The sequence below is a fragment of the Clostridium sp. AM49-4BH genome (genome assembly GCF_003478335.1).
Taxonomy (GTDB): Bacteria; Bacillota; Clostridia; order Lachnospirales; family Lachnospiraceae; genus Butyribacter.
On the sequence record NZ_QUFB01000026.1, the window covers coordinates 1 to 42,871 of the forward strand.

General features: G+C 42.6%; 34 protein-coding genes, 4 tRNA genes, 1 rRNA gene and 1 pseudogene. 4 read left to right on the forward strand and 36 right to left on the reverse strand.

What is annotated here, in order from left to right; translation table 11 throughout:
• Both DW981_RS08595 and DW981_RS08600 read right to left on the reverse strand, forming a co-directional pair.
• On the reverse strand, nucleotides 1-226 hold a 226-nt coding region (locus DW981_RS08595; protein ID WP_207663992.1), incomplete at its 3' end, for a hypothetical protein.
• Between the two features lie 314 nt (nucleotides 227-540).
• A complete protein-coding gene (locus DW981_RS08600) occupies nucleotides 541-1,383 on the reverse strand; it encodes a phosphatidylglycerol lysyltransferase domain-containing protein (RefSeq protein WP_207663993.1) in 843 nt (280 codons plus the stop codon).
• Between the two features lie 301 nt (nucleotides 1,384-1,684).
• On the opposite strand from DW981_RS08600, the gene DW981_RS08605 reads away from it, so the two are divergent.
• Nucleotides 1,685-2,422 carry a hypothetical protein gene (locus tag DW981_RS08605; protein WP_118507426.1) on the forward strand — a complete coding sequence of 246 codons (738 nt, stop codon included), beginning with the start codon at nucleotides 1,685-1,687 and terminating at the stop codon, nucleotides 2,420-2,422.
• A gap of 129 nt (nucleotides 2,423-2,551) precedes the next feature.
• Here the strand turns inward: DW981_RS08605 and rplA are convergent, their stop codons facing one another.
• The 12 genes from rplA to bsh form a co-directional block, all read right to left on the reverse strand.
• Nucleotides 2,552-3,244 carry a 50S ribosomal protein L1 gene (gene rplA, locus DW981_RS08610; RefSeq protein WP_118507427.1) on the reverse strand — a complete coding sequence of 231 codons (693 nt, stop codon included), beginning with the start codon at nucleotides 3,242-3,244 and terminating at the stop codon, nucleotides 2,552-2,554.
• 117 nt (nucleotides 3,245-3,361) lie between these two features.
• Entirely contained in the window at nucleotides 3,362-3,787 is a 426-nt protein-coding gene (gene rplK, locus DW981_RS08615) for a 50S ribosomal protein L11 (protein WP_022025623.1), read from the reverse strand.
• Nucleotides 3,788-3,903: 116 nt separating this feature from the next.
• Nucleotides 3,904-4,425 carry a transcription termination/antitermination protein NusG gene (nusG, locus tag DW981_RS08620; protein ID WP_022025622.1) on the reverse strand — a complete coding sequence of 174 codons (522 nt, stop codon included), beginning with the start codon at nucleotides 4,423-4,425 and terminating at the stop codon, nucleotides 3,904-3,906.
• An 11-nt stretch (nucleotides 4,426-4,436) separates the two neighbouring features.
• Nucleotides 4,437-4,694, reverse strand: coding sequence for a preprotein translocase subunit SecE (gene secE, locus DW981_RS08625; protein WP_022025621.1), 258 nt, complete (start codon nucleotides 4,692-4,694; stop codon nucleotides 4,437-4,439).
• A gap of 38 nt (nucleotides 4,695-4,732) precedes the next feature.
• Nucleotides 4,733-4,897, reverse strand: a complete 165-nt coding sequence (gene rpmG / locus DW981_RS08630; RefSeq protein WP_279220188.1) for a 50S ribosomal protein L33 — start codon at nucleotides 4,895-4,897, stop codon at nucleotides 4,733-4,735.
• A 192-nt stretch (nucleotides 4,898-5,089) separates the two neighbouring features.
• Entirely contained in the window at nucleotides 5,090-6,937 is a 1,848-nt protein-coding gene (locus DW981_RS08635) for an ABC transporter ATP-binding protein (RefSeq protein ID WP_118507429.1), read from the reverse strand.
• A complete protein-coding gene (locus DW981_RS08640) occupies nucleotides 6,930-8,954 on the reverse strand; it encodes an ABC transporter ATP-binding protein (RefSeq protein WP_243034699.1) in 2,025 nt (674 codons plus the stop codon). The genes DW981_RS08635 and DW981_RS08640 overlap by 8 nt, the downstream gene beginning before the upstream one ends.
• Complete coding sequence (locus DW981_RS15675) at nucleotides 8,858-9,343, reverse strand: hypothetical protein (RefSeq protein ID WP_243034700.1); 486 nt, start codon at nucleotides 9,341-9,343, stop codon at nucleotides 8,858-8,860. The genes DW981_RS08640 and DW981_RS15675 overlap by 97 nt, the downstream gene beginning before the upstream one ends.
• Nucleotides 9,336-9,803, reverse strand: coding sequence for a MarR family transcriptional regulator (locus tag DW981_RS08645; protein ID WP_182434199.1), 468 nt, complete (start codon nucleotides 9,801-9,803; stop codon nucleotides 9,336-9,338). Before DW981_RS08645 ends, DW981_RS15675 begins: the two co-directional genes overlap by 8 nt.
• A gap of 439 nt (nucleotides 9,804-10,242) precedes the next feature.
• The gene (locus tag DW981_RS08650) at nucleotides 10,243-10,563 is read right to left on the reverse strand and encodes a NusG domain II-containing protein (RefSeq protein WP_243034701.1); all 321 of its coding nucleotides are present in this window, start codon (nucleotides 10,561-10,563) and stop codon (nucleotides 10,243-10,245) included.
• A gap of 24 nt (nucleotides 10,564-10,587) precedes the next feature.
• Nucleotides 10,588-11,877: a hypothetical protein gene (locus DW981_RS08655; protein WP_118507431.1), complete on the reverse strand. Its 1,290-nt coding sequence runs from the start codon at nucleotides 11,875-11,877 to the stop codon at nucleotides 10,588-10,590.
• Between the two features lie 177 nt (nucleotides 11,878-12,054).
• Nucleotides 12,055-13,026 (reverse strand): choloylglycine hydrolase, encoded by a 972-nt coding sequence (bsh, locus tag DW981_RS08660; RefSeq protein ID WP_118507432.1) that lies wholly within the window; start codon nucleotides 13,024-13,026, stop codon nucleotides 12,055-12,057.
• Nucleotides 13,027-13,353: 327 nt separating this feature from the next.
• On the opposite strand from bsh, the gene DW981_RS08665 reads away from it, so the two are divergent.
• Entirely contained in the window at nucleotides 13,354-14,205 is an 852-nt protein-coding gene (locus DW981_RS08665) for a hypothetical protein (protein WP_118507433.1), read from the forward strand.
• A 301-nt stretch (nucleotides 14,206-14,506) separates the two neighbouring features.
• Here DW981_RS08665 and DW981_RS08670 read toward each other — a convergent pair whose 3' ends face one another.
• From DW981_RS08670 to DW981_RS16170, 11 genes are all read right to left on the reverse strand, one after another.
• On the reverse strand, nucleotides 14,507-15,013 hold the full coding sequence (locus tag DW981_RS08670) for an SEC-C metal-binding domain-containing protein (protein WP_118507434.1): 507 nt from the start codon (nucleotides 15,011-15,013) through the stop codon (nucleotides 14,507-14,509).
• A gap of 229 nt (nucleotides 15,014-15,242) precedes the next feature.
• Nucleotides 15,243-16,157 (reverse strand): chaperonin, encoded by a 915-nt coding sequence (locus DW981_RS08675; RefSeq protein WP_118507435.1) that lies wholly within the window; start codon nucleotides 16,155-16,157, stop codon nucleotides 15,243-15,245.
• Nucleotides 16,158-16,385: 228 nt separating this feature from the next.
• Entirely contained in the window at nucleotides 16,386-17,027 is a 642-nt protein-coding gene (locus DW981_RS08680) for a hypothetical protein (protein WP_118507436.1), read from the reverse strand.
• A 17-nt stretch (nucleotides 17,028-17,044) separates the two neighbouring features.
• On the reverse strand, nucleotides 17,045-18,751 hold the full coding sequence (locus DW981_RS08685; RefSeq protein ID WP_118507437.1) for a hypothetical protein: 1,707 nt from the start codon (nucleotides 18,749-18,751) through the stop codon (nucleotides 17,045-17,047).
• Nucleotides 18,752-18,778: 27 nt separating this feature from the next.
• A complete protein-coding gene (locus DW981_RS08690; protein ID WP_118507438.1) occupies nucleotides 18,779-18,961 on the reverse strand; it encodes a hypothetical protein in 183 nt (60 codons plus the stop codon).
• A 125-nt stretch (nucleotides 18,962-19,086) separates the two neighbouring features.
• Nucleotides 19,087-21,447, reverse strand: coding sequence for an alpha-xylosidase (gene yicI, locus DW981_RS08695; protein WP_118507439.1), 2,361 nt, complete (start codon nucleotides 21,445-21,447; stop codon nucleotides 19,087-19,089).
• A 408-nt stretch (nucleotides 21,448-21,855) separates the two neighbouring features.
• The gene (locus tag DW981_RS08700; protein WP_022025912.1) at nucleotides 21,856-23,673 is read right to left on the reverse strand and encodes a leucine-rich repeat protein; all 1,818 of its coding nucleotides are present in this window, start codon (nucleotides 23,671-23,673) and stop codon (nucleotides 21,856-21,858) included.
• A gap of 522 nt (nucleotides 23,674-24,195) precedes the next feature.
• Entirely contained in the window at nucleotides 24,196-26,955 is a 2,760-nt protein-coding gene (locus DW981_RS08705) for a leucine-rich repeat protein (protein ID WP_182434200.1), read from the reverse strand.
• A gap of 1,591 nt (nucleotides 26,956-28,546) precedes the next feature.
• The gene (locus DW981_RS08715) at nucleotides 28,547-30,907 is read right to left on the reverse strand and encodes a cellulase family glycosylhydrolase (protein ID WP_118507443.1); all 2,361 of its coding nucleotides are present in this window, start codon (nucleotides 30,905-30,907) and stop codon (nucleotides 28,547-28,549) included.
• Between the two features lie 260 nt (nucleotides 30,908-31,167).
• Entirely contained in the window at nucleotides 31,168-32,331 is a 1,164-nt protein-coding gene (locus DW981_RS08720) for a P-loop domain-containing protein (protein WP_347474546.1), read from the reverse strand.
• Entirely contained in the window at nucleotides 32,292-32,936 is a 645-nt protein-coding gene (locus DW981_RS16170; protein ID WP_347474547.1) for an ABC-ATPase domain-containing protein, read from the reverse strand. Before DW981_RS16170 ends, DW981_RS08720 begins: the two co-directional genes overlap by 40 nt.
• A 319-nt stretch (nucleotides 32,937-33,255) precedes the next feature.
• On the opposite strand from DW981_RS16170, the gene DW981_RS08730 reads away from it, so the two are divergent.
• Nucleotides 33,256-33,930 carry a hypothetical protein gene (locus DW981_RS08730; RefSeq protein WP_118507445.1) on the forward strand — a complete coding sequence of 225 codons (675 nt, stop codon included), beginning with the start codon at nucleotides 33,256-33,258 and terminating at the stop codon, nucleotides 33,928-33,930.
• Nucleotides 33,931-34,161: 231 nt separating this feature from the next.
• On the opposite strand, the gene DW981_RS08735 is transcribed toward DW981_RS08730, so the two are convergent.
• Both DW981_RS08735 and glmS read right to left on the reverse strand, forming a co-directional pair.
• Nucleotides 34,162-35,253 (reverse strand): SGNH/GDSL hydrolase family protein, encoded by a 1,092-nt coding sequence (locus DW981_RS08735; protein WP_182434201.1) that lies wholly within the window; start codon nucleotides 35,251-35,253, stop codon nucleotides 34,162-34,164.
• Nucleotides 35,254-35,336: 83 nt separating this feature from the next.
• Entirely contained in the window at nucleotides 35,337-37,157 is a 1,821-nt protein-coding gene (gene glmS / locus DW981_RS08740) for a glutamine--fructose-6-phosphate transaminase (isomerizing) (protein WP_118507449.1), read from the reverse strand.
• A 639-nt stretch (nucleotides 37,158-37,796) separates the two neighbouring features.
• On the opposite strand from glmS, the gene DW981_RS08745 reads away from it, so the two are divergent.
• Complete coding sequence (locus DW981_RS08745) at nucleotides 37,797-38,093, forward strand: DUF1292 domain-containing protein (protein ID WP_022025411.1); 297 nt, start codon at nucleotides 37,797-37,799, stop codon at nucleotides 38,091-38,093.
• A 138-nt stretch (nucleotides 38,094-38,231) separates the two neighbouring features.
• Here DW981_RS08745 and DW981_RS08750 read toward each other — a convergent pair whose 3' ends face one another.
• From DW981_RS08750 to DW981_RS08795, 9 genes and pseudogenes are all read right to left on the reverse strand, one after another.
• The gene (locus tag DW981_RS08750; protein ID WP_022025410.1) at nucleotides 38,232-38,795 is read right to left on the reverse strand and encodes a DJ-1 family glyoxalase III; all 564 of its coding nucleotides are present in this window, start codon (nucleotides 38,793-38,795) and stop codon (nucleotides 38,232-38,234) included.
• A 156-nt stretch (nucleotides 38,796-38,951) separates the two neighbouring features.
• Nucleotides 38,952-39,024 (reverse strand) — tRNA-Thr (locus DW981_RS08755).
• Nucleotides 39,025-39,250: 226 nt separating this feature from the next.
• Entirely contained in the window at nucleotides 39,251-39,868 is a 618-nt protein-coding gene (locus DW981_RS08760) for a sigma-70 family RNA polymerase sigma factor (protein WP_118507447.1), read from the reverse strand.
• 175 nt (nucleotides 39,869-40,043) lie between these two features.
• Nucleotides 40,044-40,795 (reverse strand): annotated as a pseudogene (gene rlmB / locus DW981_RS08765) (23S rRNA (guanosine(2251)-2'-O)-methyltransferase RlmB).
• Between the two features lie 164 nt (nucleotides 40,796-40,959).
• Complete coding sequence (locus tag DW981_RS08770) at nucleotides 40,960-41,409, reverse strand: ribonuclease III domain-containing protein (protein ID WP_022025407.1); 450 nt, start codon at nucleotides 41,407-41,409, stop codon at nucleotides 40,960-40,962.
• A 72-nt stretch (nucleotides 41,410-41,481) separates the two neighbouring features.
• Nucleotides 41,482-41,552, reverse strand: a tRNA-Cys gene (locus DW981_RS08775).
• Nucleotides 41,553-41,557: 5 nt separating this feature from the next.
• Nucleotides 41,558-41,629, reverse strand: a tRNA-Glu gene (locus tag DW981_RS08780).
• A gap of 768 nt (nucleotides 41,630-42,397) precedes the next feature.
• Nucleotides 42,398-42,470, reverse strand: a tRNA-Asn gene (locus DW981_RS08790).
• A gap of 293 nt (nucleotides 42,471-42,763) precedes the next feature.
• Nucleotides 42,764-42,871 (reverse strand): 23S ribosomal RNA (locus tag DW981_RS08795); the annotation flags it as partial.

The following is a 42,871-nucleotide window of genomic DNA, read 5'->3' on the forward strand; positions in this document are numbered from 1 at the left end:
CTTCCACCGCATCTGTAGTCTCCACTTCATCTGCCGCCGGTTCTTCCACCGCATCTGTAGTCTCCACTTCATCTGCCGCCGGTTCTTCCACCGCATCTGTAATCTTCTCTTCGTCAACCATTGGTTCTTCCACCTCGTCTGTAGTATTCACTTCGTCTACCATTGGTTTTTCCACCACATCTGTAGTATTCACTTCGTCTACCGTTTTTTTATCTGCACGATCCATACGCTTCCTCCTTATTTCGGAATGTATTTCCCTCTGAAAAAAATTCCTCACCAAAACACATGATATGCTCTGATGAGGAGAGGGGTTTGAGGGGTATATCTAGTCGCTATCTTAACGACTGACTATAGTATATCAGCATTTATTACAAATTGCAACTAAAATTGTAAGAAAATTGTAAAAAATTTCATTCGAACTTCAAGCAACGAAAATTGTCACTTCATCACATATTGCTTATTCTGTCTGCAATAAACAGATATTTTGCAGTTTTAAATAAACGTTCCGTGTTGCAATATCGTCTTATACCAAATATTCCGCTATTTACGCACTACCATATACTTTTCCAATAAAATATCAGGAACATAAGACATTTTTGCTTTGCGCAGCCCTTCTGCTCCGGCATCATCTTCTCGATTAATATAGCGGTACTGCTGGCATTCATGCTTTACAAACTGCTGGTTGATCATCGGATATGCTCCTTGGATCTCTGGAAATGCTTTTTCAAAATGGACAGCCAACGTATCTCCACCAAGCGATTCTCCCATCGTAAAGGCCACAACTTCTCTATCTGCCCAAAGCACACCTCCAACCATTCCCAATTTGTCATAATGCTGCAATGCCTGATTCACAACTTGAAATTCTTCTTCCATATCAGGATCCCATTTATCAGCACGCTTGCGCTTCCAAATTTGATTCATCTGCAGACAAGCCTGCCAATTATCCGGTCCCAACGACTCATATCGCCAGTCATGATTTTCCTCAAAACGGTGAATGTGGCCACGCTTTCCATGCAGTTTTTTACCTGCTAACGTTGTCAAACGTTCTGTCTCATAAATATAATCGTAAATATCCCGTTCCGGCGTAATGATAAATTCCCCCGGATGCCATTTTTCTAACAATTCAACCTCATCCCGCAACAAACCGTAAAACCGCAATGCATCCTGTCTTTTAGTCCATTCCAAAATACGTTCCAAAGCCTGCTGCTTATCTCCCGGTCCGGACGGAAAATCATAATACAGATCGGCGCCATCATAAAACCGCACACTGATGCAGCCATCAAATTCTGCCATTTCTGCCGGATATACACTTTGCCACAAATAATTATTAGCAAAACAATGTTCACAAGTTCTTCGTGGATCCTGTGCATACATGGTCATCATAAGCTCTCTATCTTCCAAATTAATTTTATGATATCGTATTCTTTCCTGCATAACTCATAACGGTTTCCCGTTGTTTCACCTCGTTTTCTACTCTTATCTCACTCTTAATTCTCCTCATGTTACCATGAAAAATTCAAAACTTCAACAATACTTATGTTTTCTGTCTCCCTTGCCGATATAATATACAGAGTCCCAAAGAAAAACAAGCAGCTGCGAAGCAGACATTTGTTTTTCCGGGCTCATTAACGAACACACAGTCTGGCAGCAAAGAGCTGCGGACTCGGAAAGGAATGTGGGTATTATGGTCGCTACAACTTATTCGTATGACTTTTATTTGCGGGGGATATACTCTTCAAACCGTGGTGCACGCAAAGCAGAGCGTCGTTCATCCATGCAGAATAGTGAACTTACCAAGGCGGATTCCTCAGCTATGAAAAAGATCATTGAGCAATTGCGTCAGTTGGAGTGGAGTGAACCAACCGTAATGGAAGATAAAGATTCCAATTCGATGAATACGGTCAGCGATTCCACCAATTATAAATTTACAAAACTATTTGCAGATACTTATAATAATTTACTGGAAAGTGCAGGAAACTCGACTTCCGGCCAGGCAAAACGTCTTATCTCACGGATGAAACACTTGACCAGAGAACAAAAAGACGCTTTAGAAAGCGTTGGTATCTCGATCAGTTCCAACGGCAAACTCAGTGTTAAGAAAGGCACTGTAAATCAGGCCGCAACTTATAAGTTCAAGCAATTATTCGGCAGTGACAGTGATTACCTGACAGAAATGTCTTCCATTGCAAAAAAGATAAAAAGACATGCAAGTCAGATCGTGATCCCGCCTAAAAAAGCCAAAGCGAGCACAAAACAGGATAGTACCAGTAATGCTGCCGATACTTCCTCTGTAGCGGCTATTGCAGAAATCGCGGGCAGTGTTCACACTGCAGATCTCGCCGGCATTACTACAGGTACCGCAAATACTTCCGGCTCTGCATCCAATTCTCTCATTGGCAATACCGTGGATGTGATTCTTTAATCGCTGCATATTGGCATTACCGCGGATGTGATTCTTTCCTTCCATGTGATACCACAAAAGGCACCGCATAAACTTCCGTTTATGCAGTGCCTTTTTATTGGTTAAAACCGTATTACAATCCGTTAAAAATTATACGTATTTAGCAGTGTTAAGCTTTACTCCAGGTCCCATTGTTGCGGACAAGGATACGCTTCTATAATACTGACCCTTAGCTGCTGCCGGTTTAGCCTTTGTGATAGCACCCATCAATGTCTCGACGTTCTCTACCAACTGCTCCTCAGAGAAGGAAACCTTTCCTACCGGTACATGTACGATATTAGCTTTATCCAAACGATACTCAATCTTACCAGCCTTGATATCCTGAACAGCCTTAGTCACGTCCATCGTTACAGTTCCAGCCTTAGGGTTTGGCATCAGACCCTTAGGTCCGAGTACACGACCCAAACGACCAACAACGCCCATCATGTCCGGTGTAGCTACAACTACATCAAACTCGAACCATCCATCGTTCTGGATCTTAGGGATCAACTCCTCGCCACCAGCGTAATCAGCGCCAGCTGCAAGAGCCTCATCTACCTTGTCACCCTTAGCAAATACCAGCACGCGAACAGTCTTACCTGTTCCGTGAGGAAGTACAACAGCACCACGGATCTGCTGATCTGCGTGACGTCCGTCTACACCCAATCTGATATGTGCTTCTACAGTCTCATCAAACTTTGCAACAGCTGTCTCTTTGATCACCTTTACAGCATCAGCAACTTCGTACTGTGCAGCTCTGTCAATCTTCTTAGCAGCCTCAACGTATTTCTTTCCTCTTTTCATATTATATAACCTCCTAGTGGTAGTAACGGCGGGTCCATGACACATCCCTTGTGTCGCCTCCCACATCGTTCAATCAACAACAATCTTTTTTATGCGATAATTCCGGCGTTCACTTAATTATTCCTCTACAGTAACACCCATGCTGCGAGCTGTTCCTGCGATCATGCTCATTGCTGCCTCAAGAGAAGCTGCGTTCAGATCCGGCATCTTTGTCTCGGCAATCTCCTGAATTTTTGCTTTAGAGATTGTAGCAACTTTATTCTTGTTTGGCTCACCTGATGCATGCTCAATACCACATGCCTTCTTGATCAGCACTGCTGCTGGAGGAGTCTTTGTGATAAAGCTGAAGCTCTTATCCTGATATACAGTGATAACTACAGGAATCAACATACCTTCCTGTCCAGCTGTTCTTGCATTAAACTCCTTTGTAAATGCTACAATGTTTACTCCGTGCTGACCAAGTGCAGGACCAACCGGTGGTGCTGGTGTTGCCTTTGCAGCAGGAATCTGTAATTTAATATATCCTTCGACTTTCTTAGCCATTGTCTCTTACCTCCTGTGAAAATACCGCTTACGCGGTTACTATCTAACATTGCGGATGCCACATCTATATGGCGTCCAGCTCGGAATGACTTCTTCATCCCTTCAAAACGAAATCATTATAAAACCTCAACATCGTTAAAGCTGATTTCAACCGGTGTTTCACGTCCGAACATATCGATATTGATCGTAACCATACGGTTCTGATGATCGATCTGACGAACAATTCCGGTGGTGTCTTCCCAGACACCAGACTTAACAATCACAGAATCGCCAATGCTGAATGGTGCATTCGGTGCATCCACCTTCAATCCCATGCTTGCCATCTCTTCATCTGTTAATGGTACCGGCTTGGATCCCGGTCCTACGAACCCTGTCACACCACGTGTATTGCGTACCACGTACCATGTGTCATCGTTCATAATCATCTTGATCAAGACGTATGCAGGGAACATCTTCTGCTGAGTAATCTTCTCTTCGTCATCCTTTTCCTTTACTACATTGAGCATCGGAACGGAAACTTCCAAAATCTGATCCTGCAAACCACGATTTTCAATGGTCTTCTCGATATCCATTTTTACCTTGTTCTCATAGCCTGAATAGGTATGAGCCACATACCAACGCGCTTCTGCATCTGCCATAGTCAATCACCTTATCCTATCTGAAAAACCTTGTCAAGGCCTGTCTTGATCAGCAAATCAAGCAGGGCAATGATAATACCCAAAATAACCGTACTAACTACAACTGCTGTAGTCTCTTTTGTGATCGTTTCCTTATCCGGCCAGATAATTCTGCGAAACTCTGCTTTCAGTCCTTGCAGACGGCTCTTTTTCTTAGAAGCCGTGGCGGTCTTTGCGGTCTTTTTTGGTTCGTCCTGCATTACTTCTTCTTTATTCTCAGAATTTGCCATCGTTCAACCTCATTCCTTTCCATTCACGCGGGAAACGATTATTTCGTCTCTTTGTGTAATGTGTGTCTTCTACAGAATCTGCAATACTTCTTCGTTTCCATACGATCCGGATGATTTCTCTTCTCCTTCGTCGTATCGTAATTACGCTGTTTGCACTCTGTGCATTCCAAAGTAATCTTTACTCTCACGGCTTTCACCTCCATTAAATTATTGGCGCCCGAATTTTGGGCATAAAAAAAAGACTGTTACATCGCCCATCTACTATAGCACAGAACAGGTTGTCCGTCAAGAAAAATTCTACATAAATTCAGAAATTTAGGGAGGATACGGGATTTTTCTTTCTCGTATCCTCCTATTCTGTCTATATACACGCATGCTCCCCGACGCTTGTGCTTTTATACTGCCTCTTCAAACTGTGAGTTATACAGATTTGCATAAAAACCATTCGCCGCCAACAAGGTATCATGGTCACCCTGCTCAATAATATCGCCATCTTTCATCACTAAGATAAGATCTGCATTGCGAATTGTTGATAAACGATGCGCGATCACAAAACTTGTGCGCCCCTTCATCAGATTGTCCATCGCCTTTTGGATCTCGATCTCCGTACGCGTATCAACCGAAGAGGTTGCCTCATCCAAAATAAGGATCTTATTATCCGCCAAGATTGCGCGTGCAATCGTAAGAAGCTGCTTTTGTCCTTGTGACACATTGCTTGCATCTTCGTTGAGCTCCATCTGATATCCGCCCGGCAGTGTCTGAATGAAGTGATGTGCCCGCGCCGCTTTTGCCGCTGCAATGACCTCTTCATCCGTAGCATCCAAACGGCCATAGCGAATATTTTCCATGATCGTACCCTTAAACAGCCATGTATCCTGCAGCACCATTCCGAACGCATCTCGCAGATCACGACGATTGAAATCGCGGATATCTCGGTCATTCAGCCGTATACTTCCCCGATCTACATCATAAAATCGCATTAGTAATTTCACCATCGTCGTCTTACCGGCTCCGGTCGGACCAACGATCGCAATCTTCTGTCCCGGTTCTACATGTGCACTAAAATCATGAATGATCGGCTGCTCCGGCCGATACCCGAATCCTACGTGGTCAAAGATAACCTCACCGGTTACTTTAGAAATATCTGCCGGCTGTTCTGCAAGCTGTATCTCCTCTTCTTCCTCCAAAAATTCAAATACACGTTCCGATGCCGCAGACATCGACTGCACCATATTAATAACCTGTGCAATCTGCTGAATCGGCTGCGTAAAGTTCTTGACATATTGGATAAATGCCTGAATATCACCGATGGTAATCACGTTTTTGATGGCAAGCAGTCCACCGGTCAATGCAACGCACGCATAGCCCAGATTGCCGACAAACATCATGATCGGCTGCATCATACCTGACAAAAACTGTGATTTCCATGCCGAATTATACAAAATACGGTTTGTACGCTCAAATTCATCTATCGTTTCTTTTTCGTGGTTAAATGCTTTGACAACCAAATGCCCACCATATACTTCTTCTACCTGACCATTAATATGTCCCAGATATTCCTGCTGTGCGTGGAAATATTTTTGAGATTTTCTGGTTACCAATGCAATCAATCCCATCGAGATCGGCAGTATGATCAAGGCGATCAATGTCATCAACGGTGAAATGCTCAACATCATGACCAGCACACCTATCAGCGTTGCAACGGACGTAATAATCGTTGTAATACTTTGATTTAATCCCTGTCCAAGTGTATCCACATCATTTGTAATGCGCGACAGCACCTCGCCGTAAGTACGACTCTCAAAATACTTCATTGGCATACGGTTAATCTTTTCGGAAATTTCCCGGCGCAGTCTGTAACAGACTTTCTGGGTGATCCCGGTCATGATCCATCCCTGCACAAAACTAAACAACGCACTTGCCAAATACAGTGCCAGCACGATGAGCAGGATCAATCCGATTTTATGAAAATCTATGCTTCCGGTGCCTTGGATCTTTTTCATCAGCCCTTCCGAAAGTGCTGTCGTTGCTTTACCAAGTATTTTAGGACCTGCCACATTGAATATAGTAGAAAACGCTGCAAAGAGCATCACTACAAAAATACCGATCTTATATTTTGCAATGTACTGCATCAACTTTTTGACGGATTTCTTCAGATCTTTTGGCTTTTCGCCCGGCTGCATACCGCGTCCCATCGGGCCTCTCCGCCGTGGTCTTTGTGTTAATTCTCGATTCTCACTCATGCATTGTCACCTCGCTTTCTTCCATTCCAAGTTCGCTGGCAGACAACTGAGATTCTGCAATCTGTCGATACACCTCACAGTGTTCCAGCAATTCTTCATGTGTTCCCTTCCCTACAATTCGTCCTTCATCCAATACCAAAATCTGCTCTGCGTGCAGAATCGTACTGATTCTCTGTGCTACAATAATTATGGTACTGTCTGTTACATTCTCGCTAAGTGCCCCTCGAAGCGCAGCATCCGTCTTGAGATCCAATGCCGAAAAACTATCATCAAAAATACAGATCTTCGGATTCTTAGCGATTGCTCTTGCAATTGCCAATCTCTGTTTTTGTCCACCGGAAACATTCGAACCGCCCTGTGCGATCGCACTGTCATAGCGATCTTCCTTGACATCAATAAACTCTGTTGCCTGCGCTATATCCGCTGCACGTTCGATTTCTTCCTCGGTGGCATCACCTTTACCAAAGCGCAAATTGGAGGCAATGGTTCCCGAAAATAAAATTCCTTTCTGTGGCACATAACCAATCTCCTCACGCAGATCCGACATCGCGATTCGACGGATATCTTTGCCATCCAACGTGATTTTTCCATCGGTAACGTCATACAAACGTGGGATCAGATTCACTAATGTCGATTTGCCACAACCGGTGCTTCCGATAATTGCGGTTGTTTTGCCCGGTTCTGCGACAAAATCTATGTCATGAAGTACATCCTCTGTTGCGCCCGGATAACGGAAACATACGTGTTCAAAAGCAATGCGTCCGTTATGCGTTGTAAGTGTTTCCGGCTCATCGATATCAACAATTGAAGATTCTGTCTGAATGACCTCATCAATACGCTCTGCTGCAACAGCGGCACGCGGCAGCATGATCGACATCATTGTCAACATCAGGAATGACATCACGATCATCATCGCATACGTGATGAAAGCAGTCATTGCTCCTACCTGCATACTTCCCGCATCAATCTTTTTGGCACCAAACCAAACAATGCCAACCGTCAAAACGTTCATGATCATCATCATACCCGGCATCATAAACGTCATCACACGATTCGTAAACAACGTCGTTTTGGTGAGATCTTTGTTAGCTGCATCGAAACGCTCTTCCTCTGTGTCCTCCCGACCAAATGCGCGAATAACGGAAAGTCCTGTAAGGATCTCTCGAGAGACCAGATTGATTCGATCCACTAATTTTTGCATCAACTTAAATTTTGGCATGGCCGACGACATGAGTAACAGCACATAGCCGATGATAACGATGATCGCAAGAACAATGATCCACCCCATTCCGGCACCTGTCTGTACCACTTTCAGAACACCACCAATGCCTAGTATCGGCGCATACGCAACCATCCTAAGAAGCATTACCGATACCATTTGAATCTGTTGAATATCATTCGTACTTCTCGTAATAAGGGAAGCCGTTGAGAAACGATCCATTTCTGCATTGGAAAATCCAACGACTTTTTTGAACACATTTTCTCGCAGCGTCATACCAATTCCGGCAGCTACTTTGGAGGCAAAGAAACCAACTAGTACGGTAACAACTCCCATCAGCAATGCCATTCCAACCATTTTCAGGCCGGCATATACTAAGTATGTTTTTTGTATTTTATCCACATCGACGCCTGCCGCTTTGTCACAGGCAATCGCATAGGCAATGCCTGTTGTCTTGACCAACGAACTGCCCATTGTGTCGATCGTGTTTTTCATGCTGTCTCTCGTAGAAAACAGCGTCTTTTCGTCGAGCATTCCGTTTTTTTGCATAGCGATAAATACCGGACGCACGTCGACACATTGTACCATTTTGGAATTTCCATCAGAGTCTTCTTTCTTTTGGCGGAAACGATGCAGTTTCACACCCATAAATTTCTCGATCTGATCTACGCTAAGTCCGGACTGGTTCTTTGATGATCGTCCTACTTTTGCGCTATTGCCATTCTGGCTGCCGGCATCTTTGCCGCCTTGACTCGCTGCGTCATTCTGGCTGCCGTTATTTTTGCTTCCGGATGCCATCTGGCTCGCCACCATTTTTTCGAGGTTTTCTCCTCCATGGCGCTCATTTGATAATTCATGATCAGCGGCAGCGCAAGCTGTTCGTCTAACTCCTCTAATCTGTCCTGCGACAAATTTTTCAACACCTTTGTGTCGCCTTTCTTCACATAAATATCATTCCAAATGCGCTTTTCCTGATCCGTCATGATAAACTGCGCAGTTTGAAATTCCTCTTCCTGAATCTTCTCCGGCATCACATGCTCGATGCCATGATTTTGGATTCCCACATCGATAATGTCCGACGTGTACGATGGAAGAGATAGGTCGCACCAAGCCTGCACAACCAACAGACCAATGATTGCGATCACGATCTTCCAATACGGAATCATGTTTTTAAATATTTTACTCATCGTCGTTTTCCTTTCTGTTCTTCCATTTTCTACAGGAAATTTCTTCCTGTGCTGCAATATAAACATCATTCAGATAGCAAAGAAGACGTTCTCCTTCTTCTTGGTCAACCCGTTTGCCAACAGCATCCGAAAAATCCTTCATGATCTTTTCCGCCTGCTGCATTATCGCAATGCCCTCCTCTGTCATGACAACATAGGTATTGCGACGATCCTCCGGATTCACAACACGTTCCACATATCCTTTCTGCTCCAGTCCCCGCAGCGTCCGCGATATCGCCGAGGGCTTCACGCACGCTCTCTTGATCAATTCCGACACGGAAATCCGACGATCATCTTCTGCTTTCATTGCAAGCAGCATCGTAAGATACTCCATTCGGCTGATTCCAGGCAGCATATCGCTAATATTCAGCTTACGAAACTGATTCATAATGCGGAACATTTTCTCATGATACTTTGTCATATGCTCCAGCCTCCTCCAATTTATTAACATCGTTAATTATTATGCGCGTTAAATAATAACACCCCATTCTTTCACTGTCAACCAAATGTTCTTCAACTTTAGAAAGATTTTAGAAACCAAACTTCCCATACCGCCTTATCTCAGACAATCCTCTGGGCATGTATTCATCAGAGACTTAACAAAATAAGAAATCACGCGAAACCTCCGCGCTCTGCAGCAATTGCTATAGTTTTTTTGATGACAGGATAATTTACTTTGTTGGCTGCAAAATAGCTATTAGTTTTGTGACATAATAAGTAATATATGGTTTGACAATAACCTCCGGTATGGGAAGTTGGAGTTAGAAACAAAAAGGACTTCGCAAAATTGCGAAGTCCTTGTAAGTGCTATTGGGCAACACCATCCAGATCTCCTGTTTCGGAAGATTGAATTGTTACTATTACTTTATGCGGCAGACAAATAATCGTTTCTCCATTGCTCCGGATCCCTTTATGATATACACAGATCTTGTCCGGACAATCTGCCTTTTCATGAAAACTTTCCCATCTTTTATCTGCACTGTATTCGTGTGGCCCCCATCCGACGGCACATCCACCGTCGCATCTTCCTTCAACGAAAGCGTCTTATATACATTACCATCAACGGTAATCTCCACAATCGCTGCTCTGCCTGTCGATGCAAAATAGAGCCGATACACGCCAAAACTCACCAACGCAAGCATTAGCGCAATACCTACTATCATATAATCTGCTTTCTTCACACTACTTCTCCATGAGCTCGCATACTAGCAATAATAGTTAAACAGCATACCGCTGTAGAGGGATGTTGTATAGGCATATCCCACTGCCGGCTTGCTCGTATTAGGATAGCTCACTAATGTTTTGTCAACATATTCCATAGGATCCAGCTTAACATAATTCATCTTTGCAAGCATTCTGCTGCTCAATCGGGATCTTGCTCCAAACAATTCTTGAAAGGAACCGTCCATAGCCGACTGTTCTGCCAGATAATCATCCATTTCCAAATATCCCTGATCATTAAAGGTCAGACCACAGGATTCCAAGTCTGACTGGAACGGCATCAACACACTTTGCATTTCACGCACAAGTTTCGGTGTATGTCCGCTCTTCTCTGCATAATTCCAAGAGCTGTCAATCATCTGGTTATAATGATCCAAAACGTTTCTCACACCATTGATAATCTTATCACTATCCGGTGTGTATGTGATCTGTGCCGGTTGTTCCGAAATGCGTTTCATCTGTATCTGTAAACTTCCCGCAAGCTTAAATTGATTAGACATGGAATGTTTCTCCACACCATTGATCTCAAATGATGCATTTTCCGGATTCTGAACAATCCGATTTAACCCATAGTATGAAGTAATTCCCTCGGAATGCTGTCCGTCAGGTCGATCTTCAAACGATAATATCGGCTCCCCATCCGGGCTTCCTGTCATATCCGTTGAAATCCTCATTGCGATCTTACCGGCTTCTCTCGAAACCGGCTGTGCCTGAATGCCTATTCTCGCTTTCGTAATGAAATCCGCCAGTCCACCGATCACCTCTCCGTGTCTGGCATCTTTCTTAATATTATATTGAAAATCATAGGAATCATCATTCACTCGGATCCGAAAACGGTACAATCCCTCTTCCAGGCTCCTGCTGGAATCATAAAACTCTTTGCTCACATTGACCTGCTGCTTCGCTAAACCGTGCACTTCCAGCGAAAACGGTGACGGCAGCTTCTCATAATCTTCCGTATCAATATTCACCGATACATCCCCGGCCTGCGAAGAGACTGCCTTCCGTCCACCAAAGACTGAACTGTCATCTTCTGTCATCAAATCCTCAAATGCATCATGCAAAGCAATGGAGGACTCTTTCACATTCAAGGCATATGCCTGTTTGTCATCAGAAAGTTTTACGAGATAGATTGGTGAGGACTTTGTACGTTTCGCAATGTCGCGCACAATGGAACGAAGTTCTGATGTCTTATGCGCACCATACTTCGAAGCTGCCGGCTTCGTGTTATATCCGGTCATGAGATAATTATATACATTTAAATCCATCGCCATACCGCATCTCTCCTTTCCCTGGAATCTTACAATGAGACATCCTTGCCTCTGCATCGGTCAAACATCTTACTTCGCAGTACTCCTGAGAGTCTGCCACTATTTATTTTATTATACGTAGTAACCTAAAGGACTGTCAATTGGTAAACCTGCACAAATAAATACTACAATTGGATCCGCTTAATTTTCATATGCAATCTTTTCCTGATGCTGCATCGGATAACGAATCAGTTGATCCCGTTCTAACATATCCGGTCTCATACGAACTGCTGTAATCTGACGATTATCGTATGTTGTGTAATAAAAGATTCCCTGAGATGCATTACAGCAGGACGTATAGATGGTATACTCATATTCACCATCCCTCACCTCACAGCATCCTTTTTGCTGCGAAATTGTTTCCATTATGTGAAAATATTGACCCACCTGTGATTCCTCTGTCTCACCACTGATCGCATTTAATTTTGTAAATGCCGCTCTGGCAAAACGGGATGTCGACGATAGATCTCCCGGCAGACCGAGTGCTCCCATTCCTCGGCTGTAGGTGCCAAGAACGCCGGGTGCCAAATGATTTTCAGGCTGTTTTGGTGATAATTGCATATAATTGTTCAGCAAAAACATCTGCTTGTCAAAAGGCGGATTGTTGGTAAGTACCCCAACCGGGTTGTCGTAAATACGCAGGCCTTCTTCCACCATCTCCACGGTGATCGACTGCTTTTCATCCGCAATAAGCCAATGTAGGGAAGATGCTGGATATTTGCCGGCAAATGTCTCCCCGATCAGATTAAGACCGATCAGATAGTCTCTCACCTGTTCCACACTCTCACAAGCCCCCAATACCCACGGAATAAACTCATATGTCGCCACATTTTTGGCATTTTCCTCATATTCTCCATAACAGGCATTCCCAACAAAATTCAATCCTGCCATTCCAAGACCTTTTTCATTTACTGCTTCATAATATAATGGATATTCCTCTGCGACGTGTGCCATTCCTATCATGGCATAATGCGTTGTGCATTCTCCCATATGTGAATACGAAAACTGATAATGCCGCGGCGTGATAACCACTTCTTCACCATATGAACTCTCATAATCTAATGTTCTTCCAAAATAGAAATCCTTTGCTTTATACGATATTGCAGTACACATACAATCACTCCTCTCTATGACATATAATTTACTGAAACTTCCCACACCTCATTATCTCACGCAACCACATATTGCTTATTATGTCAAAGCATGCTAAGTGTTTTGCAGCCACAATATAGCGGTTTCTGCCGACAGAGAACTATAGTAATTGCCTTGCCGCTTTATCGTTGTATAATGATACTTCTTCTGCGCAAAAGTTTTAGTTATATAATACGTGGGATTGGCACATTTTGCAAGATTATTCATACAGTAAGGTAAGACACATGAAACCATCTTTTTACAATTATCGATTATGCCGCTGCAACAAGCGGCAGAACGGAGGTTACTATGGCACGTTTTACAAATCAGGCACAGCTTCGCTACGGTAATGCTGTGACCAATTCCAACGTTGCAGTTGGTGAAATTTTGGAAGTTTTATCTGCTACCAAGACCGCTGTAAAAACCACTTACGGACAAAATGACACTGTCACTTATATTATCAGCATTGTCAATTCCGGTGCAACAGCATTCAACGGACTTACTTTAACGGATGATCTTGGTGCTTACACATTTGGTACCGGTACAGTTACACCTCTTACCTATATTCCGGGAACCATAAATTATTATATCAATGGAACGCTTCAGACTGCTCCTACAGTTGAAGCCGGGCCGCCACTGACCGTATCCGGTATTAGCGTTCCTGCAAACGGCAATGCAACGATTATTTACGAAACAGCCGTAAATGAATTTGCGCCGTTTGCAACCGGTTCTGATGTTGTAAACACCGCAAGAATTACCGGTGGCGGCATTACACCGATCACGATCTCCGAAACGATCGCTGCGGAAAGCACGCCTATCCTTAACATTACCAAATCTGTCAGCCCGGTCCCTGTTACCGAAAACGGCATTTTAACTTACACTTTCCTGATCCAGAATATGGGAAGTGCACCTGCTGCCGTCACAACAGGTGCCACGATCACGGATACGTTCAATCCGATCTTATCCGGTCTGACCGTAACCTTCAACGGAACTGCATGGACTGCGCCGACTAATTACACGTACAACGAAACAACCGGTTTGTTTGCCACTGCCGCTGGTCAGATTACGGTACCTGCTGCCACCTTTACGCAGGATCCGGAAACGGGGGCTTGGGTTACAACACCCGGCGTTAGCACATTAGTTGTCACAGGCACGATCTAGCGATAGCCTTCAAGCTTTTGATGTACTTCCGGCACGATCTAACAATAGCATTCAAACCCTTGATGTGCTTCCGGCACGATCTAACAATAGCATTCAAACTCTTGATGTGCTTCCTTCTTTCGAACACTACTTTCACTAAAAAGAGCAAAACCAGCGTTTTGCTTTTATTACGCTACACAACACCCTAATCCTATCAATTAAAAGGGGGCTGCGCACTAATTGCTTAGTGCGACAGCCCCTTTGTCTTATCCTATATTACCGTTTGCAATACTTACGTATTGCGATCATTGCCGGCAAACTATTATTTTGCACGGCCACAGCAATATTTGTATTTCTTCCCGGATCCGCATGGACATGGCTCATTACGCCCAATCTTGCGCTCCTTAACAATTGTACCGGACTTTTTCTGCTCACGATAAAGCTCCTTGCGTCGCTCCGGTGTCAACAGCTCATCCCACTCCGGCAGTTCATATAACCAATCAGCACCCGCTTCTACCATATGATAATATAAGCTTTCCAAATCAATCGGCAATTTTACAACCGTGTCAGCTTCCATTTCCTCGATTGGGTTCGGTTCTTTCAAGCTTTCATTGATTCCATCTAAGAAACCTACCATATAATTCAATTCCATGCCGTATTTATCTGCTAATTCCTGAACAGTACCGGATACCACTTTCTCCGGAGCCGCAAGTAACTGCTGATAAATGGCTTTTTCCTGCTCGAAATACTTATCCCAAATTGCTTTTCCCTCTTTGGAGTTCAATTCTACGCCATATGCGTACTCTCTCCATTCCTGTAATAATCCCATAATTTCCTCCGATTTCTACTGCTGCCTGCTCTGGTATCCACCGAAAAGACAGCGAATTTTCTTCTTGTGCGATTACTCGTCCACGCAGTCACACGCATGACAACGTTTCATCCCTGTAGCATTATACCTGTTTTCTCGGCAGAAGTCCACACTTTTTGATATTCCACTGCATAGATACTCGCAAACCATGACATCGCGCTCATTGACGGTCAAATCCTAAAACAGCTCTCTACTTCTGTTCCGGCCGTATCCAAGTCCCGCTCGCTTTCTTATGTTTCCACGAGTCTTTGGATGCCTGATATCCTGTCACCGTCATTACCTGATAATCACTCTCCGTCTTCAGCGAGCGATAAATCTTTTTGAGTGCAACCCACCGGCGATTGTGCTTAGGATCACCGGAATCTCCCAAAAATACTGCATCTTTCTGTTTGTCATATAAAAAGATGGTAACATAATGCCCCGGTGTATTTTTCCAATAGCAAGCTGAGTTACTGCTGCTGACAAGTACAATCGCTGAGTCATTGGAAGCGATCATCTTTTGAAATTTGCGATACGATGTCGGTTTGCGCCGTAGGAACACCTCAAAGCCAAGACCCTGCATAGCACTCTCCATATACTCCCAGGCGACTGCACCGCCACCACCGTAAATCGTGTTCCGCTTGGTATACTTATAAATATCTACCGGAGAAGCCTCATAAGTGGTCTGCGACGAATAAATATTGGCCATACAACAAAATCCGCAACCGAATGCACCGAATTTGCCACCGTCATAATACGTCTCTGCCCATTTCCCGGACCAAGTCAAACGTTTACCCCAAGACTTCGGCCCCTGCAAAAACGTATACACTGCATCCTCCGGTTTTACCACGTTGTTCTGTCCTGCTGTTTGGATAGATTTCCCTGCTGTTTGCGGCATATCTCCCGTGCTGTTTTTGTCCCCGACATTTTTAACAGCCCCGGTCTGCTTCCCGCCACTTGCCGTTATTTTCTGTGCGGACTTTCCTTTATCTGTCTGAGAAGCTGTCACACGCAGAGCAAGTCCCACGACCACAACTACCGCCAGCAATGCAACGAAGACACTTTCTTTCCAATAGTTCATACGTCCGCATTTTAGTACATCCCACTTGTTTCTTAATAACCTCATCTTTCACCTTCCTACCGTTATCTGCTTCTGGATTTTTCACTTTCTAACTGTCACTTACCGTGCAAAGCTCCTGCTTTATCACCGTCTACTCGTTACTCGGCTTTTCACTTTCCAACTGTCACTTACTGTGCAAAGCTCCTGCCTTATCACCGTCTACTCGTCACTCGGCTTTTCACTTTCCAACTGTCACTTACCGTGCAAAGCTCCTGCCTTATCACCGTCTACTCGTTACTCAAATATCGCGTCTTTCACTTTCCATACGGATACATCATCTTTTTGCCAGACTACATCTGCCACTTCATACAATCCATTCACGTCAACATTATACGTGCCATACTCTTGATTGCTCAAATAAATATAATTGACATCATACTTCCGGAACAACTCCTTAGCACTCGCCGGACTCGTATACATCGTTTCGACGTCCTGTTCATTTTGCTGATAGTTCAAACCATGATAATACAAAAACGAAGAGGAACCACACACGATACTGCGTCCTGTCAACGCCGGGACCGGACTGTTATGAGCCGTTGATGTCAAGATCACATCCCACGGCGTAGTTTCATCCTCAATATATCGACACGCTTTTACCGCTGACGCGGTATATAATTCATAATCAGATACCCATTCCCGGCCCATCGTCAAAAAGCCGGATATTGCACTAACAAATAACAGGCAGGCACCCAAAAGCACTACACCAGCCTTTCCGATAGCACTGCACCAATACACAGCGCCGTACCGTTCATAAATCTGAACTAACGCATCTGCCGCGATTCCGCACATAAAGACCGCTCCAACAAACAACAATTTATTGTTATCATAGTCATTCGGCTGGAAAGCCGCAAGCTCAGCCACAAACCAAATCAACAAATATGGCGCACCTATCTTTAGGTTTCTCGCACTGACCACAAAGGAGGACAGCAAAAGCAGCACAAATGGCAGTCCCAGGTTTTTAAGATAAAATACGATATACTGATCACCATTATTGGACCAATTGAAATGACTGCGCACAAAATTATCGCCGGAGGCTGTGAAAATGTCCACATAAATAACTGTGGAAGTGCAAATATCAATACTACGATCAAAAAAATGCCCCACGTAAATGCCAAACGTTTCCACGATCTATTTTGCAGATAACGCACCAACTTGTATCCCAAAAACAGGACAAACAGTGCAACCCCAATGATCATTATCGCTAATCCATGTTTGTCTGCAAACTCATTCGAGCGGTTGATCATCTGCATCACGCTAAAGAACGCCAGTCCAATATAAAGAGCATATCGAATCCAGCTGTCTGATACCGTTGCATCAGCACTTGAGCTTCCCCTGCGATTTCCGGTTGACGCAGACACGTTTGCACTTCTTCGACCAGAAGATGTTACTTTGCCATTTCTGCGTCCAGAAGCTGTCGCTATGCCATTTCTTCTACCAGAAGATGTCACTTTGCCATTTCTACGGCTGGATCCCCTGCTCGCTGACGCTGCTTTCCACCCATATGCAGCTTTTCCTGTTACAAAAAGACTATTATCTGTCAGATCCAATAGCAACCATACCGCACAGATCATCCCCAACGCCAAAAACGAATGTGTATGGATCATTGGAAGCGCACCAGCCGCCACGCCCGCCATAACAAACAATTTCTTTTTGCGCTCCGCTATCGCCCGGAACAAAAACGCCAACAGCGGAAACAATATGGCCCAGCCAAATAATGTCGCACGCTGCGGGATCAGCATGTCAACCATAACCTGTACCCAGCGCAGATTTTTATCCAAATAATTCGTTGGTGTCATATAAAATTCCGCAAAGATTTTATGTATCTTTTCTGCATTGTCAAAATACACAAATCCTAGTCCACCATTCCAAAAGAATAGGATCCAAGCGATCAACGCTGTCGCTGATCTGCCAAGCCAATATTTGATCAAGCAGTAAAATCCCATAAACACCTGCAAAATTGCTCCGAGCATCGGCAAAACGTACGCCAGCCGTAGACTTGCGCCCATCAGATACAAACTGGAACTAACACTGTCGCACAGAAACGGATAGGATAATTTATGCCCCGGCAGCAAAGAATACTCCGGCGGGAACGTCTGCTGATTAGCAATACTGGTAATAAAGCTAAAATGCATATTCATATCGCCGTAGGTGGACTGCCCCGTGTGCATACTGCCATCAGCATTTCCTACGATCGTATGTGTATACAGACAATAGCAAAAAAAGGCAAAAGTAACTGCCATCAAGATCCAAACCGGATTTTCCCGGAACAAACGTTTCCATTCGTTCACCTTCCGATATGGATGCTGCTGTAGTGAAGATTCTGAACAATGGCATCTCCAACCAACCAGCACACATAGAACTACCTGTAATAGCAGAGCCAATACATGTGCTGTCATCGAAAAATCAAACGCAAAGGCAAAAAGCAAAGGAAACCATTGTAATGCCAAGACACCGGCGACACTTCCCACCAGATACTGCATCACAATACTATATCGTTCTTTGCACAAAAGTTTTCTGCCAATATACATTCCACTGCCCAGAAACAACGCATAATAACCTACTGCTAAAACTGCCCCTGTCACTCCATTTCCACCAAACATACTTTATACTCATCCTCACTTTAATCACTATTCATCACTCTGCGCCAAGACAGCCAAAAAGCAAGGCAATCCCGTTATCTCCATGCACAGAGAGAAACTCCGTTTCATATAAATATCAGAATACCGTAGTTTCATTTCTTTGTCAAACAGCTTGCCAAACCGGCTCTTTCCATTCTTAGGCACACAACTTGTCAGACCGGCTCTTTCCATTCTTTGGCACACAACCTGCCAGACCGGCTCTTCCCATTCTTTGGCAAAATAAAAACCCCTTAAGCGAGACCGGGATATTTGCCCTGTCCGCTTAAGGGGAAACACTTTAATATGCTCTTTTGTTATTACAGAGTAATGTCAACACTTGTTGTACCTGCTGCTGCCTCAACAGTCTTGCCTGCTACAGTAATCTTAAAGCTCTTGTCTGTTGCAGTGTAAGAAACAGTAACTTTATCACCATATCTTGTTGCTGCGATATCAGTAAGCTTGTTGGATTCCTGATCGTAAATAGTTGCTGTTGCAGTCTTACCATCTTCTAAGCCATATACTACTGCCTCTGCATCCTGCAGATAATCATACAATACATTCATTTTGCCCTCTGCATCGAAATTACCATAAGTAACAATGCTGTTTGGACGAGCAAGGATCGGTGTCTGGAAATAATCACATTTTCTTGTGTAATACTTACCACCTTCGTATGTCTCACCGCTCTGGATATCTGTCCATGTTCCACAATCCGGTACATAGAACTCTGCAATACCTTCTTCATTCATAACCGGAACGATGCACAAGTTGTCGCCGAGCATGTACTGCTGATCCAGATACTTACAAGCAGTATCGTCAGAGAATGCGATGATCATAGAACGCATCATTGGAACACCGACCTGATGAGTCTTGTTAGCCTGTGCCCAAAGATAAGGCATCATCTTACCCTTTAATACAGTGTAGTGACGAAGTACATCACATGCCTCTGTATCGCCATCCTTGTCATAAACCCAAGGCACACGGTAAGAACCAGATCCATGTAGACGGCTGTGTGTAGACAACAGACCAAATGCACACCATCTCTTATATACATCAGCCGGAGCTGTAGCCTCGAATCCACCCATATCATGTGAGAAGAAACCAAAACCTGATGAGCAGAGAGAAAGTCCACCACGAAGTGTCTCTGACATTGCAGAATACTCTGCGTAGCAGTCACCACCCCAGTGTACCGGGAACTTCTGTCCACCAACAGTCGCGCTACGAGCAAAGAGACAAGCCTTATCCTTACCATAATACTCCTCTAATGCTTCAAATACACACTTGTTATAAAGGTATGTGTAGTAGTTGTGCATCTTGATCGGATCAGATCCATCGTAATATTTTACCTTAGTAGGGATTCTCTCACCAAAGTCTGTCTTGATGTTATTAACACCCATGTCAAACAGCTTCTTCAAAAGACCCTTGAACCAAGCACAAGCCTCTGGGTTTGTGAAATCGACAATTGCCATACCAGGCTGCCACATATCACACTGGAATACGCTTCCGTCCAGATTCTTGATGAAATAACCTTTTTCTTTACCAATATCAAACAACTTAGACTGCTGTGCAATGTATGAGTTGATCCATACACAGATCTCTAAGCCCTTGTCGTGTAGTCTCTTTAACATTCCCTCAGGATCCGGGAACATCTCATCATCCCACTCAAAGTTACACCACTCGTAACCCTTCATCCAGAAGCAGTCAAAGTGGAATACCTGCAATGGAATCTTACGCTCTGCCATACCATCGATAAAGCTGGTTACTGTCTCCTCATCATAGCTTGTTGTGAAGGAAGTAGACAACCACAGACCGAATGAATATGCCGGTGGCAATGCAGGCTTACCTGTCAATGTTGTATAGTTCTCTAATACATGCTCTAAGTTCTCACCACCGATGATGAAGTACTCTAATTCCTCACCAGGTACCGTAAATGTTACCTTAGAAACTGTATCGCTCATTACCTCGAAAGATACCTTGTCAGAGCTGTTGACCAATACACCATAGCTCTTAGAAGAGATATAGAACGGTACTGTCTTGTAACTCTGATCAGAACATGTACCACCATCGCAGTTCCATGTCTCTACTGTCTGACCATTCTTTACGAATGGAGTGAATTTCTCACCGAAACCGTAAATACACTCACCGATATCTGTCTTTAACTGCTCACGCAAATATGTTGTGTGAGGATCCTGTGGATAGTTGAAGAACTGATCGTCTTCCTGTGTGTTCATACGAGCGTTTGCTGTGTACTGGCTCTCGTTGATGATGGATGTAGATCTCCATGCACCGCCTGTCAAATGCTTATCTTTGTAGTAATACTGTACTTCCCAGTCATCTGCAATCTTTATCTCTACGCGAGTATCGCCGGACTTCAATGTTACCTTGTCCTCTGTGCGAGTGATCTCAGGAGTATATCCTGTATCCTCGTTCAACTCATAACGAGGAATGTTGTCCAATCCTCCTCTGTAATGATCGATGTGTACCTTGATGATATTCTCTGAAGTAGAAGAATATGTGATCTCAAGGTTTGGTCCAGCCAATGTCATACCACGATTCAAAACCGTATATGGTGTAGCCAATACTTTGATGGAATTCTCTGTTGTCTCCACCTTGTATGCCTGAGAAGCGTAGTTCACATTGTAACCCTGTTTGCTTAACCAAAATCCGTCTGCTACTTTCATGTTTCGTCTCCTTTCAAAATACCTTTTCTCTAATTTTGATGACTTTATCCCCGCTTGTCATATCGGTAAGACAAGATCATCCGATTGCGCATATCTTGCGACTTGATAGTTCTATTATACTTGCATATATTTGTTTCGTCTATAATTATTAGAGCAATTTATAACATTATTTTGATATTTTTGCTAATTTTGGTGAGAAGTTCGCTCATGACATAAAAAAAAGCAAAGCCAGCGCTATGCAAGAATTGCTAAAGCAATTCTTGGTGATGTCACGCTGCATAACAGCATTTTCCAATTCCATAAAAAGACCGTGATCCGATCTGCGATCGAATCACGGTCTCACTTAAAACCAATGTTTTGTGTTCAAGAATTTGTTTGACTCAATTCCTTCTAATTTTCTATCGAAAATTATTTGAATTTCTTGTATCCACTCTTTTTAAGTTTCTTAAGCTGAGCTTTCTTTGCCTTCTTAGATGCAGCAGTAACTTTGATTGTCTTCTTGCAGCCCTTGAATGCGCCCTTCTTTACAGAAACTTTAGCTTTCAATGTAAGTTTAGAAAGCTTCTTGCAGTTCTTGAATGCACCTGCCGGGATAGACTTGATCGTCTTACCAAGAGTAACTTTCTTAGCCTTAGCACCCTTGAATGCATTCTTGCCAAGCTTGTTGATCTTGTAAGTAGCCTTAACCTTGCTTACAGTCTTAGATACACTAGTACCTACGCTAAGCTTAGAAGCTTTCTTACCCTTCTTGGACAAGCCAACTACTGTTACAACACCCTTTGTCTTCTTAGAGCCTGTAGCTGTTGCAACCTTTGTTACCTGATATTTGAAGTTGCCAGACTCGAACTTAGCACCCTTCTTGTAGCCAATTGTCTTAGCTGCTTCGAAGCTAGCACCTTTGAGCTGGAATGTAATCTCCATGCTGCTTGTAGGAAGAGTTGTCAAACTACTCATTGCAGAATTTGCATCTTTTCCCTTAGGATAAGCTACATTCTTGATTCCGTCATCTTCTGAATATCCATCAGCTACCATGAACTGATAATACTCATCAGCATCCGGCTTGTTAGGAAGTGAGAAACCACTCTTAACAACCTTGCCATCAATCTTTAATGTAGCATTAACAGCAGTTACACCCTTCTGTGTCAAAGGAATCTGAGTTGTAACATAGAGCATGTTGAAGCCCTTAGCTGTCTTAGCATCTTTCTCAACACCCTTGATTGTCTTAAGGTTTACACCGGAGATAGATACTGTATAGTTTGTTCCGTTTGCTTTCATTGTAGCATTAGCAATCTTAGCATTGAATCCTTTCATCTTATCACCTGTGCTAAGTGATACCTGAGAATTATACTTAATTTCCTTGCTCTTAAGACCATTGCTGGCGTTCCATGGATCACGGAAGATGTAGTTATCTGTCTGGAATCCAAGGTATGCATCATATGTCTTCAATGCCGGTGCCTTTGTAGGAGCAACAGTTGGCTTTGGAGTAGGTGTTACTACAGGAGCCTCAGCAGATACTTCCAATGTAACTGCGAGTGTATCACCTGCAACAACCTCAACCGGGTCACCTGCGTTTGTCCATGTACCATTAGCATTTGTCATAAATGGGTTTGCTTTCTGGAACTCATCTGCCTTACTTGCGGATGTGCTGCAGTAGTTATTAACAATACCAGCGCGAAGCTTTCCTGTTGCTTTATTACCATCGTTATAAACGCTTGCCTTAGACCAATCAAGCGTCTGCTTTACTTTACCGTCAGCGCCAGTGATTGTGATTGTCTTAGGCTTTATAGAATATGTGCTAGGTACAACATAATTCTTCTTGCCGGATACATCCTTTGCACCTAAAGTACCAAACTCAACTCCAAGATAAGATGCCTCTGTCAAAAGATCATCTACGTCATCCTCTGCTACTGCAGATACTGTATATGTGCCTGTCGTAGAGATGGCTCCTGTAGATGCTACAAATCCACCATTAACCTCTTCTGTCTCGCCTGCTGCAAGTTTGTAAGCAGCATCAACCTGCTTAACAGCACCTGTGCTGTCCTTTACAACTCTGTCTGTTCCATTGAAAATCTTACTGTTATTCTGCACAAGATATGCAGTAAATTCTGGTGCGATCTTAGTTGCATCTGCAGCTTTAGACTTCTCACCAGTCACACCAGCACCTAAAGAAACAACCATAGCTGCTGTGAGAATCATAGAGAGTAAACTCTTTGACTGTTTTCTCATGAATATTTTCCTCCTTTTCATTTTGCAATGTTTTGGTCAAACATTGACATGTTCTTGAACATTCTGGTCAGGATATCATACTTAAATGCTGATGTCCCCCAAATCATGTACTATTATACAAGATTTTCTTTAAAATTTCCAGCCCTTTTTCCTTTGAAAAAAAGGCTTGTTTTACCTACAAAAATAGAGAATCCTCTTGCTGCACAGACTTCTACGAACTAAAACCACTCAACAAAAGCAAAGCCAGCGCTTTGCTTTACAAGAATTGCTAAAGCAATTCTTGATAACATTACTCCACACAACAGCAATCTCCGATAAAGGAACAAAAAGCAAAGCCGGCGCTTTGCTTTGCAAGAATTGCTAAAGCAATTCTTGATTGCATTACTCCACACAACAGCAATTTTCGATAAAGTATTTCCGATAATAAAAAAACAGCCGTGTCTTTCGACACGACTGTTTTCCGGTTTTCACCATATTTTAAATGACTCAATAATTATCAAAATTTAGTGTTAATTTCTTTAATTATTTGAATTTCTTGTAACCGCTCTTCTTTAACTTCTTAACATTAGCCTTAGTTACTTTCTTAGAAGCGCCCTTAACCTTGATTGTCTTCTTGCATCCCTTGAATGCTTTCTTAGCAACCTTTGTTAATTTAGCTTTTACCTTCAAAGTAGATAACTTCTTGCAGTTAGCAAATGCTCCTGCAGGAATGGACTTAATGTTCTTGCCAAGAGTGATTGTCTTAGCATTAGCGCCCTTGAATGCGTTCTTGCCAATACTTGTTACTTTATAGCTGTAGCCATTGATCTTAGCTGTAGCTGGTGCAGAGAGGCTAGATGCCTTCTTGCCTGCCTTAGAAAGACCAACGATTGCTAATGTACCAGCTTTCTTAGCTGTAGCTGCTTTTGTTACCTTGTAAACAACCTTGCCGCTCTCAACCTTATTACCCTTCTTAGGTGCCTTTGGTGCCTTAGTAGGTGCCTTAGTAGGTGCCTTAGTAGGTGCCGGGCTGTTTGTAGGAGCCGGTGTTACGTTTGGCTTCTCACTTGGTTTAACAGTTGGCTGTTCACTCGGTGTAGGAAGAGCACCCTCAGACGCATCAATATCGTCCTTTGTGATAGTATCGTTCTTTACATTCTCACCTGTCTCAGGATCTTTATAAGTACCTTCCTTAAGGTCGTTCAATGCAGCCTTAAGTCCTGTAACCTTAAATGTAATCTCAATGCTGTTCTCTGGAACTGCCAAATCTTCAGCATCTGTCTTTTCAAACAAAGGTCCCTTATCATCAGGATTCCACTTGTTGATCAGTGGATAGTAGTAATACAACTCATCTGCTTTCTGAACAAGGCTCAGATCTTTAGCAACTTCAGCACCATCAACCTTCAGAGATGTAACAGATAACTTAACATCTGCATATGCACCATCTGGGTTTTCTTCTGTCTTAGCAGAAAGGTCTGTTGCGATAGACAACAAGTTGTACTTCGTAGCTGATGACAAATCGATACCGCTAATAGCTACTGTATACTCACCATCTCTTGTAAGTAATACATCAGTAGCCTTGAATTCTGCAGCGTTACCGCTTGCCTTGATGTAATCGTAAGTATCCTGTTTTCCAACAGCATTTGGCTTGTAACCATTACGATAATCCCATGAATCCATCTGATATGCGAGATAAGCATGGATACCCTTTGTAGCCCAAAGAGCCTCATCATAAGCCTTAGGAGCGTCTGTTGGCTCTGGAGTAGGTGTTACTTCTGGTCCTTCTGTATCATCTGCGAATTTCAATTCTGTTGTCTTCATAGTTACATCAGAAATTGTTAAACCAGCTGTTACGTTCTTGTCATCATCTTTCTCTAATGCAGAATCGATGTCAGCGAACATTACACCTAACTGATTTCCAAGAGTAATTTCTCCTGCTGCAGTATAAGATACTGTATATGTTCCGTCTTTTTCGATTTCAACAACACCAGCTGATGGTACTGTGTTACCTAATGTATTTACAGACCAGTCACTTGAGTTTACACCGATGAATGCCTTGATAGACTTAGCGCCTGTCTTTGCTAATACATCTGCAACGCCTGCTGCCTTGAAAGAAATAGAGATGTCTCTAAGTGTCTGACCTTCCATTTTATTTGGATCAAACTTGCCCCAGTTGTTGAACACAAGAAGTCTTGCTTCTCCACTGTCGCCACCTATGAATTTGCTTTCTGTAGCACCATCGAATTTTGCAACGCTCTTAACTTCCTTTGCTACCTCAACTTTGAGGGATGCATCAGATACTGTTAAACCTGCTGTTACATTCTTATCATCGTCTTTCTCTAATGCAGAATTGATGTCAGCAAACATTACACCCATCTGGTTTCCTAACTTAACTGTTGAAGAACCAGTATATGTTACTGTGTATGTTCCATCTTTCTCAATCTCTGTTACTCCGTTTGCAGGAACTGTGTTTCCAAGAGTATTTACAGACCAGTCGCTTGAATTCAATCCAAGGAATGCCTTGATAGACTTAGCGCCTGTCTTTGCCAATACATCTGCAACACCTGCAACCTTGAAAGTAATAGACGCATTCTTTACATCAATACCTTCAAGCTCACTCGGGTCATACTTACCCCAGTTGTTAAACACTAACAAACGAGCTTCTTCGGAATCTCCGCCTATTAACTTAGATTCTACCGCTTTATCGAAAGATGTAACATCTTTCATTAAAGCAGGAGCTTTAATCTGAAGCTTTGTATCAGAAACTTTCAAACCTGCTGTTACATTCTTGTCATCATCTTTCTCTAAAGCAGAGTCGATGTCAGCAAACATTACACCCATCTGGTTTCCAAGTGTAATTGTTGAGGAACCAGTATATGTTACTGTATAGGTTCCATCTTTCTCAATTTCTGTTACTCCATCTGCAGGTGCAGTGTTACCAAGAGTATTCACTGACCAATCACTTGAATTCAATCCAAGGAATGCTTTAATAGACTTAGCTCCTGTCTTCGCCAACACATCAGCCACACCTTCAACATTAAAAGTAATAGATGCATCTTTCATGCTGATTCCTTCAAGTTCACTAGGATCATACTTGTCCCAGTTGTTAAATACTAACAAACGAGCTTCTCCAGAATCTCCGCCTACTAACTTAGATTCAACTGCCTTATCAAATACAACCTTGTCCACAGTAGATACCGCAGCATCTGCTTTTTCAGAAACAAGGCCGACGCTAGGAATAAGACTTAACGCCATTGCACCGGCAAGAACCCATGACAAAACTTTTTTTGTCTGTTTTCTCATTATTTCTCCTCCTCTTTTTATTATTGAGTCATCGTACATAATTGAAATGCTGTACGTAAGTTTTGAACTTAAGAACTACGAAACAAAAACTCATATTTCAATCAAAACGTACCATAGCCTTTCATTTATATACATAAAAATTTACAAAACATATTCTAACACGATACGGTAAAAAAATCAATCATTTTTACCTGTTTTTCAAAAAATCTATTGCCGATTTTGTTAAATATACACAAATTTATTTCTTAATCCTGTCTATGTCGATGATTTTTACCGTAAATATACACAATACGACAGACCTGCCATGCAGGCATTATCCAGAACTTTCCTGCCACAAATACTTGTTTCGTATTTCCATTATGGCAAAAAAGCGGAAAGAATAAATTTATTTATATCTTGTTATAATACCTTTCAAAAACTTGAAAGTGAGGCTTTTTATGACAAAGCAAAAATGTAATTCTAATAACCCAAATAGCAATTTAGACAAAAGAACCCTAACGCTAAACGAATGGTATTCTTTTGGGATACAGAATTATAAAAACGGCGTTGTCAAACCATCGACAATCCAAAATTATTGCTGCATCTACAATAATCATATCAAAAAATTTTTAGGTTATATGCCGCTTTGCGAAATTCGCACAATGCATATTCAACAAATGCTCAATTCACTGGGACTATCATCCAAGTACCAGCATCGCATCCATGCCATACTCTCGAATATGTTTGAAATCGCGGTTCAAGATGATTTGATCGTGAAAAATCCATGTTGCCATACTTATTTTCTTCCCTTTTGTATGACAGCGATGCAATTTATCGAATTTCGATCAGCTTATTTCAACTTCGTCTCCGAATGGTATCATATTGAATACTTGTCAACTCAATCCACCATTATCTATAACTGAGACTACTTTATATTGACTGCTTTAGCGCTTTCGCTGATTTCAGCTTGCTTTTTGCTTCTTTGGTTGACTACTTTGGGGACTTTTTCTATTTCAGCTTGCCTATTGGGCTATTTCGGTTGACTGCTTTAGCGCTTTCGCTGATTTCAGCTTGCCTATTGGGCTATTTCGGTTGACTGCTTTGGCGTTTTCGCTGATTCTAGCTTGCCTATCGTGCTTCTTTGGTTGACTGCTTTGGCGCTTTCGCTGATTTCAGCTTGCTTTTTGCTTCTTTGGTTGACTGCTTTGGGACTTTCGCTGATTCCGGCTTGCTTATTGGCTTCTTTGGTTGACTGCTTTGGCGCTTTCGCTGATTCCAGCTTGTTTCTCCCCCTCTACATTAACTGTTACTAGGGCTTTGCTTTGTAAGAATTGCTAAAGCAGTTCTTGATAACATCACACTGCATAACAGCATTTTCTTATTCCATAGCATAAGCTTTGACACCGCATTTGCAAATACAAATGCACCAATGGTCCTTTTTATTTACGCAGTATAAACATAAAAAGCCTCCCCATAAACATAAAAAACCTCCGCGGAGTATCTATAAGATACCTCGCGGAGGTCGTCCTTGTTCTGATTACTTATCTTAAAACAATTACTGCCAATTACGAATCATTGTTTGTACTACCATCAATCAATAATTAAGCGGTAATTATTCGCCTAACTCGTAGATCTGGATGCCTGTGATCGTTGGACGTCCACTAAATGTCAATGACAGATAATGTCTATCCTTTGTCAAGTTTAATCCTGCTTCATCTAATACGATGAGCTTATCTGCGAAAGCAGCATAGTCAATATCTACATCATCCTTGAACGTCGCTGTGTCAGATACACCCAACTGGATATGTCCAACGTTATCCTCGTCATCTGCTTTCCAGTTTGCCTTGTCCAATGTCTCAGGAGCGAACTGTACTGCGATAGCCGGCTTCTTGTACTTGCTGACATCAATGTTGAGGAATGACTGGAATCCGGCACCATCAAAAGTGATCGTAGTAGTATCGCCCGCAATCGTAGGAGATACTGTGCTAGATGGGATCATCTTCTTAGCTACATCCGGATCTTCTCCGTTAGTCTTATCAGCTTTATCGTTGTAACGGTTCTCACCATATGCATAGTCACCACCGTTCTTGTACCAAACACCGGTCCAGTTCCATACAGACTTCTTATCACCAACTTCCTTAATGAAAGAAAGATCTGTAGATTTACCTGTTGTCTTAGTCATGCTTGTGTCGCCGTTAGCACCATTAATCTCATTAAAGTATACGGCAACATCCTTAAATTTCAAAGTTGCTGCAGCTCTATCAAAATACTGACCAGTCTCCCAAAGCACCGGCACAGCATGATATTTAGCTGCTTCCTTGAACGTATCATTAAACCAAGCAGTTACACTACCTGTGACTGTCTGAGGACTGCAGACACCACACTCACCGATGATAAATGCATATCCTTCATCAGAAAATCTCTTAAGATTCTTAAAAAGCTCTACTGTTTTCTGGCGATCTTCATACGTATATGAACCGGCACCACCATCACCACAAAAATCCCATGGAGTGTAGTAATGTACAGATACGAAAAGCTTTGTCTTACCATTCTCAGCAATATCTGTCGGCATTATATACTTTTCGTCTGCTGTCTTCTCAAAGTCAGTATTGTAACCAGGGATCAACAGATGACGGTTTGCATTGTTACCGCCTGTAGCGCGGATAACGTCAACAAATTTCTGATTGATCTCATGTGCCATCTTATACTTATCAGCTGTCTTTAAGTTGCCGCCAATTGAAACATCTTTCTGATCATCTGTTACAGCATAGCCATTAGAGTAAATGCTGTCGTTCAAGCGATCTCCGATTTCCTCATTAGCTCCCTCAAAGATCAGATGATCGGAATACTTGTTAAAACGCTCTGCGATCTGAGTCCAATATTTCTCATAACGAACCCAAGCCTGTGCACGAACTTCTTCGTTGGCAACTTTCTTATTATTCTCATCACGCTTGCAAGCACCGAACTGGCCCCACCACTGGTTGTCCCAATGATCGTTAATGATAACATACATACCATTATTCAAAGCATAGATCACTGCTTTCTCTACAGCATCTAACATCTTGGCATTGATCGTATATGATCCATCATCTTTATCACCATTCGTCCAAGCTACCGGAATACGTACGGTATTAATACCGTAAGAATGTAATGTATCTAAATACTTCTGCGTGATCTCAACATTGCCCCACGCAGATACAAACCACGATGGATCTGCTGTCGCATAATCAGTAGCAGCCATGCTCTTCTTGGCAGAGATTCCCTGGACTGCTTCCAACGTATTACCGATGTTTACACCCATACCCATCTTAGAGTCTGCCAAATCCTGAGAAGAAAGTTCCTTACGAACCGTTCCATTATCTTTGGATTTTACAGTAGAACCATCTGTAAATGTTACCGTCTTCTCATCACCGATATTGGATTTGTCATCAATCGTATATTTGATAACATCATTACCGGATGGTCTTCCATAGATTACTGCCTCCGGATTCGGAGTTGGAGTAACCTTAGGGGTTGGTGCAGGTGTTGTCGTTGCAGGTGTTGTCGTTGCAGGTTTCTTAGTAGCAACATTTGCAGGCGCAGGTGTTGCTTTCTTCTTAACCGTAACAGTACATTTCAAAGTCTTTTTCTTTACTTTCTTAGATCCCTTTGCAATGTATTTAACCTTTACCTTGATAGTTGCCTTACCAGCCTTCTTAGCGGTAACCTTACCCTTCTTGGATACGGTAGCCACGCTCTTCTTGCTGGTTGTCCACTTCTGGGACTTAATCTTCTTCACATTTTTCTTTGTGATCTTTAATGTGACTTTCTTGCCTGCTGTAATTGAAACTTTTTTCTTCAGTTTCAGGGTTGCTTTCTTAGAAGCTGCGCTCGCGCTGGCGGTATTAAATACAGTAGAAAATGCTCCTCCTGTAAGTACCATCGCAAGTGCAAGTGCAAAAGCAACGATTCTTTTTGTGTAACGTTGTTTCATTGTAATAATTCTCCTCCTTTATGGTTTATTGTAATTTTACGCAAAAACGTATTTTACTCCGCAATTATAACATGAGACATACTTTTTTTCACTAGAATTATTTGCGATGAATCACATGATTTTTTCTATATCGTATTCGAAACTGTCATTTATCTGACATATTATCTTGTTGCATTTCAACGACTTATGCAGGACAATATAGGCTCACTGCACGTCATCGCCTTATATGCATCACATTTTCATCATAACACATATCCTGATCAACGCTTCATAATTCCACGGTATCGATTGAGGCATCCGGCCATCTCTGCTCGTCTTGGCATAGCCAGATCACTGCCATTGCCATTTGATAGCACATTCAATCCATCTCGCTCCAGTGCGTCCACGAGTTCTGACACCGCCTGCGATACCTGAATCTTTTGTCCGGCATACTGCTCCAGGATCACTACCAAAGAACGTGCAATTGCCGTCATCTGCTCACTGTCAATGATCTGCTCAAGATAACGAAGATCTACATTCGTCTTGCTGATCGCAAATCCATCTGTTCCCATCACCTTGATCTTCATACCGCGATCAGATTTCCCGGCACTCTTTGTACTTGCAGCATCCCCGCTATATTTGCCGACCGCTCGTCTATGCTCACGACCGCCAGCTTCAAGCGACTGCTTTGGAATGAAAATTTTCTGCTCTACGCTGTCCGGATATTCAGCTGCCATCGATGTGTCATTCAACGGGTATGCTTTCGCTGTCTCTTTTGCAAATTGTGTGATTTCTTTCGGTCGATAACTTTCCATTTGCAATATTGTATCTGCAATATGAAAAAAAGCACCACAGCTCCCTGCAACTAAAATGGTGGAAACCTGTTTCTGCTCATATAGCCCTTTTACCCGTTTAATAAACGGTATGATCGGCTCTTCTCCTGCTGCCACAACCTTTTCCATTAATTCATCTCGAATCATAAAATTAGTCGCACTGGTGTCTTCATCGATCAACAATACACCTGCTCCATTCTCGACAGCTTCTACAACATTGGCCGCCTGCGATGTGGAACCGCTGGCATCCTCGCTGCTAAAATCCGTCGTATCCCGTCCGGTCGGCAGATTGCGAATAAACGGACTAATATCTTTATGATAAATGCTCCTACCGTCCTCAGAACGGATCTTAACCGCACTCTGTTCCATGGCAACGTACTCTCGACCATCTCCGGCAATATGCGGATATACTGCTCTTTCTAACGTCTGCAAAAGTGTGGATTTGCCATGATAACCGCCTCCAACGATAAGCGTCACACCTTTTTTGATCCCCATACCCTTGATCATGCCTTTATGTGGAAGGTTCCACGTAACCTCCATGGATTCCGGCGAGGCAAATGGCACCGCCTTCTTCATTGGACGTTGGGATACTCCATTCTCGCGCGGCAGCACTGATCCATTAGCAATAAAAGCAATATACCTTCTTCCGCCATCTGCTCTCTGATGTAGCGCTGATCGTCTGCGAGGTCTGCAGCTCTCTGTAGCTTTTGGGCGTCAATATTCGCATAACAGCAGGCGTGATGCACGATCTCCGGTATAAATTGAAAAAATATTTTGCCCAGTTCTCTTGCATTGATACTTCTCCCATTTGCCGGAAAACCAACTGACATACGAACGGTTAGCTCCCCATTTTTCGCATTGATATGACAGGCACTTCGCTCCACGATTTCCTGTCCCGGACGGCTAACTGCAATCAAGCCGCTTTTGCCGGATCCTTTTGCCTTAAAATTAAATGGTTCGCTTTCCCTGCAAACCAGACGGAGTAAGTGATCTTCCACTGCGATCCTGCGATGCTTTTGCTCGTAAAACTCTTTTGGGATCGCATGTGTGCTCTGCGGCACCACCAGAGAAATCCGAGAGGGCGAAGCAAAAGGATCACCCTGCACTTTGTCAATACCAAGCCGATAATCGCCGAAATCATAACTGCCCTTAAGGCCTTTATATGCTGGGTATCCCTTGTGATCTATCGAATTTAACATTGTTTTTAATCTCTGCATGATCATTCTCCTTCATTTACAATCCAAACATATCATGAAAGTTTCCAACTCTGTCAATCACCATAGCATCTTCCAACAATGATGCTGATTTTTGACGCTGGTTCTGTAATATGTTATGATTTTCGTTGGCTGTTCTAATAACCCTATTATAGGATACATGGGACAAAAGGTCTATATTTACCTGCGGGAACGAAAGAAACATTTTGTCTGCGAAAAAGTCAGAAATATTTTTCCGATGAAAACGGCAGAAGCATTTTGCCCATAACATAGTATGAAATACCTCTAAACCCGTGGGCAGAGAAAGGAATGCAAAATTACTATGAATGAAAAAGAGACTATTACCACAACTTTTCAAATGCCGGTGCTAGATAAACATTGGGGGAAAACCTTTGCGCTAATGCTTATTTCTGTGATCATGATGGGACTCGGCGTGTCGCTGCTCGTTCTGACGGAAATGGGGACAGATCCCTGCTCGGCAATGAATTATGGAATAGCCCGGACACTGGGACTTAGTTTTGGTAATTATCAACTATTATTTAATACGGTACTTCTGATCTTGGTCATCTTACTTGATTGGCGGCTGATCGGTACCGGAACGATCGGAAATATGGTTGTGGTGGGCTACTCGGCTGATTTCTTCGGCTGGGTCTGGACAAACGTATGCCATGTGCCTGCACATCTTCCACTTGCAGCCCGCATTGGCATTCTGGTCCCGGCGCTTCTGCTTTTTGTGGTTGCTGCAGCCTGCTATATGCACAGCGGGCACGGCATGGCACCTTATGATGCCGTACCTTTTGCCGTCACCGAAAAAATACGGCAAAAAACCGGCCGAAATTGTTTCAAGCCGGTTCGTCTTTCTATTGATCTGATCGCAACGATACTTGGATTTCTCACGGGTGGTGAAGTTGGTGTTATGACTGTCCTGATGGTGCTTTTACTGGCACCGATCGTTGAATTTGTTGGTAAACTGTTTGAAAAATGGGGTGTCGCATAACGACACCCCATTTAAGCTGTTTCAGTTATTTCTATTACAACATTTTCCTTGGATTCAAGTTTCTCATGTCTCAATTGCAACATTTCCCTTGGATTCAAGTTTCTCATGTCTCTATTACAGCATTTCCCTTGGATTCAAGTTTCTCATGTCTCAATTGCAGCATTTCTCTTGAATTCAAGTTCTTCGTCTCACCACTTCAACATTTCCCTTAGATTCAAGTTCCTCAGATCATCACCATTGCAGCATTTCCTTAGCAGCATCTGCAATTAAACGGGCACACTTACGGTTCGTCTTTTCCGTCGGATGCCAATAAGTTCCCAAGCCATCTACCTCATCCTGCAATGGAAGCTGTACATAACGAATCGTACAATCTGGCGTAACTTTGGCAAAACATGCTGTCGCAGCATCAATCGTCGTATTCAATCTTTGATCCATCGCTCCGATCGTTGTTATAATAGCTGCATTCGGATTATGCTCGTGCACCTGATGCAACAATTTTACATAAGCATCTTCAAACTGTTTCTGTCTGTCTGGAATATCTCTTGTATAGCTCGCATCATTCGTACCTAAATAAATGACAACAAGCTGCGGTTTATATTCCTCAAAATTCCAAGTTTCCCAGTCTGACTTCTCATTGGCAAAATAATCTCGTTCCAGTCCTGCATCCGTGTATTCATATAACATTGGCATCAGCCAGGAATCATCAATCTGTGCATCCTCTTCTTCCCCTATATATGCTGTGATAACACCTTTTCCGTTCCACGATACCAGGTTAGGTTCCGCATCAAGCAATTCTGCGGTAAGTAATGAATACGATTTGGTCGGATTTTCATCTGCGGTGTCAAATATTTCATCACTCACATCACCTTCCACGCCGTAACCGCAAGTGATCGAATCGCCAAAAAACTCGATCTGTCTTTTCTTATGTACCGGCGGCGATAATAGTATTTCTTCCCCCGGGTTTACTTCATCGGTAATTTCTATAGAAACAATACCACACGCTGCATATTCTGCTTCAGAATATTTAACGATAGTAATCTGCTTTTCCGTAGTTTGTTGCGTTTCAAACAGCACGATTGTCTGCCTGTCCTGCTCTAAGCGCAGACGCTTAGCAGGATCTCTATCCTGTCCATAATAAATAGCAATCCAAGCCCTCTCCTTCTCAGTATGCTTTGATGCGTCACTGACAATCTCTGCGGTTGCTTTTGTTCCTACGAATTTGAAAGAAATAGATGTCGCAGAATATCCCAGATAACGAATACCCTCTCGATAAATAGTTCTACCCGTTACACTAACATGCTTCTTATCTGCCTGAAATTTCATTCTTTCGCCTCCATAAATACACATTTTTCTTACTCATGACCGGCAATATACAATATTGCTTTCATAATTTCATTTTTACCGGATCACTCTACGGTAACTACTTTTGCTAAGTTTCTTGGTTTATCAACATCCAATCCACGATCCATCGATACGTAATATGCCAACAACTGCAATGCCGCTGCTGCCGGGAATACCATAAACTCATCCGCCATATCCGGTAATAATAATACATCTGCATATTCTGCATCTGCCATTGAAATACTTTCGCGTACAAACAATACAACACTTGCACCACGAGACTGCACTTCACGAATGTTAGATAATTCTTTATCTTTTAGCTTTTCCTGTGTGACAACAGCAACGACCGGTGTATCTTCTGTGATCAGAGCGATCGTACCATGTTTCAATTCACCAGATGCATATGCCTCTGTATGAATATAGGAAATTTCCTTTAATTTTAAAGCTCCCTCCAGTAAGATAGAATAATCCAATCCACGGCCAAGCATAAATGCATCTTTTGCCTCTAACAGCTTTCTGGCAATTTTATGGATGTCGTGTTTCTTGTTCAATACTTCCTTTAACTTGGCAGGAATCTGAAGCATATTGTCAACATACTCTTTCTCCGCTGCATCATCGAAAATACCTCTTACCTTTGCCATGCGCCCAATTAAGAGCATTAATGTTTCTACCTGTGTCGTATATGCTTTCGTACTTGCAACCGCGATTTCCGGACCGGCTACCGTATACATGACATAATCACTCTCTCTGGCGATAGAGGAACCCTTAACATTAATAACCGCAACACTCTTGGCACCTTTTTTGCGCGCATACTTCAGTGCTTCCAAAGTATCGATCGTCTCACCGGACTGTGAAATTGCTAATACCAGTGTTTTCTCATCAATGACCGGATTGGAGTACATAAACTCAGATGCATACTCTACATCCATCAGCATTTGTAATTTTGACTGAACGATCGCTTTGGCGATCAATCCGGCATGCATAGCTGTGCCACAAGCAACAACACAAATTCGCTCACAATTCTGCAAAACATCATCCGGCACACCATCAAAGGACAAGTCAATATGTCCGTCAACAATACGATGATCTAATGTTGCCTGCAATGCCTCCGGCTGCTCCATAATTTCCTTTTCCATATAAAATGGGTATTTACCTTTACCATCACGGCTGGTATCCCAATCAATCTCCAAAAACTCTGTCTTCTGCTCTTTGCCCTTCAGGTCAAACACTTTAATATCGTCTTTGTGCAGCTCAACGATCTGATACTCCGGCACAACCATATATTCCGTAGCATGAGAGCCAAGTGCTGCAACATCAGATGCTAACATTGTGCCGTCCTCGGTACGTGCAGCCACGATCGGACTGACGTTACGGATTGCATAGATCACATCCGGTATATCATCAAAAATAATAACTAATGCAAATGTTCCCTTTAAATGCTTTACCGTTTGTGCAATTGCTTTATGCGGATCTCCATCGTAGTAACGGTTCAAAACACCGGCAACCACTTCTGTGTCCGTCTCTGACTTCAGATCTTTGCTCAACATAAAATGATCACGAAGCTCTTCGTAATTTTCAACAATTCCATTATGAACTAAAAGCACATTACCCTGACGATGTGGGTGCGCATTCTCGTCACTGACACCACCATGTGTTGCCCAGCGTGTATGACCAATTCCGCAAGTAGCCTGCTTCTTGTCATTCTCACATACTTTGCGCAGATCAGCAACGCGACCAGCACATTTACGCAACTTCGTCCGTCCTGTCTCAGCATTGATCGTTGCAAGACCGGCACTATCGTAACCACGATATTCCAACAATTCGAGAGCATCCAACAAAAAGTCCGTCACCGGACGTGCTCCATTATAACCAACAATTCCGCACATAATTTCCTCCGTTCTACTGCCAAATCGGCAGATTCCACCTGTTACTGCGACGCCTCTCGCACTGCAAACAATATCCTGCAGCATTATCGGTGCATTTCCACACTCTTCACTGTTATCTGCAGCATCACCGGTGCATTTGCAGACTTCATCCTGTGCCCATGCGGTTCTGCGTCGATTGCCTTCTAAGAACAATCATCGCAAACGAAGGATCTGTAATCTCCACTGTATTGAATTTGTTTTGCAGTCACCTGCATATTTGCCAATACATAACGCACTGGAGCGTGCGAAGAGACATCCGCCGAAATTTCGATAATCTCTTTCCTCGTCAGCCTGATTCGTGCAAATTTATACTTTTGTGCACAAAACTAGGCTCTGGCGCTTAAAATTTGTGTATTTTTGTTACAGAACTCTACATTTTACGATTTAGTCTCTTCGTACAATATAAGGTCTAAAAGCCTTTTTGTCAAGGTAAACTTGCATCTGTGGCACTTTCACATTATAATATATGCTATTATTTCGGCAATGACCTGTTCAGAGGGTATTTCAAATGAATACTGAAAATACCTTTGCAAATAACACAGATATATTGTTGCCGTCACTTGAACTAAAACAATATTTTATACAGAAACGGAGATAATTATGGCAAAAAATACAGAATACGAATTTGAAGAAACTATGGTTACGTTAACCGATGAGGATGGGATTGATAAAGACTTTTACGTGGATGAAATCTACGAGGTGGACGGCCGGCTCTATGCTGCTCTGATTCCGGGTTTTGTGGAAAACATTACAGAATATTATGTGTTCCGCATCAAAGATTTAGGAAATGATGATTTTGAATTAGAAGATATTAATGATGAAGAAGAGTACGATGCCGCAGCAGATGCCTACGAGGAACGTCTGGATGCGAGGGCTTGGAGCGAAAGCATGAAATAACATAAAACTGCCTTAGAAATCACAGGATTTTCTGTAATTTCTAAGGCAGTCTTTTTTGTTCTTCTACCGAGACTATCTCTCATTCTTTGTATTGTGTATTACACAATGCAACCTCGGCTTAGTATTCTTTCATAAGGATTAATCCTCATATTGATCGTTGTAGATGATAGCAGTTTTAACATGCTCTGCTGTTTCCGCATCTTTTAACGCCGTAATGATTTCTGCTGCAAACTCAATACACGTTCCCATTCCGCGACTTGTGATAACCTTGCCATCACGAACAACCGGCTTCTTAACATACTGACCGCAGATCAACTGATCTGCAAAACTTGGATAACAAGTTGCCTGATGATCTTTCAAAATCCCCAGCTCACCAAGCACAGTAGGTGCTGCACACACCGCTGCAACCCATTTTTCTTCTTTTGCAAATTGCTGCAATTGCTGGCACAGTGTATCGCAGGCACGTAAATTCGGTGTTCCCGGAATACCACCCGGCAAAATCAGCATCTGTGCCTCTGCGAAATCTGCCTCATCTAATAATCTGTCGGCGGTGATGCATACTCCATGTGAGCTCTTTACCACTCTCTGATCCCCGATCGCCACCATGTCAATATCAATCTTTGCACGGCGAACCATATCTACTACCGTCAACATTTCAACTTCTTCATATCCTTCTGCTAAAAAAATAAGTGCTTTTGCCATATTCCCCGTCCTTTCTATCCTAAAAAGAGCAAAACCAGCGTTTTGCTCTGCAAGAATTGCTAACGCAATTCTTGGTGGCTTCCCTCTAGGTTACGAGCATTTTCCTATATTGTAAAAAAAGTGAGAATTTCACAGAAATCCTCACTTCCTCAACAGAGCTGCTAACGGGAATTGAACCCGTGACCTCCGCCTTACCAAGGCGACGCTCTACCGACTGAGCCATAGCAGCACTCAACAATCCATATTATATAATAGCGCCTCTAAATTTGCAAGCAAATTTTTCATTTTCTCTGTTTTATAAGCCCCATTTATACGTTTTCTATCGTGTCCCCGAACACTGAAGTGAAAAGCTTATTTCCACCTTAAAGAGCAAAGCAGATTAATTTCCTTCTCTTTTATCTTCAGCAGCTCTATTGCAGTATTTCATGCAGCTTTTGGATGAGAAGAAGGCGTCATCACCTTAGTATCGTCCGTAATTTAGTCTTGATCCGCTGCAATGCGTTGTCTATTGCTTTCGGTTGCTTTTGCATATATCTGGCAATCTCCTGATAAGTCATACCACGCAAAAACAACGATAGAACTTCTCGTTCCATTCCACTCAAAACACTAAATAAGCGTTCCTCTATATCACCGGCTTCTTCTCTGTCAATAATAATGTCCTCTGGATTTTGATACAGACCTGCCGACACGCGATCCAACAGCTTGACGCTGTCCGGTCCCTGTTCATTATCGCTATCACTGGCTGAATCAATTGAAATATAAGTATTAAGGGGCCCGTTTTTTTTACGATTGGACTTTTTGACTGCAGAATACATCTGCCGATTAATGCAATGACTGGCAAATGTCTCAAATGCAGCGCCTCTACATTCATCATAGCTTACGACTGCCTTGTACAGGCCAATCATCCCTTCCTGTATTAAATCGTCCTCATCGCCATCCAATAAAAACAATGTTCGCGAAAGCCCTCTAACGAGTCCTTTATATTTAGCCAATACATACTCCATAGCCTCATCATTACCATGTTTTGCACTGGCAACCACTTCCTCTATTGTCTGCTGTTCATACTCTCTCATACTACACCCCGTACTTACCTCACATTCACCCAATACGATTTGCTTCTGCAAATGTGCCTACTTTATACCCTTAACATACCCCTGGCTATAACACACTTACTTCTATATTCTTAGCGTTCCTCTGGCTATAACGCGCTTACTTTATGCCATTAATGTACCTCTGGCTATAACGCGCTTATTTTATGCCCTTTGTGATCCGCTGGCGCACGATTTCATATGATAAAATTCCCATCGCTACCGAAGCGTTTAATGAATCAATATCACCCTGCATCGGAATGGATGCCGTAAAGTCGCAGTTTTCTTTCACTAATCTGCTGACACCATCGCCTTCGTTACCGATCACAACACCGATCGGTCCGGTCAGATCAAGCGAATACATCGTCTCTCCTGACATATCTCCACAAACAAACCACATCCCCTGTTTCTTGAGTTCTTCCATGGTTTTGACCAGATTCGTTACCTTTGCCACCGGAGTATAATGAATCGCTCCTGCAGATGCCTTTGCCACAGTGCAGTTAAACCAACAGCTCGTCGCTTAGGAATGATGACACCATGTGCACCTGCCTGGTTAGCCGTACGAATAATAGACCCCAAATTGTGTGGGTCTTCTATTCCATCCAATAAAATAACGAACGGTGCTTCCCCCTTCTGTGCCGCACGATCCATAATTTCTTCTACTGTGCTATACTCATAAGCCGCCAAATGTGCAATAACTCCTTGATGCTTACCTGTCTCTGATAATTGATCCAAGCGTTCTTTCTTGACGAAATTGACAATGGTACTCTGCTTTTTCGCTTCACGCAAAACTGTTTGAATAGGACCATCCTTGCAGCCTTCTAAAACAAATATCTTATCAACGGTTTTCCCTGCACGAAATGCCTCAATTACTGCATTACGTCCTTCTATTGTTAATTCTTCGTATGCCATATGTGTCTTCCTTCCTATATAATTTAACAATTTACACTACCGTACCAAACAATTTAATTCACTTCGATCATGCGAGTACATTATTTGTTGAGCATCTGATCTGTTTCGATCATGCGAGTACATTATTTGTGAGGCATCTGATCTGCTTCGATCATGCGAGTTCATTATTTGTGAGGCATCTGATCTGCTTCGATCAGACCATCGTGCAACAATTTCATAGCTCGCTCCATCTGGTGCGTCAAATACCAATAACCAACCAACGCTTCAAACCCGGTCGCTACACGATAATCCACAATAGACGCATTCTTTGCAGAAGTTGCTGACTTGGCGTTGCGTCCCCGACGATAATATGCCACTTCCTCCTCAGTAAGCTTGTCCTCTAAAATTTTCATGAGCTTAGCTTGGGCCTCTGCTTTTACAACAGAACTAGTCATTCTATGAAAATTTTTGACATGACCAGCACCCAGATCAATGACTATCGTCCGAATGATCAAATCATATACTGCATCCCCAATATATGCAAGTGCTAATGCGGAATACTGGCTTGGCTGCAGTTTACTTTTTCCAAAGGTGTCCTGAATCTCGTTAAAAATATCCTGATATTCCTTCTCCAATCTTAGTCTCCTTTTTTATATAGCGTAAACTAAAACGACCCCCATTTACATAGTGCAAATGAGGGTTACTAGAGGCGACTACCGGATTTGAACCGATGATCAGGGAGTTGCAGTCCCATGCCTTACCACTTGGCTAAGTCGCCATATATGACTCCAACGGGATTTGAACCCGTGTTACCGCCGTGAAAGGGCGATGTCTTAACCGCTTGACCATGGAGCCATCTTGCTAGACAATTTTTGTCTGACAACGAATAATATACTATCATATAATTTACAAGAATGCAAGTGTTTTTTTTATTTTTTTTAATGAACCAAAAATGAAATTTCAAATTTCTACGATTTCTACATTAAGGTTCCTACATTATTCCTACATTAATTATGTTTTTCCATTGCATACACAGACCTAATATGCTATAATTATCGTATCGTGTGTTGTTTTGATCTGCGGTACAGAGGGTCTGTTCTCAAGTACTGGAGATTTTTGTAGAGTAACTCTACAAGGTGCCAACATAAAGATGTTTACTTCATTGTAACATCTTTATGTTGCAATGACTGTGGTCTTACTGGCTGATGTAGGATGCCTAAGCATGTAGGTCAACTCTCACTATCCATAATCAATTTTTTCTTCGCTTTTTTTCTACTGTTCTTAAAATTAATTCCTTTGTCTTTTTTATTCCCTTGTTCCTTTTTTCATATGTCCCCTAATTAACCAATTTGTATCAAATATGCAATAATACAAAGTCTTTAATAAATGTGCCTGTAACACATTAAATGTAATAAAAAAATCTCTTCGTAAACCCATTTGGCAGAATTGGACACTTTTTTCCATAATTGGACACTTTAATTCTATATAGGAAGCTTCCAAAGATCATCTATTACCAGAAATGGGATTACATAGAGTACACCTCTTATCTTGAATGACGATATGGCAAAAAGATCAAAAAAAAAAATCCTGTAAACGAAATCGTTTACAGGATCTTCTTTGTCGCTCCCCGAGTAGGACTCGAACCTACGACAGCGCGGTTAACAGCCGCGTGCTCTACCGACTGAGCTATCGAGGATTATAACAAAAACACAGTCCTTTCTTTAGACTATGTTTCCGGTACTTTTTTTAGTACCTTCAAAACTGCATATAGTATCTTTCATCCACAAAATTGAACTTGTTCTTGGTACTCCGGCATTATAATTGCCTTCGTTCCTACGCTCAGATGTTACTGCCTTTTCGCGGTCATTCATATGCTCGCTGCGCTCACATATTCATGTTATCCCGCTCAAATGCAATCATGTTCCCAATCCGACTCCTGAAAGTAAACTTTCATCGCCGTCTTGTGATCCATGATACATCCTCGCTCCTTTGGTCAAGCCCTCGACCTATTAGTGACAGTCAGCTCCATGTGTTACCACACTTCCACCTCTGCCCTATCTACCTCGTCGTCTTCAAGGGGTCTTACTGGATTAACTC

What these genes read in the sequence shown, in the direction of transcription:
- DW981_RS08600 (WP_207663993.1), bottom strand. Translation starts at nt 1,383, where the DNA reads ATGATGACCATGTATGCACAGGATCCACGAAGAACTTGTGAACATTGT.
- DW981_RS08605 (WP_118507426.1), top strand. Translation starts at nt 1,685, where the DNA reads ATGGTCGCTACAACTTATTCGTATGACTTTTATTTGCGGGGGATATAC.
- rplA (WP_118507427.1), bottom strand. Translation starts at nt 3,244, where the DNA reads ATGAAAAGAGGAAAGAAATACGTTGAGGCTGCTAAGAAGATTGACAGA.
- rplK (WP_022025623.1), bottom strand. Translation starts at nt 3,787, where the DNA reads ATGGCTAAGAAAGTCGAAGGATATATTAAATTACAGATTCCTGCTGCA.
- nusG (WP_022025622.1), bottom strand. Translation starts at nt 4,425, where the DNA reads ATGGCAGATGCAGAAGCGCGTTGGTATGTGGCTCATACCTATTCAGGC.
- secE (WP_022025621.1), bottom strand. Translation starts at nt 4,694, where the DNA reads ATGGCAAATTCTGAGAATAAAGAAGAAGTAATGCAGGACGAACCAAAA.
- rpmG (WP_279220188.1), bottom strand. Translation starts at nt 4,897, where the DNA reads ATGGAGGTGAAAGCCGTGAGAGTAAAGATTACTTTGGAATGCACAGAG.
- DW981_RS08635 (WP_118507429.1), bottom strand. Translation starts at nt 6,937, where the DNA reads ATGAGTGAGAATCGAGAATTAACACAAAGACCACGGCGGAGAGGCCCG.
- DW981_RS08640 (WP_243034699.1), bottom strand. Translation starts at nt 8,954, where the DNA reads ATGGCATCCGGAAGCAAAAATAACGGCAGCCAGAATGACGCAGCGAGT.
- DW981_RS15675 (WP_243034700.1), bottom strand. Translation starts at nt 9,343, where the DNA reads ATGAGTAAAATATTTAAAAACATGATTCCGTATTGGAAGATCGTGATC.
- DW981_RS08645 (WP_182434199.1), bottom strand. Translation starts at nt 9,803, where the DNA reads ATGACAAAGTATCATGAGAAAATGTTCCGCATTATGAATCAGTTTCGT.
- DW981_RS08655 (WP_118507431.1), bottom strand. Translation starts at nt 11,877, where the DNA reads ATGGCGATGGATTTAAATGTATATAATTATCTCATGACCGGATATAAC.
- bsh (WP_118507432.1), bottom strand. Translation starts at nt 13,026, where the DNA reads ATGTGTACTGCAATATCGTATAAAGCAAAGGATTTCTATTTTGGAAGA.
- DW981_RS08665 (WP_118507433.1), top strand. Translation starts at nt 13,354, where the DNA reads ATGGCACGTTTTACAAATCAGGCACAGCTTCGCTACGGTAATGCTGTG.
- DW981_RS08670 (WP_118507434.1), bottom strand. Translation starts at nt 15,013, where the DNA reads ATGGGATTATTACAGGAATGGAGAGAGTACGCATATGGCGTAGAATTG.
- DW981_RS08675 (WP_118507435.1), bottom strand. Translation starts at nt 16,157, where the DNA reads ATGAGGTTATTAAGAAACAAGTGGGATGTACTAAAATGCGGACGTATG.
- DW981_RS08685 (WP_118507437.1), bottom strand. Translation starts at nt 18,751, where the DNA reads ATGTTTGGTGGAAATGGAGTGACAGGGGCAGTTTTAGCAGTAGGTTAT.
- DW981_RS08690 (WP_118507438.1), bottom strand. Translation starts at nt 18,961, where the DNA reads ATGGAAAGAGCCGGTCTGACAAGTTGTGTGCCTAAGAATGGAAAGAGC.
- yicI (WP_118507439.1), bottom strand. Translation starts at nt 21,447, where the DNA reads ATGAAAGTAGCAGACGGATTTTGGTTAAGCAAACAGGGTTACAATGTG.
- DW981_RS08700 (WP_022025912.1), bottom strand. Translation starts at nt 23,673, where the DNA reads ATGAGAAAACAGTCAAAGAGTTTACTCTCTATGATTCTCACAGCAGCT.
- DW981_RS08705 (WP_182434200.1), bottom strand. Translation starts at nt 26,955, where the DNA reads ATGAGAAAACAGACAAAAAAAGTTTTGTCATGGGTTCTTGCCGGTGCA.
- DW981_RS08715 (WP_118507443.1), bottom strand. Translation starts at nt 30,907, where the DNA reads ATGAAACAACGTTACACAAAAAGAATCGTTGCTTTTGCACTTGCACTT.
- DW981_RS16170 (WP_347474547.1), bottom strand. Translation starts at nt 32,936, where the DNA reads ATGCAGAGATTAAAAACAATGTTAAATTCGATAGATCACAAGGGATAC.
- DW981_RS08730 (WP_118507445.1), top strand. Translation starts at nt 33,256, where the DNA reads ATGAATGAAAAAGAGACTATTACCACAACTTTTCAAATGCCGGTGCTA.
- DW981_RS08735 (WP_182434201.1), bottom strand. Translation starts at nt 35,253, where the DNA reads ATGAAATTTCAGGCAGATAAGAAGCATGTTAGTGTAACGGGTAGAACT.
- glmS (WP_118507449.1), bottom strand. Translation starts at nt 37,157, where the DNA reads ATGTGCGGAATTGTTGGTTATAATGGAGCACGTCCGGTGACGGACTTT.
- DW981_RS08745 (WP_022025411.1), top strand. Translation starts at nt 37,797, where the DNA reads ATGGCAAAAAATACAGAATACGAATTTGAAGAAACTATGGTTACGTTA.
- DW981_RS08750 (WP_022025410.1), bottom strand. Translation starts at nt 38,795, where the DNA reads ATGGCAAAAGCACTTATTTTTTTAGCAGAAGGATATGAAGAAGTTGAA.
- DW981_RS08760 (WP_118507447.1), bottom strand. Translation starts at nt 39,868, where the DNA reads ATGAGAGAGTATGAACAGCAGACAATAGAGGAAGTGGTTGCCAGTGCA.